Origin of the sequence: Nocardia sichangensis (assembly GCF_047200615.1) — a bacterium.
Classification (GTDB): domain Bacteria; phylum Actinomycetota; class Actinomycetes; order Mycobacteriales; family Mycobacteriaceae; genus Nocardia; species Nocardia sichangensis.
On sequence record NZ_JBJZOK010000002.1, the window covers coordinates 57,672 to 115,342 of the forward strand.

Consider the following 57,671-nt stretch of genomic DNA (forward strand, 5'->3'; position numbering starts at 1 on the left):
ATTCGTGGAAGAAGACCGGAGCCCGGCTCGGCGCGTCGGGAATGCGGGTGGTCACGGTGGACGCCCGCGGCCACGGCGACAGCGAGTGGGCGCCGGATCGTGACTATCGGCGCCAGACCATGGTGGACGACCTGCTGCTCGTGCTCGAACAGCTGGGCGAGCCCGCGGTGGTCGTCGGGGCCAGCATGGGGGGAATCACCGGTCTGCTCGCCACCGCGCGGCCCGGCGGGGATGCGATCAGCGCCTTGGTGCTCGTCGACATCGTGACCAGGCCCGAGCCGGAAGGCGTCGCCCGGGTGATCGACTTCCTGGGCAAGCATCGCGACGGCTTCGACAGCCTCGAACAGGCCGCCGACGCGGTCGCCGAATACCTGCCGCACCGCCCGCGGCCGAAGAGCCCCGAAGGACTGCTGCGCAATCTGCGTGAGCGCGACGGCCGCTGGTACTGGCACTGGGATCCGGACATGCTCAGTGATCGGGTCGAGGACCCGTCCGCGATGATCGAGCCGATGGAGGACGCGGCGCGGGCGCTGCGCATCCCGGTGCTGCTGGTGCGCGGCATGCGCTCGGACGTGGTCAGCGCCGAAGGAGCCGAAGCGTTCCAGCGGCTGGTGCCGCACGCCCAGCTGGTCGAGATCGGCGGCGCGGCGCACACCGCGGCCGGTGACGACAACGACTCGTTCACCGACGCGGTGGCGAAATTCGTGCTCTCCACCCGGGAGTGATTCAGGCGAGTCCGGCGTAGTCGGGTTTGCGTTTCGCGACGAACGCGTCGACGCCCTCGCGTCCGGCGGCGGAGCCCGCGGCAGCGGCGATACCGTCGCGCTCGCTGTCGAGATGATCGCTCAGCGTCGCGGTGCCCGACTGCCGCAACAGCGACTTGATGCTCGCGTGGGTAGAACGCGGTCCGGTGGCCAGAGTGCGTGCGAGGCGCTGCGCCTCCTCGGCGATCTCGCCGTCGGGGACCAGCCTGCTCAGCACGCCGAGGCGCACTGCCTCGTCGGCGTCGAGGACGGCGTCGGTGAGCAGGATTTCGCGCGCCCGCCCCTGCCCCACGATGCGCGGCAGCGTCCAGGACATGCCCCCGTCGGGGCTCAGTCCGATGCCGGGATAGGCCGGGCGCAGTTTGGTGCCGGGCCCGCCGAGGGCTATGTCGGCCAGGCAGACCAGGCTCATGCCCGCGCCCGCGGCCCAGCCCTGCACCGCCGCGACCACCGGCACCGCGGTCGCGTCCAACGCGCGGACGAAATCGTGCAGATCGGTGGCCAGACCGCGGATGTGCGCGGAGCGGTCCTGCGCCGCGGCGAAGCCGCGCACGTCGCCGCCGGCGCAGAAGTTCGCGCCGGTGCCGCGCAGCAGCACCCCGCCCACCTCGGACCCCAGCGAACCCAGTGCGGCGGTGCCCGCGTTGATGCCCGCGAAGTCCATGGACGTGCCGTTGGCGGAGGTGGCGATGGTGATTTGGAGGACGCCGTCGACGGTCGTCACGTAGCCGGTTTGCTCGCTGGTGGTCATGATCTGCACCTTAACGGGCGCGGCCGGACGCAGTCCCTCGGTAGTCCGCACGGCAACCGGAGCGAGGGCGAGGTTACCTCTAGCAGCCGTCGTCCGACACCGACTCGGCGTGCGTCGTCGGCGTGCGCACCATGCGCACCTCGATCGCGGCGGTGAACGGTTCGACCTTGCGCGTGCCGTCGAGCACGAACCCATGCCGCCGGTAGAACGCCTTGGCGCGCGCATTCTGCTCGAACACCCACAGGGAGCACGGAGCGGCCGGATCGAGCGCGGCGCGGATCAGGTCGTCGGCGACCCCGCTGCCGTGCCAGGAGGAACGCACGTAGAGCGCGTGCAGTTCGATCGGGGTCACCGCGTCCGGGTCGCCGGGCGGGCCCGCGCTGGAGAATCCGATCACCACGTCATCGACGACCGCGACGTGCGTGCGGCCCGGATAGCGCAGCCGGTCGCGCTCCCACTGCTCGGCCCGTCGTCCGATATCGAAGGCGTCGAGCACGTGCGCGGGCACCAGCCCCCGGTACGCCTCGCGCCAGCAGGCGATGTGGCATTCGGCGAGGCTGTAGACGTACTCGGCGGTCAGCGGCTGAACCCGCCACGGATGCTCGGTCACAGCGGCCATGCGCGGCCCGCAGTCATGACAACGCCCCGGACCACCCGATACGGGTGCCGGGGCGTGTACCGACGAGGCCGGTCAGCCCGAGGGCGGATCAGCCGCGGGCGACCTTGCCCGCCTTCAGGCAAGAGGTGCACACGTTCATCCGGCGGGTGTTGCCCGGGGCGACCTGCGCGCGAACGGTCTGGATGTTCGGGTTCCAACGACGGTTGGTGCGCCGGTGCGAGTGCGAGACCGACTTCCCGAAGCCGGGGCCCTTGGCGCAGACGTCGCAGACGGCAGCCATAGTCGCGAACTCCTTCATGTCAATGGTGGGGACCGCCGCTTTCGCGGTGCGGCGCATCCTCGTGCAATGTCGAGTGCCCTGTCAGCGGAGAGCCGACCAGCGCAGACCGGTGACGGCCGCGCGAGGCAACCCTGCAAGGGTAGCTGTGCTGCCTTCGATCCACCAAACCGGTCCCCGTGAACGAGTGCCGGATCGGTCGCCGGGCATATCCATTCTAATGACGCGGTCTTACCGGTCGCCTGTCGGGACCGCCCGCTAACCTGGCGGGCGGTGGTGGTGCGCAGGTGGCGGAAGGGAGTGAGGTGACGGTGTCCGGAGCGCGAGACGTGATGGACGGCACGGCATTGCTGCGCTGGGGCCGTACCTGTCTCGCCGGCCTGGAGCATCGGCGCGAGGAGATCAACGCGCTCAATGTGTTCCCCGTCCCGGACGCGGATACCGGCACCAATCTGCTGGCCACGATGCGTGCCGCGGTGGAGGCGGGGGAGGCGGCCGCGCGGGCGGACGGGAGCGCCGCCCGTGCCGTCGCCGTCGCGATGGCGCACGGCGCGACGGTCGGCGCCCGCGGCAATTCCGGGATCATCCTGTCGCAGGTACTGCGCGGCGTCGCGGACACGGTGCACGGCGGTCCGTTCACGGCCGACAGCCTGCGCGCCGCGCTGGCCAGGGCCTCCGAACTGGTCCGTGAGGCACTGAGCGTGCCGATCGAAGGGACGATCCTCACCGTGCTCGACTGCGCGACCGCGGCGGCCGCGGCATGCCCCGACCAGGAATTGGCGGATGTGGCACTCGCGGCGGCCGACGGCGCGGCCAAAGCGCTCGGCGATACCCCGTTCCAATTGGGCGTGCTGCGTCGGGCCGGTGTCGTCGACGCGGGAGCCCGAGGGTTGGTCGTGCTGCTGGACGGCTTGGTCGCCGTGACCCGAGGCGAGGCGCCGACGCGGCCGGAGTACCCGCGGCCCGCGGCGGCCGACCGTTCGGCGCCCGCCGGCGAGGCCGAACCGCAGTACGAGGTGATGTATTTGCTGGCCGACTCCGACGAGCGGAAAGTGGCCGCGTTGCGCGCCCGTCTCGGCGAACTCGGCGACTCGGTCGTCGTCGTCGGCGACGGAAGCGGATCCTGGTCGGCGCACGTGCACTGCGCCGATGCGGGTGCGGCGGTGGAAGCGGGCATCGCGGCGGGCATGCTCAGCCGGATCCGCGTCGAGAACGTCGCTTTCGCTTCGCACGCGGACATATCCGAGGTGTCGAGCGGCCTCGGCGCGGCTGATCGTGCCACGCGCGCGAACCCCGGCGAACTGTCCGATGGCGATGCGTCCCGGGCCGGGCCTGCCCGAGGCGAAGGCATCGCGGGATCGGTTCCGCCCGCCGATTCGACCCAGGTGGTGGCCGGTGCGCTCGGCCCGAGCGTAGCTCCGGCCGACCGCGGGATTCTGGCGGTGGTCGCGGGTGCGGGCGCGGCGACGCTGTTCGAGGACGCGGGCGCGGTGGTGCTGGCAGGCGAGCCCGTCACCGCGGCAACTCTGCTGGCCGCGATCCGGCGTATGCCGAACCGAGAGGTACTGGTGCTGCCCAACGGCGCGCTGCCTGCGCACGAATTGGTCGCCGTCGGTGTCGCCGCGCGTGACGCCCACCGGGACGTGCTGCTGTTGCCGAGCGCGTCGATGGTGCAAGGACTGGCGGCCTTGGCCGTGCACGACCGCGGGCGGATCGCGGTGGACGACGCCTTCGCCATGTCCGAGGCGGCCGCCACCACGCGCTGGGGATCGCTGCGCGCGGCGACCGAGCGCGCGCTCACCATGGTCGGCACTTGCGAACCGGGCGATGGGCTCGGTCTGGCCGGGCACGACGTCGTCGTGATCGAGCGCGATGTGCCCGCCGCCGGGCGGACGCTGCTGGACCGGCTGCTCGCCTTCGGCGGCGAGCTGGTCACCCTGCTGATGGGCGCGGCGGCGCCGGATGGCCTCGGCGACGAACTGGCGGCGCATATCGCGCAGAACTTTCCCGGCGTCGAGGTGATCGTGTATTCCGGTGGGCAGCAGGGCGATTCGGTGCAGATCGGAGTGGAGTAGGCATGGCGGCACTGAGTGATCGGCTCGACCACATCCTCGGCGCGAAGGCAGCGGACTCGCTCGCGGACGCTTTCGACATGCGGACCGTCGAGGATCTGCTGCGGCACTACCCCCTGCGATACGCGACGCAGGGGCAGCCGCTCACCGAGGAAGCGCCGGAAGACGGTTCGCACATCACCGTCATCGGCCGGATCACGAAGGCCGAGCTGCGGCCGATGCGCAACCGCCGCGGTTCCCTGCTGAAGGTGGTCCTCGACACCGGCTCCGGGCGCGGCGTGGACGTCACCTTCTTCAACGGCGACAAGGTGAAGTACGTGGTCCGCGAAGGGTTGCGCGCGATGATGTCGGGCACGGTGAACTACTGGCGTCCCGGCCAGTGGAACCTCAGCCATCCCGGCTACTTGATCCTGCCGGAAACCGAGGGCGATGACGATTCGGTCGGCGCGCTGACCAGGGTGCGCGGCGGCGGAGACCTGCGCGGCCTCGCGGAGAGCGCGAAAGGCGCGGGGGGAGTGGACACCTCGTTCATGGAACGCGAGTTCATCCCGGTCTACCCGGCGACCGCGAAGGTGCAGAGCTGGGACGTGCTCGCCTGCGTGCGTCAGGTGCTCGACCAGCTCGATCCCCTCGACGATCCCGTACCGGAAGACGTGCGCGCCGAACGCGCGCTGCCGAACCTGTCCGACGCGCTGCGCCTGATCCACCTGCCCGAACGCAAGGACGATATCGATCGAGCCAAGGACCGGCTGCGTTTCGACGAGGCGCTGGCCTTGCAATTGGTCTTGGCCGAGCGCAGGCATGAGGTGTCCGGGCGCAGGGCGCGCGCTTGTGCTCCGCGGCCGGACGGTATCGCCGCGGCGTTCGAGCAGCGACTTCCGTTCGAACTCACCGCGGGGCAGCAGCAGGTCGTCGCGGAGATCTCCGCCGACCTGGCCCGTGAACAGCCGATGCACCGGCTGCTGCAAGGCGAGGTGGGCTCCGGCAAGACGATCGTCGCCCTGCACGCCATGCTGCAGGTGGTGGACGCGGGACTGCAGTGCGCGCTGCTCGCCCCGACGGAGGTGCTCGCCGCGCAGCACTATCGGTCGCTGCGCGGCATGCTCGGTGACCTGGGCGCCGCGGGCGAGCTGGGCGCGGCCGACCACGCCACCCGAGTGGTGCTGGTGACCGGGTCGATGTCGGCCTCGGCCAAGAAGGCGGCGTTGCTGGAAGCGGCGACCGGTGAGGCGGGCATCGTGATCGGCACGCACGCGCTGATCCAGGACAACGTCGAGTTCTTCGACCTCGGCATGGTGGTGGTCGACGAGCAGCATCGCTTCGGTGTCGAGCAGCGGGATGCCCTGCGCGCCAAGGCGAAAGCGGGCGCCAGTCCGCATCTGCTGGTGATGACCGCGACCCCGATCCCGCGCACCATCGCCATGACCACGCTCGGCGATCTGGAGACCTCCACGCTGACCGAACTGCCGAGAGGCCGCTCGCCGATCGTCTCCAGGGTGGTGCCGCGCAGGCAGCACCCGAACTGGGTGGATCGCGCCTGGGAGCGGATCGTGGAGGAGGTCGCCGCCGGGCGCCAGGCGTACGTGGTGTGTTCGCGCATCGGCGACGACGAGGAGGCCGCGGGCAAATCCCGCAACGGGCGGGCGAAGAACGGCGACGGCGAGAAGGACGGCCCGACCACCCAGGCCGTGCTGGACGTGTTCGAGACGCTGCGCGCGGGCCCGCTGTCCGGCGTGCGGGTCGGCTTGCTGCACGGCAGACTGCCCGCCGACGAAAAAGACCAGGTGATGCGGGCGTTCAACGACGGATCGGTGGACGTTCTGGTGTGCACCACCGTGGTCGAGGTCGGTGTGGACGTGCCCAACGCGACGGTGATGGTGATCGTCGACGCCGACCGGTTCGGCGTCAGCCAATTGCATCAGCTGCGCGGCCGGATCGGGCGGGGCGAGCACCCCGGTTTGTGCCTGCTGATCACGGATGCCGCGCCGGGCGGGTCGGCCATGGCGCGTCTGGACGCGGTCGCCGCCACCACCGACGGCTTCGAACTCGCGGTGCTCGACCTGCGGACCCGGCGCGAGGGCGACGTGCTGGGCGCCGCCCAATCCGGCACCGCCCGCTCGCTGCGCCTGCTGTCACTGCTGGACGATCTCGAGGTGATCACCGCGGCGCAGGAGTTCGCCCGCGCGGTGGTGGCGTCCGACCCGGGGCTGCGCGGGCATCCCGGGCTGGCGGGGATGATGCACGCGGCGGTGGACTCCGAGCGGCTGGAGTATCTGGCCAAGTCTTGATCGCCCCGGCGGTGTGGACGGGAGACGTCGGACTCCGGGCGCGCACGTGCGGCGGCCACGTCGCCGTTCGCGCACAGTGGCGGCCGAAAGATCGGTGCTGAACGGCGACCCGGCCGCACTGATCTCCTCGGCGGGCGCGCCGTTCACGGTGGTCGTGCTCGAGATCGACGCAGCGACTCCGGGCGATCCGCGCCGGGCCGACCCGCACGAGCTCGCCGGAAGCGAGTCGTCAGCGCCCGAGCCGCGGGTAGGGCAGGTCGGTGCTGGTGTGTTCGGCGACCGCCAACGGGCTGCCTATGTGCGGGAAGGCGCGCTGCGGACATGCGGGACGCTCGCACACTTTGCAGCCCGCGCCGATCGGGACCGAGGCCGCCGGGTCGTCCAGCTGCAACCCGGACGAGTACACCAAGCGGTCGGCGTATTCGATATCGCAGCCGAGGCCGACGGCGAAGTTCTTCGCCGCGGTGCCGAACCCGTGTGGGGCGATCGCCGCGGTGCGCGCGATCCATAGATACCGGCGGCCGTCGGGCATCTCGGCCACTTGGGTCAGGATCCGGCCGGGATGGGAGAAGGCCTCGTGCACCACCCAGAGCGGGCAACTGCCACCGACCCGGGAGAAGTGGAAAGCGGTGGCGGACTGACGTTTGGAGATGTTGCCCGCCCGGTCGGTGCGGACGAAGAAGAACGGAACGCCACGCTGGCCCTGCCGTTGCAGGGTGCTGAGCCGATGGCAGACGGTCTCGAACCCGACCTCGAAACGCAGGCCGAGCAGGTCGATGTCGTAGCGGAGTTCCTCGGCCGAGCGCAGGAACCGGCTGTAGGGCAGCACTAGCGCGCCCGCGAAGTAATTGGCCAGCCCGATCCGCGCCAGCGTGCGGGATTCGCCACTGAGCGACGGGCTCTCGGCCAGCACGGCATCCAGCTCGGCCCCGTACAGCAGGAGGCCGAGCGTGGTGGCGATCTGAAAGGCGCGCTGGCCCGGCCGCAATCGGCGAGCGAGCGTGAGCGTGCGGGTCTCGGTGTCGTAGTGGCGTTTGGGGACGGTGGGGTCGGCGCCGTCGCCGCGCACGAGAACGGTGACGCCGGCGCGTTCCTCGGCGATGCGGGCGAGCTGGCGATCGAGCGAGCCGATGGTCAGCCCGGAATTCTCGAACAGTTGCTCGGCGGCGATGTCGAGTTGCGGAATGTGATTGTGGTGGTCGTAGAAGAAGTCGCGTACGTCCTCGTAGGGCATGGGCACCCCGGGCGCGCCCGCGGGCGCGGACACCCGCGCGGACAGCAGGTCGAGCTGATCGGTGGCGGCGCGTAGGCGGCGATGCATGGCGACGACGATCCTGGCGACTTCCGGTTGGCGGGTCGCCAGCTCCTCCACCTCGGTCAGCGGCGCTGTGTGTCCGCCCGCGGCGTCGACCAGCACTTCGTGTAGATCCGATACGAGCCGCGCGTCGGAATCGGCGGCGAAGAACTGGACGTCCAGGTCGAAGGTGGAATTCAATTTCAGCAGTACGGGAATGGTGAGTGGGCGCTGGTCCCGCTCGAGCTGATTGAGGTAGCTCGGCGACAGATCCAGCGATTTCGCCAGAGCCGCCTGAGTCATTCTCCGCTCTTCACGCAACCGCCGAAGCCGGGCGCCCGCATACATCTTGCGCACGTGCACGATGGTAGCTGTGATTATTCGCAATCATCGCAATAACGCGCGCTATTACCCACAAAGATGTGCTTTTGCGAGGTGTCCAGCAATGTATTCGATCTGCGTAGCGTGCGAAGAGAGGTTTGCCACCGTGTCGTTGTGAACGCGTGAAATTCGCCGTTGCCCGCGGCCTGGAACGAAACCGACCCGGAAGTCGCTGACGCCCTTCCCTGCCGAGCAATTGCTTGGTTGAATCGAGGGGTCCAATCCCCGCCCCGGCACCAGGAAGTGAGCAGACGAATGCCCGATCCCGACGAGCTCGTGCGTGCGATGTGCCGAAGCTGGTCCGACCCGGATCCGGATCGGATCAGCGCGTACTTCGCCGAGGACGCCGTCTACCACAACATCCCGATGGAGCCCATCGTCGGCCGCGCCGCCATTCGCGACTTCATCGCGGGTTTCCTGACCACCTTCGACGCCATCGATTTCGACATCCACCACCAGATCGCCTCCGGCAACGTGGTGATGAACGAGCGCACCGACACCCTCCGCTCCGCCGGGCGCGAGACTCCGCTCCCGGTCATGGGTTTCTTCGAAGTCGCCGACGGCGCCATCACCACGTGGCGTGACTACTTCGACATGGTCGCCATCAACCGCGCCTTCGGACTGTAAGGGCCTCAGCCGAACAGATCGTTCTCGGATTCGGCTGTGGCGGCCTTGCGCGTCCAGGATTCGAGCCGGTCGAGATCGGTGCACCCGGTGATCTCGGCTCGCGTCTTCTGCCCGACGACGATCCCGCGCGCTTCCAGCACAAGGAGAAGGGCCCGCACCGCTTCTTCGGTCCGCCCCTCGTCGCGGCCTTGCGCCACGTACTTGCGGGCGAAGTCGCTCTGGTACTCGTACTTGAAGGTCGACGTCATGAGTTCCTCCAGTCGATGCCGGGCCGTCTTCGACAGGGCCGCGACAACAAGGGTCATAGTACATTTTCGCCCGCTCGTCATCCGTCGCGAGCGTGTCGGCATGGGATGAAATCTATATGGGCGCAATGACATTCGGATTTGTGAAGTGAACTTTCGTATCGTATGGAACCGAACCGGCCATCGGTGCGTCGAAAGTAAGCAAGAGGGGAAAGACGGTGTCGTAGTCGACTAGTGAGGAGGGGTAGCCGATGGAGCGTTGTTCCGGGTGTCATACGGCGTGGCGACGAGGGATGCGGACGCGGGCGCGGGAGTTGCCGGTCACGCGGCGGGAAGAACCGTGTGACCGGTACACCCTACGGCGGCGGCAGCCGCCTCGGCCGGAACCCGAATCCGGCTGAGGCCGTAGTTGATCCGGTGCCCCCTTCGGCAGGTAAAGGGGGCGCCGGATCGGCGATCTGCGGGTGGGTTACCGCACGGCCGCCGCTGCCGCGACCATGTTGCGAAGCGAGGCTTCCACCTCGGTGCGTCCCCTGGTCTTCAATCCGCAGTCGGGATTCACCCAAAGACGCTCGGCCGGAACGGCTTTCAATGCCGCGCGCAGCGATGTGGTGATCTCGTCAACGCTGGGCACCCGTGGAGAGTGGATGTCGTACACGCCGGGGCCGACGCCGAGGTCGAATCCCGCCGCGTTGAGGTCGTCGAGCACCTCCATGCGTGAGCGCGCCGCCTCTATGGACGTGACATCGGCGTCCAGTCCGGCGATCGCGTCGATCACCTCGCCGAACTCCGAGTAGCACAGATGCGTGTGGATCTGCGTCGCGTCGGACACCCCGGAGGTCGCGAGCCGGAACGACCGCACCGACCATTCCAGATACCCGGGCTGATCGGCCGCGCGCAGCGGAAGCAGTTCCCGCAAGGCGGGCTCGTCGACCTGGATGATCCGGATGCCCGCCGACTCCAGATCCACGGTCTCCTCCCGGATCGCCAGCGCCACCTGTCGGGCGGACTCGCCCAACGGCTGGTCGTCGCGGACGAACGACCACGCCAGAATGGTCACCGGGCCGGTCAGCATGCCCTTCACCGGCTTGTCGGTGAGCGACTGCGCGTAGCCGATCCACTCGACGGTCATCGGCTCCCGCCGCGCGACATCCCCGAACAGGATCGGCGGCCGCACGCAGCGCGTCCCATAGGACTGCACCCAACCTTGCTCGGTCGCCGCGAACCCGTCGAGTTGCTCGGCGAAGTACTGCACCATGTCGTTGCGTTCCGGCTCGCCGTGCACCAGCACGTCCAACCCCAACTCCTCCTGGAGCGCGATGACATCCGCGATCTCGGCCCGCATCCGGCGTACATACTCCGCCCGATCGATCTCGCCCTTGCGCAGCGCGGCGCGCGCCAGCCGGATGGCCGAGGTCTGCGGGTAGGAACCGATCGTCGTGGTCGGCAGCGCGGGCAGCCGCAGACGATCCCGTTGCAGTTCCCGGCGTTGTTCGGCGGGCGCGCGGCGGTCGGCGTCGGGCCCGAGCGCGGCGAGCGCTGCTCGCACGCGCGGATCGTTCAGCCGCGGATCCGACCACCGCGACGCCAGCGCCGCCCGCACCTCGGCCAACTCGGCGGCGATCGCCTCCGTGCCCTGGCTCAGCCCGGTGGCGAGCAGGCGCACCTCGGCCACCTTCTCCGCACCGAACGCCAGCCAGGACCGCAGCCGCTCGTCCAACCCGGTTTCCGCGGCCAGCGTGTACGGCACGTGCAGCAGCGAGCAGGAACTCGAAACCGCCACGTGCGCAGCGGATCCCAGCAACGCGCCGAGGGTGGCCATGGCGCGGTCCAGATCGGTGCGCCACACATTGCGGCCGTCGACGATCCCCGCGACGAGCAGTTTGCCGGTCAGCGCGGGCACGGCGGCCACCGTGGCGACGTCGGCGCCGGCCGTGAAATCGAGGGAGACCCCCTCTATTCCGGTGCTCGCCAGCGCCGTCAGCGCCGCATCCGGTCGCCCGAAGTAGGTCGCGACGAGGATCGCCGGGCGCTCGGCGGCGTCGGCGAGTTCCTCGTAGGTGACCTGCACCAAGTCGATTTCCTCCGCCGTGAGGTCAGTGACCAGCACCGGCTCGTCGATCTGCACCCATCCGGCACCGGCGACGGCGAGCCTGCGCAGCAGTTCCCGATACAGCGGCAGCAGCTCGATCAGCCGGGCGAGCGCCGAGCCGCCGGTCGCCTTCGCCAGTTTGAGGAAGGTGATCGGCCCGATCACCACCGGCCGCGCGGGCACCCCCAGCTCCAGCGCTTCCCGCAGTTCCGCGAGCAGCTTCTCCGGGTGCAGCGAGAAGGCGGTCTCCGGCTCGATTTCCGGCACCAGGTAGTGGTAGTTGGTGTCGAACCACTTGGTCATCTCCAAGGGCTCGACCGTGTCGGTGCCGCGCGCGGCGGCGAAATACCGTTCCAGCGGGTCCGCGATCCCGGCGACCCGGGGCGGCAGCGCGCCCAGCAACTCGGCGGTGTCGAGCATCTGGTCGTAGTAGGAGAACGTGCCGATCGGAACGGAGTCCAGGCCCGCGGCCCGTAATTCGGCGAATTGGGCGTGCCGGAGGTCGCGCGCCACGGCGTGCAACTGGTCGGCGTCGATCTTGCCCGCCCAATAGGCTTCGGTGGCCCGCTTCAGTTCGCGCCGCGGCCCCACTCGTGGAAGCCCGAGAACCGTCGCGGTAAACGGCTTTTGCTGTGCAACAGTCACGATGTTTCTCCATTGCTGAGGACGAAAGCCATCGCCATACGGGCAGGCGGAGAACCCGGTGACATGCCGGTGATGTTCCCGGCGGAGCCCGACACGTCAGCTGGTGATCCGCACGCCCAATCCACGAGGCGGTGGCCGCCGGGTACGGCGTACCCGGCACGGCTGGCAGGTCTTCGGACTCGCGGGCACCGGCCGTGCGGGCCGGCATACGCCGGAGTGCTCCCGATGGCCGACCTACTGGCCGTCGCTTCCCAAGTCGCCGAACCTTCCGGATCGCTGAACTCAGTGCCTGGTGACGGCGGTCGTTCCTGCATACCGCTGCGGGACAGTCCCGGATTCCCACCGGGTTCCCTCTCACCCGCCGTGACGTCGCCGTACGGGCGGGCTCGACTCCGTGGCGCGACGTCGGGGCTCCATCTCGTCGTGCTGCGGTGAACCAGCTGCCCACTCAGCATAGGACGCGGCCGAGCGAGCACACCGCGAGGGATCACACACCGGCATTTGCCCGCACCGCTCATCGCGAACCGATTCCGCACCTGCTTCCGTTCCGGCTATCGGCCGGGCCGCCCATGCGGTCCCGGATCTGCTCTCGACCGGCTACCAGACCGCCGGGCCACCCGGGATTCACCTTTCCGAACTCGTCGCATGCGTGGTTCGCCTGGTCCGAGGGCGCGAACTCGTGCCAGGGGAGCGCGGCTAGATGCCGGGATCGACCACCGGGACGGCTGCTCGGCGGCCTCCGCCGCCGGACCCGAACCGAACCCGGCCTCGGGACAGCACACCGGTTGCTGCCGCACCGCTCATGTGTCGGCGCTGTGAACGCAACTTCGCAACCGTGCTAGTCGGTCTTGTGAAAAGGTTTGCGAAGGGGGATTCCGTGTCGGTGCGGTTCACGCGGCCGGGTACCTTGGGTCAATGTTCTCGAAAGTCTTGGTTGCCAACCGTGGCGAGATCGCCATCCGCGCCTTCCGTGCGGCCTACGAACTCGGCATCGGGACGGTCGCCGTGTTTCCCTACGAGGACCGCAATTCGGTCCATCGGCTGAAGGCGGCGGAGTCGTACCAGATCGGCGAGCCCGGCCATCCGGTGCGGGCCTACCTGTCGATCGAGGCGATCATCAAGGCGGCCAAGTCGGCGGGCGCGGACGCGATCTACCCGGGGTACGGGTTCTTGTCGGAGAACCCGGATCTGGCGGCGGCATGCGCCCGCGAGGGCATCACCTTCATCGGACCGTCGGCCGAGGTGCTCGAACTGGCGGGTAACAAGGCGCGGGCGATCGCGGCGGCCAAGGCTGCCGGGCTGCCGGTGTTGCGTTCGAGCGCACCGTCGTCGGACGTGGAGGAGCTGCTGGCCGCGGCACGGGGGCTGGAATACCCCATCTTCGTGAAGGCGGTGGCCGGCGGCGGAGGGCGCGGGATGCGCCGGGTCGCCGCGCCCGAACAGCTGCGCGAGTCGATCGAGGCGGCCTCCAGGGAGGCGGAGTCGGCGTTCGGCGACCCGACGGTGTTCCTGGAACAGGCGGTGGTGAACCCCCGCCACATCGAGGTGCAGATCCTGGCTGATCAGCACGGGAACGTGATGCACCTGTTCGAGCGGGACTGCTCGGTGCAGCGCCGCCACCAGAAGGTGATCGAGCTGGCACCGGCACCCAATCTGGACCCCGCACTGCGGGAACGGATCTGCGCCGACGCGGTCGCCTTCGCCCGGCAGATCGGCTACTCGTGCGCGGGCACCGTGGAGTTCCTGCTCGACGAGCGCGGCAACCACGTCTTCATCGAGATGAACCCGCGCATCCAGGTGGAGCACACGGTGACCGAGGAGATCACCGACGTGGACCTGGTGCAGTCGCAGCTGCGCATCGCGGCGGGGGAGACGCTCGAGCAACTGGGTCTCAGCCAGGACGCCGTGACCATCCGGGGCGCGGCTTTGCAATGCCGGATCACCACCGAGGACCCGGCCAACGGATTCCGTCCCGACACCGGCCGGATCACCGCCTACCGCACACCCGGCGGCGCGGGCATCCGCCTAGATGGCGGCGCGAACCTGGGCGCCGAGATCGGCGCCTACTTCGACTCCATGCTGGTCAAGCTCACCTGCCGAGGCCGTGACTTCGATACGGCGGTGGCGCGGGCGAGCCGGGCGCTGGCCGAGTTCCGGATTCGCGGCGTCGCCACGAACATTCCCTTCCTGCTGGCGGTGCTGGACGATCCGGACTTCAAGGCGGGCCGGGTCACCACCTCGTTCATCGACGAGCGTCCGCAGCTGCTGACCCTGCGCCGGTCCGCGGACCGCGGCACCAAGATCCTCGACTACCTGGCCGACGTCACGGTGAACAAGCCGCACGGCGATCGGCCGACCACGGTGTACCCGCACGACAAGTTGCCCGCGATCGATCTGAGCGTGCCGCCGCCGGACGGCTCGCGGCAGCGGCTGCTGCGGCTGGGTCCGGAGGGTTTCGCGCGGGCGTTGCGTGAGCAGAAGGCGGTCGGCGTCACCGACACCACCTTCCGCGACGCACACCAATCGCTGCTGGCCACCCGAGTGCGCACCAACGGTCTGCTGGGCGTGGCGGGGCATGTGGCGCGATTGACTCCGGAGTTGCTGTCGATCGAGGCGTGGGGCGGAGCGACCTACGACGTGGGGCTGCGGTTCCTGTACGAGGACCCGTGGGAGCGGCTGGCGGCGTTGCGCGAGGCGATCCCGAACATCTGCCTGCAGATGCTGCTGCGCGGCCGTAACACCGTCGGCTACACCCCGTATCCGGAGGCGGTGACCCGCGCGTTCGTCTCGGAGGCGACCGCCACGGGTATCGACATCTTCCGTATCTTCGACGCGCTCAACAATGTCGACCAGATGCGTCCGGCCATCGATGCGGTCCGCGAGACCGGTACCGCGATCGCGGAGGTCGCGATCAGCTACACCGGGGATCTGTCGAATCCGGACGAGTCGCTCTACACCCTGGACTACTACCTGAAGCTGGCCGAGCAGATCGTCGACGCGGGCGCGCACGTGCTCGCGATCAAGGACATGGCGGGTCTGCTGCGCGCCCCGGCCGCGACCACACTGGTCACCGCGTTGCGCAGCAATTTCGATCTGCCGGTGCACGTGCACACCCACGACACCCCGGGCGGGCAGCTGGCCACTTATCTGGCCGCGTGGCAGGCCGGCGCCGACGCCGTGGACGGGGCGAGCGCCGCGATGGCGGGCACCACCAGCCAGCCCGCGCTCTCGGCGATCGTCGCCGCGGCGGCGCACAGCGAGTACGACACCGGGTTGAACCTGCAGAACGTGTGCGACCTGGAACCGTACTGGGAGGCGCTGCGGAAGGTGTACGCCCCGTTCGAGTCCGGGCTGCCCGCACCCACCGGTCGCGTCTACACCCACGAGATCCCCGGCGGGCAGTTGTCGAACCTGCGTCAGCAGGCCATCGCGCTCGGGTTGGGTGACAGGTTCGAGGAGGTGGAGGCGAAGTACGCCGCCGCCGACCGGCTGCTCGGCCGCTTGGTGAAGGTCACCCCGTCCTCGAAGGTCGTCGGTGACCTGGCGCTGGCGTTGGTCGGCACCGGTGTCGAGGTCGAGGATTTCGCCTCCGACCCGGGTCGCTACGACATCCCGGATTCGGTGATCGGTTTCCTGCGCGGTGAACTCGGCACACCCGCCGGCGGCTGGCCCGAACCGTTCCGCACCAAGGCTCTGGCCGGGCGCGGCGCGGCCAAGCCCGAGACACCGTTGACGCCCGCGGACGAGAAGGGCCTGTCCGGCAGCTCCGAGCAGCGCCGGGCGACGTTGAACCGGTTGCTGTTCCCCGGCCCCACCGCCGAATTCCTCGCCCACCGGGAGAAGTACGGCGATACCTCCGGGTTGTCGGCCAACCAGTTCTTCTACGGGCTGCGCCGCGGCGAGGAACACCGGGTGCAGTTGGAGAAGGGAGTCACCTTGCTCATCGGCCTGGAAGCGATCTCCGAGCCCGACGAGCGCGGTATGCGCACGGTGATGTGCATCTTGAACGGGCAGCTGCGGCCGGTCTCGGTGCGTGACCGATCGATCGCCAGCGAGATCCCCGCGGCGGAGAAAGCCGACAAGGCCAACCCAGGCCACATCGCGGCGCCGTTCGCCGGTGTCGTCACTCTCGCGGTCTCCGAAGGCGATTCGGTCGCGGCGGGCGACACCATCGGCACCATCGAGGCCATGAAGATGGAAGCCGCGATCACCGCGCCACGCGCGGGCATCGTCGGCCGCGTCGCCATCGGCTCCGTGCAGCAGGTCGAGGGCGGTGACCTGCTCATCGAACTGGCGGTGCGGGAGTCGTCCGCCGGATGACGAGGATCGTCGCGGGCGCGGCGGGCGGACGGCGCCTCCGGGTGCCGCCGTCCGGCACCCGCCCGACCTCCGATCGCGTCCGGGAGGCGCTGTTCAGCGCGTTGGACGCCCGGTTGGACTTCGCGGGCGCGCGCGTCCTCGACTTGTACGCGGGCTCCGGCGCGCTCGGGCTGGAGGCGCTGTCGCGCGGCGCCGAGCACGCGTTGCTCGTCGAATCCGACCGGAAGGCGGCGGCCGTTGTTCGCGGCAATATCGCCGACCTCGGGCTGCCCGGCGCCGAATTGCGGGTCGCGACGGTGGCCAGTGTGCTGCAACTGGGCGAGGCGGGCGGCTTCGACGTGGTCTTCTCGGACCCGCCGTACGCGGTGGACAACGCCGCGGTGCTGGCCGACCTGAGCGCGCTGGCCGAGCGCGGTTGGCTGCGCCCAGGGGCGGTGGTCGTGCTGGAGCGTTCGGCGCGTTCCCCCGAAACCGCCTGGCCCGCAGGCTTCGTCCCGGCCAAGTCGCGCCGGTACGGCGAAACCCGCATCGAGCTGGCGGAGTTCGATCCGGACGAATAGGCGCGCGTGCGGCCACCCGTGCCCGGCCGCGTGCGTCCTGCTAGCGTCGCCTCATGGCAGGAGCACTGTGCCCCGGGTCGTTCGACCCCGTGACCTACGGACACCTCGACGTTTTCACCCGGGCGGCGGCCCAGTTCGACGAGGTCGTCATCACCGTCATGATCAACCCGAACAAGCAGGGCATGTTCACCGTCGACGAGCGCATCGAGATGCTGCGCGAGTCGACCGCGCACCTGGGCAACGTCCGGGTGGAGTCGTGGCAGGGGCTGCTGGTGGACTTCGCCCGCGAGCAGGGCATCACCGCCATCGTGAAGGGTCTGCGCGACGCGGGCGACTTCGGCTATGAACTGCAGATGGCGCAGATGAACAAGAAGCTCTCCGGCGTGGACACCTTCTTCATAGCCACCAACCCGTCGTTCAGCTTCCTGTCCAGCTCACTGGTCAAAGAGGTCGCCGCCTACGGCGGCGACGTCGCCGACATGCTGCCCCCCTCGGTGCACAAGCGCCTCCTCGACCGCCTGGCCGAACGCAAGAACTGACCAACCAGGCCGCGAATCCGCAGGTGATCTCGCCTTCATCGCAAACCCGCCAGAACGCTGACGCGGTGGCGAACAACGGACCCTCTACGGGAAAGCCACGGAGCCTTCACACTTGCAGACTCGACCGGGTGGTTCACCACCCCCCTGTCGGGTCCGCCAAAGCAACTACTGATCACGCGAGAACATGGGTAACTCCCCGGGGAACGCCCAGAACTCCAGCGGCTGTCGACGCAAGACCTGAACGCGACTCGCGTCCCACCCCACTGGTAAGGCCTGAATACTCGGAGAGGCGGGCAGCGAGGCGGGCGGGCAGCCTAGAACACCAGACCACGTAGGGCCAGGAAGCGCATGCCGCCGACCACAGCGGTGATCGCCAGGATCGCGACGGCCTGGGCGGTGTCCCCGAGGCCGGGAGCCCACAGACCCAGGGCGGCCAGCCCCGCGGTGGTGACGCCGAGTCCGACCAACGCGAGCCCGCCGCCTTCCCATTGCGCGGTGAACCAGCCGACCCGTTCCGCGGCGTGGAAGGTGAGCTGACGGTGCAGCTCGTTGGCGATCACGGTGCTGACGATCGAGCCCACGACGTTGGCGATCAGCGGTCCGACGCCGTGCATGGCGAAGAACAACAGGACGTACGCGATATTGCTGGAGCCGCCGACCAGCGCGAATCGGATCAGCTGAGCGAAGGCTCGATCGCCGCGCAGGTACCGGGCGAGCCGGCCGAGCCCGGTCGCCACCGAGGTCCTCGGCAGTGCCGGATAGGGGCCGGCCCACGGCACGAAGAAGCTGGTGGCGCTCACTCCTCCGGGTCGCGGCAGTTCCAGTAAGGTCATCGTCTTTCCGATCGAACACAAGCCCTCGGCAGGGACAACGGCGAGAGTGCTCGCATGCTTCCCCCGTCGACTCTTGGCAGGTTCCGTTCGTAGCGCATATTCGGCAATCGCTGACGTGTCGGCGCCTGTCAACATTCGACGGCGGGTTGTCCTTACCTCCGGCTTCCTTGTCCGCGATCCAGGGAACGCGGTAGGTGCTGAAGATCTTGGTCGACCTTCCAAGAAAATGTAACACGAAGCGGAGAGGAGGTCTCCACTTGATTTTGTGGCGTGCGAGACACTGGCACGACACACCGGAAAGGGACTCGGCACGAGCCGTGACGAGGGGCACACTGGGCGTCGGCGGAGATTTCGCCGTGAGTCCGCAGGAGGGTAGTGAGCATGTATCGCGTTTTCGAAGCGCTCGATGAACTGGTCGCCATCGTCGAAGAGGCGCGCGGCATCCCCCCGACCCGCAGTTGCATCGTGCCGCGCGGCGACGTGCTGGAATTACTCGACGACGTCCGCGACGCGCTGCCCGGCGAACTCGACGACGCACAGGACGTGCTCGACCATCGCGACAAGATCGTCTCCGATGCCAGGACCGCGGCCGAGACCGCCGTGACCGGGGCGAACGAGCAGGCCGAGCGCACCATCGGCGCGGCGCGCGAGGAAGCCGACCGCATCCTCGCCGACGCCAAGGCGCATGCCGATCGGATGGTCGCCGAGGCGAGCGCGCACGCCGATCACCTGGTGGCCTCCGCTCAGGAGGCGGCCGATCGGGTGGTGGCCGACGGCAACGCCGAATACGAGGCGGTGACCGGCCGGGCGCGGGCAGAGTCGGAGCGGATGATCGATGCGGGCAAGGCCGCCTACGACCGCTCCGTCGCCGACGGGCTCGCCGAGCAGGAGCGGCTGGTCACGCAGACCGAGGTGGTGCGGGCCGCGCACGCCGAATCGGCCAGGGTGATCGACGCCGCGCACGCCGAGGCGGATCGCCTGCGCGAGGAGTGCGACCACTACGTCGACTCCCGGCTCGCCGATTTCGAGGAGACGCTGACCAGCACGCTGCGCACGGTCGGGCGGGGGCGCCATCAACTGCGCAGTGGGGCGGGCGCACCCGACTACGCCACGGAATTCCGCAGGTAGCGGCCCCGAGCGCGATGGGCCGCGTTTGGGCGCGGACCGCGTGATCGCGTATTGTTGAGTGGTTGCCCGTATCCCCTCGATCGTGAGTGAGTCCGTGATGTCCGCCGGTTCCGGTTCCGCGTCGCGTCCCCGATCGGCCAAGCGCCGGTCGCCGGACGCCGCTTTCGTGCTGGACACCCGCAGCCTCGGCCGCAGGCCGGGGACCATGCGCGAGCTGCGCCGTACCGTCACCACCGAGGAGCGGATCGGTCTGGATCTGATCGGCGTTCCGGTGGGTGCGCAGGTGGAATTGGATCTGCAGTTGCAGGCGGTGTCCGAGGGCGTGCTGGTCACCGGGACGGTCGAGGCGCCGATCGAAGGCGAGTGCTCGCGCTGCCTGGAGCCGTTCACCGACTCGGTCACCCTGCGGCTGACCGAGCTGTTCGCCTATCCGGACAGCACCACCGAGCAGACCACCGAGGACGACGAGATCTATCGCATGGACGACGACCTCATCGATCTGGAACCGGTGGTGATCGACGCCGTCGGGCTGGAGTTGCCGCTGCAACCGCTGTGCACCCCGGATTGCGCGGGACTGTGCCCGGAATGCGGCGTACGGATGGCGATTGCGGGATCCGACCACCGGCATGAGATACTTGACCCTCGCTGGGCCGGACTGGCCAGATTCGCCTCCGAATCGCCCGGCAGCGGCAGCCCCGACGAGGGTGCGGCCGACCGAGACCACTGAGCAAGACCGATCAGCCGAACCGGCAGAGCAATTAAGACAGAGGAGAAGTAGTCGTGGCCGTTCCCAAGCGCCGGATGTCCCGTTCCAACACCAGGTCGCGGCGCAGCCAGTGGAAGGCCACCGCGCCGACCCTGATCACCTGCCCGAACCGCGCCTGCGGCGAGAAGACCCTGCCGCACATCGCCTGCCCGTCCTGCGGCACCTACAAGGGCCGCCAGGTCACGGCGGCGGTCTGATCGTCCGATCTGTCGTAGCGACGTGACCGACGAACCCGACTCGTCCGGTGAACACGCGAGCCTGCTCGCCGCGTTGGGCGTCGACGTGCAGCCGGATCTGCTGCGTCTCGCACTGACTCATCGGTCGTACGCGTACGAGAACGGCGGTCTGCCGACGAACGAGCGTCTCGAGTTCCTCGGCGACTCCGTGCTCGGGCTGAGCATCACCGAACGGCTGTATCACGAGCATCCCTCGAAGTCCGAGGGTGAGCTGGCCAAACTACGCGCGAGCGTGGTGAACATGCGCGCGCTGGCGGAGGTCGCCCGCGGGCTCGGCGAGGGCGGGCTCGGTGCCCACCTGCTGCTCGGCAAGGGCGAGGAGCTCACCGGCGGCCGGGACAAGGAGAGCATCCTCGCCGACGGTATGGAGTCGTTGCTCGGCGCCGTGCATCTGGAGCACGGCATCGAGGTGGCTCGCGCCGTGGTGCTGCGGCTGTTCGCCGAGCTGCTCGAGCGCGGACCGCGGATGGGCGCGGGCCTGGACTGGAAGACGAGCCTGCAGGAACTCACCGCCGAGCGTGGTCTCGGCGTGCCCAGCTACGAGATCACCTCGACCGGGCCGGACCACGACAAGGAATTCACCGCCACCACGGTGATCGGCGGCCGGGCCTACGGGCAGGGCGTCGGACGGTCGAAGAAGGAAGCCGAGCAGAAGGCCGCGGGGGCCGCCTACGAGGCGCTGACCGCCGAAACCTGACGTGCCCGAACTTCCCGAGGTCGAGGTCGTGCGGCGCGGGCTCGCCGAGCACGTGGTCGGCCGGATGATCGAATCGGTGGCGATCACCCATCCCCGCTCGGTGCGCCGCCATCTCGAAGGCGCCGCCGATCTCGCCGCACGGCTGACCGGCCTGAAGGTCGAGTCGGCCGAGCGGCGCGGCAAATTCCTCTGGCTCACCTTCGACGATCCGGAGGCGGCGCTCGTCGTGCATCTCGGCATGAGCGGTCAGATGCTGGTCCAGCCCGCGGAAGCGCCGCTGGAGAAGCACGCCCACATCCGCGCCACCTTCGGCGACGGCACCCAGCTGCGCTTCGTCGACCAGCGCACCTTCGGCGGCTGGGCGCTCGCGCCGCTGGTCGAGGTGGACGGCACCCTGGTGCCCGAGCCGGTCGCGCACATCGCTCGCGATCCGCTGGATCCGCGTTTCGACGTCGAATCCGTGGTCGCCGTCATCCGGGGCAAGCAGAGTGAGATCAAGCGCGTGCTGCTCGACCAAGGCGTGGTCTCCGGCATCGGCAACATCTACGCCGACGAGGCGCTGTGGCGGGCCGAGATCCACGGGGGACGGACCGCCTCCGGGCTGTCCAGACCCGCGGTGCGCGGGTTACTCGCCGAAGTCGGCATTGTGATGAGCGAAGCGCTCGCCGCGGGCGGTACGTCGTTCGACGCGCTCTATGTGAACGTCAACGGCCAGTCGGGCTACTTCGAACGCTCCCTGGCCGTATACGGTCGGGAGCACGAGCCGTGTCGCCGGTGTGGTGCGCCGATCATCCGCGAGCGGTTCATGAACCGCTCGTCCTACTCCTGCCCGCGCTGCCAGCCGAAGCCTCGTCGTCGTTAGCGCGGGCGAGCTACCGTTTCCTCAGGGCGGTTCGGAATGTCAGCCGACCGTGAGGAAGGGAAGCATGCGCAAGCTCACCTATTACGTCGCGTCGACGATCGACGGTTTCATCGCCACCGAGGACGGCTCGGTCGACTTCTTCCCGGTCGGCGGCGACCACGGTCCCTCGATCAACGCGCAGTATCCCGAGACGCTGCCGACCAAGGTGCGCGAGGCGATCGGGTTGGAGGAGCGCAATCGCTACTTCGACACGGTGCTGATGGGACGCAAGACGCACGACTTCGGCGTCCGCACCGGCACCTCCACTCCCTACGCGCATCTGCGGCAATTCGTGGTCTCGACCACCCTGCCCGAGAGTCCCGACGCGGCCGTGGAGCTGATCTCGGAGAACCCGATCGAGAAGGTTCGCGCACTCAAGCGGGAGAGCGGGCTGGGTATCTGGTTGTGCGGCGGCGGGGAACTGGCGCAGGCGCTGCTGCCGGAGATCGACCAGATCTTCCTCAAGCTCTACCCGATCGTGCTCGGCAGCGGCCGTGCGCTGTTCGGCGCCGGGTCGCGGCTGCCGGAACCGGCCAAGTTCCGGGTGATCACCAGCACGGTGTTCGAGGACGGGGTGGCCTTCGTCAAATACAGCCGGGTGCACTGACCCGGTGCCCGGTCAGGAATCGAGCGGGATGCCGGACGCCGCCGCGGCGCCCGGTCCGGAGGCGGCGCTGCGGGAGATCGGCTTCTGGCTGGAGCGCTCCCGGGCGGAGACCCACCGGGTGAAGGCCTACCGGCGCGCCGCCGACGTCGTCGCGGAGTTGTCCGCCGACGAGCGGGAGGCGCGCCGGGCGGCAGGCACTTGGACCGAGCTGGCCGGCATCGGGCCCAAGACCGCCGCCGTCATCGAGCAGGCGTACGCGGGCGTGGTGCCGCGGTACCTGAGCGAGTTGCGGGCGGCCGCGCAGCCGATCGGGGCACCGGGCAAGCCGTTGCGCGAGCTGCTGCGCGGCGATCTGCACACCCACTCGAACTGGTCCGACGGCGGCAGCCCGATCGAGGAGATGATGCGAGTCGCGGCCGCGCTCGGGCACGAATACTGCGCCCTGACCGACCATTCCCCGCGCCTGACCGTGGCCAACGGCCTGTCCGCCGACCGGTTGCGCAGGCAGCTGGACGTGGTGGCCGAGCTCAACGACCGGATGGCGCCGTTCCGCATCCTCACCGGCATCGAGGTGGACATCCTCGACGACGGCACCCTCGATCAGCAGGCGGATCTGCTCGCCCGGTTGGATGTGGTCGTGGCCAGCGTGCACTCGCGTCTGCGTGACGACAGCGCGACCATGACCAAGCGCATGGCGTACGCGGTCGCCGATCCCAACGTCGACGTGCTCGGTCACTGCACCGGCCGCCTGGTCACGGGGGGACGCGGCACCAGGCCGGAGTCGACGTTCGACGCCGAAGTGGTGTTCGAGGCGTGCCGCACCTACGGCACCGCCGTGGAGATCAACAGCAGGCCCGAACGACTGGATCCGCCTTCGCGATTGCTGCGCCTGGCCGCTGAGATGGGTTGTCACTTCTCGATCGACACCGACGCGCACGCACCCGGCCAGCTCGACTGGCAGGGGTACGGTTGCGAGCGCGCGCTCGCGAACGGCGTCGCGGCGGAACGTGTGATCAATACCTGGCCGCTGGCGGATCTGTTGGCGTGGACTCGCGCGCAAGCGTGACCGCCGGGTTAACTTGTACCGAACAATACGACTTCGCCTGTGTCCGAAGGCTATTGCGGCACAGAATAAGGGTCACACGAATCGCTAGGGGTGGGATCAACTGGTGGGCGACTTTCCGCTCGAAATCGTACTCGCGCTCATCGGTATCGCGGTGCCCATCGGCGCGTTCCTGTGGGAGTTCGTCTTCGCCGGCCGCAGGCGCTTGGGCTATCGGGTGCAGATGGATACGCCGGTCACCGGTGAGATCGAATCGGTGTTTCCCGGTGTGCTCCCGCAACTGCGCCCCTCACTCGACGGCGCCAGTCCGGACCTGAAGGACATCTCGGTCGTTCTGGTGCGCGTCGAGAACAGCGGCATCACGACCATCGACAGCCACGACTACAAAGCGCCGGAAGCCGCGCGGATCGGCCTGCATCTGCGTTTTCCGCAGCGCCGCGTGATCGGCATGGCGGTGAACGAACTCAGCGATCCCGCGTTGGCCGACAACCTCGACGCCGATTCCGGCATCGCGGTGCGCGAGGACACCGGCGGGCACATCGGCGTGATCGACCTGCCGAAGGTGCCGCTCGCCCCCGGCGATCACTACAAGATTCTGGCGATCCTGCAGCGTTCGGAGGGCGTGGGCGAATACCCGCCGCCGGCGTTGCGCGGCGGCATCAAAGGCGGGCGGATCATCGAGACCCGCAGCCGCACCGGCGTTTCCCTGATGATGGTCGCGCTCACGGTCTTCTTGGTGCTGGTGATCGTCGTCCAGTTGGTGGTGTCCGCACTGGAGCCGTCGCCGACGCCGCTGGAGTGCGCCTCCGGCAAACTGACCGTGATCGGGTCTTCGGCGTTCGCCCAGGTGATCGAAGACGCCGCCGAGCAGTATCGGAAGAGTTGCGTCGGCGCCGATTTCACCTACGGCTTCGAAGGATCCGAGCGCGGACTGGACCGGCTCGCCGAAGAAGGCGCGGGCAATCCCGGGTTGCTCGCCGTCACCGACGGTGCGAAGGGCGGCGGCTATCCGACACTGGTGCACCGGCCGCTGGCGTTGTCGCTGTTCACCATGATCGCGCATCCCGGCGTCGGCGTCCGCGACCTCACCGCCGCCCAGATCCAGGATCTGTTCCGGGGCAGGATCGGCAACTGGCGCGAGGTGGGCGGTCCGGACTTGCCGGTGGTGCTGGTCAACCGCATACCCGGCTCGGGCACGCGCACCATCTTCGAACGCAGGCTGCTCGGCGGCACGCAGCCGGAGCGCCCGCACGTGAGCTGCACGGCGTTGAAGGGCACGGTCGTCACCGCGCCCGCGCAGTGCGAGGTGCAGGTCACCGCCGACATGCGCAAAGCGGTGGCCGAAATACCAGGGGCCATCGGCTATTCGGAATTCTCCGAGGCCGTCGGAGCCGGACTGCCGACCATCGCGATCGAGGGTGTCGGCGCGAGCCGGGACGCCGCCGTGCGGCGCGCCTATCCCTTGTGGGGCGTCGAGTACGCCTACAGCAACGGCGAGTTGCCCGGTGGGTCGCTCGCCGCGAGCTTCCTGCACTTCCTGACCGATCAGACCGGCAAAGAGGTGCTGCGCGCGCACGGCAACGCGCCGTGTGCCGACCTGCCCGATCCCGGTCGCTGCCTGCCGGATCAGTGACCCCGGACGTCGTTCCCATGGTCCGGCCGACAACGCGGGGCCACCGGACTACCCATCGGTAGCGGAACGAACGCTGCGGGAGGGGATTTTTCCCGAACTGTTTGGTTTGAACGGCACCCCCTGAGGTACCTCCCACTCGGCCCCCCTGATCATGCCGACCGCGTGACCAGGCCAACCAAGCCCCATGGACGGCGGTGCAGCTAGGTCTTCACCTCCGCCGCGGGGGCCACTTAGTTCAGTTCGGCGCCCGGTACTCCGAGTGCTGGGTGAATGCGAGTGCTACTTGGTTGTCCCTGGAAGGAGGGTCATGAGCGCGCTTTCCGTGCAGGCGTCGTCCGATCTGGAGATGCCGTCGTCCGACTACTTGTCGACAGATCGTTCCAGCGGCCCGTTTCGCATCGCGATGGTCGTGCCACCGTACTTCGACGTCCCGCCCAAGGCATACGGCGGCGTCGAGGCCGTGGTGGCCGATCTGGTCGACGCGCTGGTGGCTCGCGGCCACGACGTCACGCTGTTGGGCGCGGGGGAGCCGGGGACGAAGGCCAAGTTCGTGCCGGTGTGGGACCGGGCGCTGCCCGAACGCCTCGGAGAGCCGTTTCCCGAGGTCGTGCACGCGTTGCGGGTGCGCCGCGCGATCGAGAACCTCGCGGCCACTTCCGGTGTGGACCTGGTGCACGACCACACGTTCGCGGGGCCGCTGAACGCGACCGTCTTCCAGAACATGGGCCTTCCGACGGTGCTGACCGTCCACGGGCCGGTGGAGGACGATATCTACCGCTACTACCAGGATCTGGGCGACGAGGTCGCCTTGGTGGCGATCAGCGACCGCCAGCGCGAGCTCGCGCAGGGTCTCAACTGGTCCGGACGGGTGCACAACGCACTGCACGTCGACGATTGGCCGTTCCGCGTCGAGAAGGACGACTACGCGCTGTTCCTCGGGCGGTTCAACGAGTGCAAGGCCCCGCACTTGGCGCTGGAAGCCGCGCATGCCGCGGGTATCCCGCTGGTGCTGGCCGGCAAGTGCAGCGAGCGTCCCGAGCAGGCCTATTTCGAGGAGAAGGTGCGACCGCTGCTGACGGAAAACGATCACGTGTTCGGTCTCGCCGACGCGACGGCCAAGCGTAAGCTGCTTGCGAACGCGCGTTGCCTGTTGTTCCCGATCCGCTGGGAGGAACCGTTCGGCATGGTGATGATCGAATCCATGGTCTGTGGCACGCCGGTGGTCGCGCTGCGCGGCGGGGCGGTGTCCGAGGTGATCGTCGACGGCGTAACCGGCCGGATCTGTGAGGATCCCGCCGAATTGCCCGCGGCCATCGAAGAGGTCAGGGCGCTGGATCCGTACGCCTGCCGGGCGCACGTGCAGGCCAAGTTCGGCTCCGACACGCTCGGTTTCGGGTACGAGCAGGTGTATCGCCGGGTCCTGCGCTCCAAGAAGCGGTCCGGGGCGGTGCCGCTCGACACCGCGGCGGCCGTGACCACGCCACTCGACGACCCGGCGCCCGCCTCGCCGATCCGGATCGCGGCGAGCGGCTTGGCGTGACCGATTCCGTACCGGTGAGCCCCGCCCCCCTGAACTCCGGTGAGTCCACCGGGTTCGGGGGGTGCGGCTCGGTGACCCTGGTGGAAGGCGGCACCTTCTGCCTGTCCAATCGGCTCGGCGACGTCGAACCGGGTAAGCCGCACGGCTTGTTCTTCCGGGACGCCCGCGTGCTGTCGCGCTGGGAGTTGCTGGTGAACGGCAAACCCGCCGAGTCGCTTTCGGTGCTCAGTCCGGAGGCGTTCGCCGCCAGGTTCGTGTTGCGCAGGCCCCCGCAGGCGGGCCTGGCCGACAGCACGTTGCTGGTGGTGCGCGAACGGATCGTGGCCGACGGCATGCACGAGCTGATCACGTTGGAGAACATGGGCCGCGAGCCCACCGCGGTGCTGCTGGAACTGCATGTGGACGCCGACTTCGTCGACCTGTTCGCGGTGAAGGAAGGACGCGCAGGACACGGGCGGGCGGACGTGACGGTCGCCGACGGGGAACTGGTGCTGCACGATCACGCCGACCGCAGCCGGGGCATCTCGATCTCGGCGACCGTGGAGCCCGAGGTGATGCCCGGTTCGCTGCTGTGGCGGGTGATCGTGCCGGTCGGCGAATGCTGGCAGGCCGAGATCATCGCCCAGCCGACCGTGGGCAACCAGCGTTTCCAGGCGATCTCGCCGGGTGAGCACTACAACGTCAGCGCGCCGGGCCGCAAGATCGAGGCGTGGCGCGACACCGCCACCGACATCGCCGCCTCCGATCCGGCGCTCACCCGGGTGCTGCGCCGCACCGAGAGCGACTTGGGCGCCTTGCAGATGCACGACGAATCCGGCGACGCGCGGCCTTTCGTCGCCGCGGGCGCACCGTGGTTCATGACCCTGTTCGGCCGCGACAGCCTGCTCACCGCGTGGATGGCGCTGCCGCTGGAGATCGATCTCGCGCTGGGCACGCTGCAACAGTTGGCGGAACTGCAAGGGCAGGACGTGAACCCGCTCACCGAGGAGGAACCCGGCCGCATCATGCACGAGATGCGCCGCGGCCCCGCGGGCGGACAGGTGTTCGGCGGCCACATCTACTACGGAACTGCCGACGCCACACCGCTGTTCGTGATGCTGCTGGCCGAATGTCATCGCTGGGGCGCCGACCCGGAGGCGATCCGGCACCTGCTGCCCGCCGCCGACGCCGCGCTGCACTGGATCACCGACTACGGCGACCGGGACGGCGACGGCTTCGTCGAGTACCGCCGCGCCACCGATCGCGGCCTGGTCAACCAGGGCTGGAAGGACAGCTTCGACGGAATCAACGACGCCACCGGCCATATCGCCGAAGCGCCCATCGCCCTGTGCGAGGTGCAAGGGTACGTGCACGCCGCGCTGCTGGCCAGGGCCGAACTGGCGGAGGCTTTCGACGACTTGCGGCTGGCCGGCCAGCTACGCGAACGCGCCGCGGAGTTGCGCGTCAAGTTCGCCGAACAGTTCTGGCTGCCCGATCGCGGCTGGTATGCCGTGGCGCTGGACGGCGGCAAGCGCCAGGTCGACGCGCTGACCAGCAATGTAGCGCACTGCCTCTGGTCGGGCATCGCCACCGACGAGCACGCGGCGGAGCTGGTGTCGCGGATGGCGGCCCCGGAGATGGATTCCGGCTTCGGGTTGCGCACGCTGGCGTCGAACATGGGCGCCTACAACCCGATGAGCTATCACTGCGGCTCGGTCTGGCCGCACGATACGGCGATCGCGGTGGCGGGGCTGCTGCGCTACCGGCACGTTCCCGGCGCGGTGGAGCTGGCCACTCGGCTGGCCACCGGCTTGTTGGACGCGGCCGCGGTGTTCGACGGACGCCTGCCGGAGCTGTTCTGCGGCTTCCCTCGGTCTCGATTCGCCACGCCCGTGCCGTATCCGACGTCCTGCTCGCCACAGGCGTGGGCCAGCGCGGCGCCGCTGTTGCTGGTGCGCGCGTTCCTCGGTCTCGATCCCGACGCGCCGACCAGGACGCTCACCGTTCGACCGCAGCTGCCCGCGCGGTGGGGCAAGGTGTCGCTGCGCGCGCTGCGGCTCGGTGCGACCACCGTCGACCTCGAGGCAGAAGGCGCGCAGATCACCGCGGCGCGCTTGCCCGACGACTGGCGGTTGGTGACCCGATGACCCGCACCGATTGCCGCGGGTCGGGAGCGGGTATGCCCCCGATATAAGGACATTGCAAGCCTTCTCGCACTGATACGCAGCACGGGAGGTGCACGATGCAGACATCGCTGGACATACAGGATCTGTGGCGGACCCGGTACCGGGACTGTTCCGCGGAGCCGTCGACGGATCTCGACATGGATCGCGCATTGTTCATTCGCAGCGTGCACGCCGGTCACGGCCCGGAGTGCCGCCAATATCTCGCGGCGGCGGCGTACTGTCTCGCCCACGGCGACGAGCACTGAACCATCGGCCGCACTCCGCGGAACGCGGTGTCGGCAGGGCACCGAGCGTCCTGCCGACACCACGCACCGCCGTGACGACGCCTACAGGATCGCGAAGGCGACCACGAGCCCGAGCGCGAAATGCGCGGCCGCCACCACGAGCACCTCGGTGGTGTAGGTGTCGGCGTGCAGCGCGGCGCCGATGTCGATGCCGAGCGCCCGTTCGATGACGCGCACCGAGATGACCTGCGCGACAATGCCGACCAGGCCGAACACCAGGGCGGCGATCAGGCCCTCGGAGAGCTTGCCGCCGCCGCCCACGGCGAAGATGGCGAGCACGACGATGAACGCCATGCTGATCATGCCCGCCGCGGTGACGATGACGGCGTTCGGCTTGCCCGCCACCACCAGCTTGCGCAGCTTGCCCGGCGTGGTCAGGTCGATGGCGTAGAAGCCGACGAGCATGAGCACCAAGCCGACGAGGGCATAGAGGACGATCGCGCCCACGCCCTCGCCGAGCGAGTTCCAGTACCCCGATTCCAGGGCGACTGCGGTCATCTTGATCCTTCCGAGATGGATCGGCATGCGGCCGAGATGGGTTCGTGCTTGACGGTGACGATGCTCAGTCGGTGGCGATGCGATGCGGGACGAATGCGGAGCCGTCGTCGGTGATCAGTCCCGCGGTCTCGCGGATACCCAGCCCCGCCGCGGCGTCGCCGACGATCCACGCGCCGAGCACCGGACGCATGTCATCGAATTCCGGGAGCGGATCGAGCAGTTGGTACACGTAGCCTTCCTCGCCGTAGACGCCGCCGGTCGCGGTCTCCAGTCCGGCGCCGACGATCGTCATGTTGGCGCCCTCGCGTCCCAGCTTCGGTTTGCGGATGTACTCGGTGAGCTCGTTGGGTTGGTCGAGGTAGGCGGGCAGCAGATTCGGGTGACCCGGGTACATCTCCCACAGCACCGCCAGGATCGCCTTGTTGCTCAGCAGCGTCTTCCACAGCGGTTCGATCCACATGGTCTCCGGCAGGCTGTCCACGACGCGTTTGCCGAAATCGTCGTCGAGCACCCATTCCCACGGGTAGAGCTTGAAGACCGCCTCCATCGGAGCCTCCGCCAGGTCGGCGAAACGCTCCAGCTCGGAATCGAATCCGATCTCCTCGATCGGCAGCGCGATGGTGTCGAAACCGGCCTCGGCCGCGGTCTCCTGGAGGTAGGCGGTGGTGACGTTGTCCTCGCCGGTGGCGTCCGCACCGGACCAGGTGAAGTGCAGCTGCGACGTGGGCAGCACGTCGCGCAACTCGCCCCACCGCTCGACCAGCTTCTCGTGCAACGAGTTCCACTGGTCGCCGCCGGGGTAGCGGTCGGTCAGCCAGTGCCACTGCACGATGGCCGCCTCCAGCAGCGAGGTCGGCGTGTCGGCGTTGTACTCCAATAGTTTCGCCGGACGCCGTGCGTCGTAGCGCAGGTCGAAACGCCCGTACACGTGCGGATCGGAACGCCGCCAGGATTCGGCGATCGGGCCCCAACTCCATTCGGGCAGGCCGAAATCGGCGTACCGCTCGGTGAGCACGATGTGCTCCACCGCGTTCAGGCACATCGAGTGCAGGAGTTCGACGTCGGCCTCCAAGGCGAGGATTTCCGACATCTCGAACTCGTAGTGCACCGACTCGTCCCAGTACGGCCGCGGCTGACCGCTCGCGTCCCGCCCCGGGGCACCGTAGACCAGGCCTTGGCTCTCGATGATCTGCTGCCAGCCCGGCCGGGGCGTATCCCGTACACGCCGCATCTACGATCCTCCGCCGCTCTTGCTACCCAGGCCGCCGCGCTGGATGGTGGTGCCGCTCTTGGTCTTGATCTCGGCGCTCTTCGGCTTGATCGTGGTGCCGCCGACGGGCGGTTTGCCGATCGTGCCGGTGCCGCCGTAGTAGTAGCGGTACTGCGGCCCGCCGCCGAGGATGATCAAACCGGGATTGATGCCGGTGTCGTTGACGAAGCCAGGACGGCCGTCGCCGCAGTAAGAGTCGTCGACCACGATTTCTTGGCCGTTCTCGATTTTCATGCACTGGGCCGTGACCCGGTCAGGGGCAGCCAAGGCGCGATAGGCCAGATAGCCGCCGCCGACCAGGGCGGCGACGCCGACGATGGCGACTCCGCCGATCATGACGCGTTTGCGGGTGCGCTTCTTGGCCTCCTCGGCCGCGGCGGCCGCGCGCTGGACTTCCTCGGCGCGCTTGCGCGCCTTGTCGCGCGCTCGTGCCTCGGCCACCGTGGGCGGGCGGGGGCGGGTCACGCCCGCTTCTTGGCGTTGGATACTGCCGGGGCGAGGAGGGGGCGCGGCGGGCGGCCGATCGCCGGGACCGGCCCCGCTCGCTGGCGCCGAAGGGGGCCTCGACCAGTTGTTTTCGGGCTGATCGGCGTCACCCGATGCGGACGTGGAGGTCGATCGGTCGGCGCCACCGGCGGCAGGTGTCGACCTGTCCTGTGCATCGCCGGACGTCGGCGTCGGCGGTTGCCGGTCCTCGGCCGGGCGCTGTGGGCCGGACGGCCGCTCGGGCTCCTCCCGGCGCTCGTCACCCGGATCTCGCGTGCTCATCGCTGCGCCCCCCTCGTCGCCCGAACCACCACTACCGCTCCTCGAAACCGGTCAAATCACCCCGCGCGGGCTCCCAGCTTTCCACAACCAACCTGACCTGACCAGGTGTGTCCTCGGAACGCAAGAGGGCCAGCAACCGCTCGCAAGCCGGTCGCGGACCTTCGGCGACCACGTGCACGCGGCCGTCCCTGGCATTCGTCGCATGCCCGGCCAGTCCCAGTTCGAGCGCGCGGGACCGGGTCCACCAGCGGAAACCGACACCCTGGACCAGTCCGTGCACCCAGGCGCTCAACCGAACGGCCTCGTCCATCAGGCCTCGATGTCGAACGACAGCGTCACCTTCGATCCCGCTTTCAACGTCCGCCCCACGGTGCAGACCTTGTCGATCGCGCGCTGCACGGTGACCAGCAACCGTTCACGAGCCTCCTCGTCGAGGTCGCTGAGGTCGAGTTCGAACACCTCGTCCAGCTGCGGGTAGACCTCGTTCTCCCGGTCGGCGTCGCCGGAGACGCGAATGGTGGCGTCGAAGTTGTCGCCGAGTTTGCGCGACAGGGGGAAGTCCGCGCTGAGGCCGGAGCAGGCGGCGAGCGCGATCTTCAGCAGCTCGCCGGGGGTGAACACACCGGGGACGCCCTGCGAACCGATCAGGACCTCGGCGCCGCGGGAGCTGCGGCCGGTGTAGGCCCTGGTCCCGGTGCGCTCGACCCACAACGTGGTCGGCTCCGGCGCGCTCGGCGCCGCGGGGGCGGTGACGGGTGTAGCGGTCTGTTCAGCCATGGGTTCGATCCTGCCATTGTCGTCGCAATCAGTTCGCGGGCCTGGCAACGCCGCGCGAGGACGGGCCATTCCGCGCGGTCGGCGGACCGTGGCCGGGATTACTCCTGGAACCGGTATCCCATGCCCGCCTCGGTGAGCAGGTGCTTGGGGCGTGACGGATCGTCCTCCAGTTTGCGGCGCAATTGCGCCAGATAGACCCGAAGGTAATGGGTCTCGGTGGCGTACGACGGGCCCCACACCTCCCGCAGCAGCTCGCGCCGCCCGACCAGCTTGCCGCGATTGCGCACCAGCATTTCGAGCATGCCCCACTCGGTGGGGGTCAGGTGCACCGTCTCGCCGCGCTTGGTGACCTTCTTGGCGGCCAGGTCGACGGTGAACGAGTCGGTGGTCACCACCGGCGCCGAGGCATCGGGATCGGTGACGCCGCGCCGGACCGCGGCGCGCAGCCGGGCCAGCAGTTCGTCCATGCCGAACGGTTTGGTGACGTAGTCGTCGGCCCCCGCGTCGAGCGCCTCGACCTTGTCGGCGGAATCCGTCCGCGCCGACAGCACGATCACCGGCGCCGAGGTCCAGCCGCGCAATCCGGCGAGCACCTCGATGCCGTCCATGTCGGGCAGGCCGAGATCGAGGATCACGACGTCCGGATGCCGGTCGGCGGCCGCGCGCAGGCCCGCGCTGCCGGTCGCCGCGGTGATCACCTCGTAGCCGCGGACCGAGAGATTTATTCGCAACGCGCGCACGATCTGCGGTTCGTCGTCGACCACGAGCACCTTCGTCGCCACCGCATCGGGCGTCTTCGTCACAACCGCCGCCTCCTGTGTCGTCGCGGACACCTCACTCACCCGCGCTCGTCGTCTCGTGTGCCACGCCCGTGCCGTTCGCGTCCGGTGCCTCGCCGCCGGGCAAGTCGACCAGCATGGTCAATCCTCCACCGGGTGTGGGCTCGGCGTGCACTGTGCCGCCCATCGCTTCGACGAACCCGCGCACCACCGACAGGCCGAGCCCGACGCCGGTCGTGTTGTCCCGGTCGCCGCGCCGCTGGAAAGGCTCGAACAATTGCTCCTCGGTGCCGTGCGGTACGCCGGGACCGGTGTCGATGACCGCGATCGCGACCCGGTCGCCCGCGCGTTCGGCGGTGACCCGGACCGTGCCCGCGCGTGGGGCGTGCCGCAGCGCGTTGTCGATCAGATTGGCCAGCACCCGTTCCAGCAGGCCGCTGTCGGCGAGCACCGAGACGTCGCCGACCTCGACCCGCACCCGGTCCATCGCCGCGCGTCGCAGCCCGCGCGCACCCATCCCGACGCTCACCAGCGCGCGGTGCACCGCCTCGTCCAGGTAGACCCGCCGCACCTGCGGCGTGACCACGCCGACCGCGAGCCGGGAGGAGTCGAGCAGATTGCCGACCAGCGCGGTGAGCTGATCCACCGACTCCTCGATGGTCTCCAGCAGTTCGGCGGTGTCCTCCGGGGAGAACTCGATGTCGTCGCTGCGCAGGCTGGAAACCGCCGCTTTGGCGCCTGCCAGCGGGGTGCGCAGGTCATGGCCGACCGCCGAGAGCAACGCCCGCCGCAGGCGATCGGCCTCCAGCAGGGCCGCGGCGGCGCTGGCCTCCTCGGCCAGGCGAGCCTGCCGGACCAGAGCGACGGCCTGGTTGGTGACCGCGTTCAGCACCGGACGGTCGGCGGCCGCCAGCGGGCGGCCGGCCAGCAGCAACCAGTGCACGGCATCACCCGCCTCGACCACGGTGTCCGCGTCGGAGGGCCGCCGCGGTGGGTCCACTCCCACCTCGGCGAGGACCTGGTCACCCGACACCAGGGCGACCGCGCGCTGCCCGAACACCTCCCTGATCTGTTCGAGCAGCCGGGGCAGATCCGCGCCGTGCAGGATCGCGCCGGAGAACATGGTCAGCAGTTCGGCTTGCCGAGAGGCCTTGCGCGCCTGCGCGGTTCGCTTCGCGGCCAGATCGACCAGCGCGGCCACCGCGACGGCGACGATGAGCAGCACCACCACGGTGATGAAGCTGTTCGGCTCGGCGATGGTCAGGCTGTAGCGGGGTGGCGCGAAGAACCAGTTCAGCAGCAGGCCCGACAGCAGCGCCGAGAAGGAGGCGGGTACGACGCCGCCGAGCAGCGCGACAGCGACCACGCCCACTACGAACACGGCACTGATGCCGCCGAGATCCAGCACCTCGTCGAGGTAGGCGGCGCTCAGCGCGCACACCAGGGCCGGTACGGCGACGGCGGCGAGCCACGCCGCCACCGGGCGGCGCGGATGCAGGGCCGCGTACCGGAATCCGCGGTGGGCCTCCTCGTGCGTCACCATGTGCACGTCGATCTTGCCGGAGCGTTGCACCACCGTGGAGCCGATGCCCTCATCGAAGATGCGCGCCCACCGCGAGCGACGGGAGGTGCCGAGCACCAGCTGGGTGGCGTTCGCCTCTCGGGCGAACTCGAGCAGGGCGGTGGGCACGTCCTCGCCGGTCACGGTGTGCAGGGAGGCGTCCAGGCTGGCCGCCAGCTCGCGCAGCCGGGCCAGCCGCTCGGTGGAGACCCCGGCCAGGCCGTCGCCGCGCACCACGTGCACGACCACCAGGTCGGCGCTGGATTTGGTGGCGATCCGGCCGGCCCGGCGCACGATCGTCTCCGATTCCGGACCGCCGGTCACCGCCACCACGACGCGCTCGCGCGCCTCCCACAGTTCGGTGATCTTGTGGTCGGCCCGGTACTTGGCGAGCGCGGCGTCGACCTGATCGGCCAGCCACAGCAGCGCCAGTTCGCGCAGCGCGGTGAGGTTTCCCGCGCGGAAGTAGTTGCGCAGCGCGGCGTCGATCCGCTCGGCGGCGTACACGTTGCCGTGGGAGAGCCTGCGCCGCAATGCTTCCGGCGTGATGTCGACCAACTCCACCTGATCCGCCCCGCGCACCACGGCGTCGGGCACCGTTTCGCGCTGCTGGATGCCGGTGATCTGCTCGACGACGTCGTTGAGGCTCTCCAGATGCTGCACGTTGACCGTGGAAATCACGTCGATCCCCGCGTCGAGCAGCTGCGCTACGTCCTGCCAGCGCTTCTCGTGCGTGCTGCCGGGCACGTTGGTGTGCGCCAGCTCGTCGACCAGCACCACCGCGGGGGCGCGGCGCAACACCGCCTCGACGTCGACTTCCTGGTACGTGCTACCGCGATATTCGATCAGCTTCGGGGGGATGCGTTCGATGCCATCGAGCAATTCCGCGGTTTTCTCCCTGCCGTGTGTTTCGACCACCGCGGCCACCACGTCGCGACCGCGCTCCAGTCGCCGGTGCGCCTCGCCGAGCATGGCGTAGGTCTTGCCGACTCCCGGCGCGGCGCCGAGGTAGATACGCAGCTGACCGCGTTTCACGCCTTCATCATCGCGCGTCGCGCCGCCCCGGCCGAACACCCCTGGGTCGTCCCGGCGCGCTGCCCCACGTCACCGCCGCACATCATCGGCCTCGATCCGCACCGGTTGCAGCCGCGGCGTCTGCGCACGAGCGCCGAATGCGCGAATGACCAGCGCGCAGCAGACGAATGCGAGGACAAAGATCACTGCCGACATTGCGATCCTCTCTTCCTTCCCGGCGCCGGTCGCGCTGGAATCGTCCCGCCTGGCCGGCTCTCCACTTCTACCGCCGCCAGGCGGGCCGACCTCGATTTTTACGGTGTGTTGACGGTCCGCCCGTGTTCCTTGACGCCATACTTGCGGGCATCGCGGGCCCGTCAACGAACCGCAAATGCCAGGTGCCGGGGCGTCAAGAAGTCGTCAGGAAACGACCCAACGCGCCATCGGGGCGCTTCACTCGCTCTGTCGCGCCGAAGCCCGGCGCGCGGATGGAGGTTGTCGAGCTATGTCGGTCGTGGTGTTCACCGCGCTCACCGTGGCGGCGTTCGCGCTGCTGGGGTTGATCCAGCGCGGGGTGGAGAAGTTGTGACCGCGAACCTGATCGGTCTCGTTCTCGCCGCAGGCGTCGCGGTCTACCTGGTCGCGGCGCTGCTGTTTCCCGAGAGGTTCTGAGTGAGCACGACAACCGCGGGGATCGCCTTCGTGGCCTCCCTGGTCGCGGCGCTCGCGCTGGTACACGTGCCGCTGGGCGACTACATGTACCGGGTCTACGAGGGACGTGCGCATTCTCGCGTCGAACGTCTCGTCTATCGCGCGATAGGCGCGCATCCCGAAGTCGAGCAGCCGTGGCCCGTGTACGCGCGCAGTGTGCTGGCCTTCTCGGCGGTCGGCATTCTCTTCCTTTTCTTCTTCCAGCTCGTGCAAGGCAGGTTGCCCCTGCACCTGAACGATCCGGGCACCGAGATGACGCCCGCGCTGGCGTGGAACACCGCGGTCAGCTTCGTGACGAACACCAACTGGCAGAACTACTCCGGTGAATCCACTCAAGGGCACCTGGTGCAGATGGCCGGGCTCGCCGTGCAGAACTTCGTCTCGGCGGCGGTCGGCATGGCGGTGGCCGTGGCGCTGGTGCGCGGGTTCGCTCGCAGGCACACCGGTGACCTCGGCAACTTCTGGGTGGACCTGGTGCGCGGCACGCTGCGCATCCTGCTGCCGATCGCGTTCGTCTTCGCCCTCGTGCTGGTGGCGGGCGGGGCGATCCAGAACTTCCACCTGCACGACCAGGTGGCGCACACGCTGGGCGGCACCGAGCAGACCATCACGGGCGGCCCGGTCGCCAGCCAAGAGGCGATCAAGGAACTCGGCACCAACGGCGGCGGCTTCTACAACGCCAACTCCGCGCACCCGTTCGAGAACCCGGCCACTTGGACCAACTGGGTGGAGATCTTCCTGCTGCTCGTGATCAGCTTTTCGCTGCCGCGCACCTTCGGCCGGATGGTGGGCAGCCGCAAGCAGGGCTACGCGATCGCCGCGGTGATGGGGACGATCGCACTGCTCAGCGTCACGCTGACCAACCTGTTCCAGCTCCAGCACCACGGCACGGTACCGACCGCGATCGGCTCCTCGATGGAGGGCGTGGAACAGCGCTTCGGTGTGGCGAATTCGGCCACCTTCGCCGGTGCTACCACCCTGACCTCCACCGGCGCGGTCGATTCCTTCCACGATTCCTACACCAGCCTCGGCGGTCTGATGACGATGTTCAACATGCAGTTGGGCGAGGTCGCGCCGGGCGGCGCCGGGTCGGGCCTGTACGGCATGCTGATCCTGGCGGTGATCACGGTGTTCGTCGCGGGCCTCATGGTCGGTCGCACCCCGGAGTATGTGGGTAAGAAGATCACGCCGCGCGAGATCAAGTTGGCCGCGTCGTACTTCCTGATCAGCCCGCTGATCGTGCTGGTCGGCACGGCCGCCGCGATGGCGATGCCGGGCCGGCGCGCGAGCATGCTCAACTCCGGGCCGCACGGACTGTCGGAGGTGCTCTACGCGTTCACCTCGGCCGCCAACAACAACGGCTCCGCTTTCGCGGGCCTGACCGGCAACACCGAGTGGTACAACACCGCGCTGGGCCTGGCCATGCTCTTCGGGCGCTTCCTGCCGATCATCTTCGTGCTCGCGCTGGCCGGTTCGCTCGCGCGGCAGGGCACCACTCCCGCATCGATCGGCACGCTGCCGACCCATCGTCCGCAGTTCGTCGGCATGGTCGTCGGCGTGACGGTGATCCTGGTCGCGCTCACCTTCCTGCCCGCGCTGGCGCTCGGGCCGCTCGCCGAAGGAATCCACTGACATGTCGAGTCCCGCGATCGATGAGAACGTCTCGGCACAGGCCGAGCCCGAGCGGCCACGGGGCAGGAGTGTCCCGAACGGCGTGCTCGATCCCAAGATGCTGCTGACCTCGTTGCCGGACGCGGTACGCAAGCTCGATCCGCGCACGCTGTGGCGCAACCCGGTGATGCTGATCGTCGAACTGGGCGCGGCGTGGTCGACCGTGCTCGCGCTGGCGGACCCGACCTTCTTCGCCTGGGCGATCGTCGTATGGCTGTGGCTCACGGTGATCTTCGCGAACCTTGCCGAGGCCGTCGCGGAGGGGCGCGGCAAGGCGCAGGCCGACACGCTGCGCAAGGCGAAGACCGACACCGTCGCGCGGCGACTGGTCGAGTGGTCGCCGGGCGCGCGGGTGGTCGAGGAACGCGTCGCGGCCCCGGACTTGCGCCGCGGTGATCACGTCGTTGTCGAGGCGGGGCAGGTGATCCCCGGTGACGGCGACGTCGTCGAAGGCATCGCCTCGGTCGACGAGTCGGCGATCACCGGTGAATCCGCTCCGGTGATCCGGGAATCCGGCGGTGACCGGTCGGCGGTGACCGGCGGCACCACCGTGCTGTCGGACCGGATCGTCGTCCGGATCACGCAGGAACCGGGGCAGAGCTTCATCGACAAGATGATCGCCCTGGTGGAGGGGGCCAGCAGGCAGAAGACCCCGAACGAGATCGCGCTGAACATCCTGTTGGCGGCGTTGACGATCATCTTCGTCTTCGCGGTGGTCACGCTGCAGCCGATGGCGATCTTCAGCAAGTCGAACAATCCGGGCGTGCCGGACACCGTGGCGCTGGACGCGCACGGCGTCACCGGCATCGTGCTGGTCTCGTTGCTGGTGTGCCTGATCCCCACGACCATCGGCGCGCTGCTGTCGGCGATCGGGATAGCGGGCATGGATCGCCTGGTGCAGCGCAATGTGCTCGCCATGTCCGGGCGGGCCGTCGAGGCGGCCGGAGACGTGAACACCTTGCTACTGGACAAGACCGGCACCATCACGCTCGGCAACCGCCAGGCGGCGGACTTCGTCCCGGCGCCCGGCGTGAGCAAGGCGGAACTGGCCGACGCCGCACAGCTTTCCAGCCTGGCCGACGAGACCCCGGAGGGCCGCTCGGTCGTGGTCTACGCCAAACAGGCCTACGGTCTGCGGGAGCGCACACCGGGCGAGCTGAGCCACGCGCGGTGGGTGGAGTTCACCGCGCAGACCCGGATGTCCGGCGTCGACGTCGAGGGCCGTCTGCTGCGCAAGGGCGCGGCGAGCGCGGTCACCGAATGGGTGCGATCGCAGGGTGGTTCGGTGCCGGCGGAACTCGGCGCCACCGTCGACGGCATCTCCGCCGCGGGCGGCACGCCGCTGGTCGTCGGTCAGGTCGACGGCGGTGCCGCCCGGGTGCTCGGCGTGATCCACCTCAAGGATGTGGTGAAGCAGGGCATGCGCGAGCGGTTCGACGAGATGCGCAGCATGGGCATCCGCACGGTGATGATCACCGGCGACAACCCGTTGACCGCGAAGGCGATCGCGGACGAGGCGGGGGTCGACGACTTCCTCGCCGAGGCGACGCCGGAGGACAAGCTGGCGCTGATCAAACGGGAGCAGGAGAGCGGACGGCTGGTCGCGATGACCGGCGACGGCACCAACGACGCGCCCGCGCTGGCGCAGGCCGATGTGGGCGTCGCGATGAACACCGGCACGTCGGCCGCCAAAGAGGCGGGCAACATGGTGGATCTGGATTCCGATCCGACCAAATTGATCGAGATCGTCGAGATCGGCAAGCAACTGCTCATCACGCGTGGCGCGCTGACGACGTTCTCCATCGCCAACGACATCGCCAAGTACTTCGCGATCATCCCCGCCCTGTTCGTGACGCTGTTTCCCGGCCTGGACCTGCTCAACGTCATGCGGCTGTCCAGTCCGCAGTCGGCGATCCTGTCCGCGGTGATCTTCAACGCGGTCGTCATCGTGGCGCTGATCCCGCTGGCGCTGCGCGGTGTGCGCTACCGGCCGTCGAACGCGTCGAAACTGTTGAGCCGCAACCTGACCGTCTACGGGCTCGGCGGCATCATCGCGCCGTTCCTCGGCATCAAACTCATCGACCTCGTGGTCCAGTTCCTCCCCGGGATGTCCTGACATGCGCCTTTCAACCTGGATCCGGCAGCATCTCGCCGCCCTGCGCGCGTTGCTCGCGCTCACCGCGATCACCGGAATCGTCTACCCGCTGGCCGTTTTCGCGGTGGCCCAGCTGCCCGGCCTGCACGAGAAGGCGGACGGGTCGCTGGTCGCCGTCGACGGAACGACCGTGGGATCCGGCCTGATCGGGCAATCGTTCACCGGATCCGACGGCGCGGCCCTGGTGCGGTACTTCCAGAGCCGCCCTTCCGCCGCCGGTGACGGCTACGATCCTCGGTCCACCGCGGCGAGCAATCTCGGACCGGAGGACATCGTCGACACTCCGGCACGCGCGAGCCTGCTCACCACGATCTGCGCCCGCAGCAAGGAGATCGGCGACCGTGAGGGGGTCGACGGCAGTCGTCCGTTCTGCACGAAAGGCGGTGTGGGCGCGGTGCTCTCGGTGATCGGACCGCGTGACGCCGACGGGGACGTTTCGCATCCCGGTCAGGTCGTCAGCGTCAACGAGGCGTGCCCGGCGCAGCCATTCGTCGCCGCCTTTCGAGGCGTCCGAGTCGAATGCGCCGAACCGGGACGGGACTATTCCGCCGGGCGAGTCGTCCCGATCCACGGCGACGCGCCCGCCGATCCGGCGGTGCCCCCCGATGCCGTCACCGCGAGCGGGAGTGGGCTGGACCCGAACATCTCGCCGGAGTACGCGGCCATCCAGGTGCCCCGGGTCGCGAAGGCGCGCGGGATTTCCGAACAGCAGGTGCGCGCGCTGGTCGCCGAGCACACCAGCGGCCGGACGCTGGGATTCCTCGGCGAGCCGCGAGTCGAGGTGCTCCGGTTGAACCTGGAGCTGGATCGCCGGTTCCCCGGTTGATCCGCGCGGTGCCGCCGCGGGCGGCGCCGGGTGCCGCCCGCGGCGGTCAGTGGCCGCGGGCGATCCAGTCGGCGAGGAGAGGTTTCTCCGCGCCGATGGTGGTGGAATCGCCGTGCCCGGTATGGACCGTGGTCTCCTCCGGGAGCGTCAGCAGGCGTTCGCGGATCGACTCGATGATCGTGCCGAAATCGGAGAACGATCGGCCGGTCGCACCGGGTCCACCGGCGAACAATGTGTCGCCCGTGAACACGACCTTCGCATCGGGCAGATGCAATGCGACGGAACCGGGGGAGTGGCCGGGGGTGTGCAGGACGTGAAGCTCGCTGTCCGACACCGCGATTCGATCGCCGTCCGAGAGCGGCCGGTAGGCCGCGTCCGGGTGGGTCATGCGCCACAGCGGCTCGTCGCCGGGATGCAGCAGGATCGGCGCCGCCGAGCGCTCGGCCAGTTCGGGGGCGACCGTCACGTGATCGTTGTGTCCGTGGGTGCACACGATCGCGCGAACGGTGCGCCCGGCGACCGCCGCGACGATCGGATCGGCGTCGTGGGCGGCATCGATGACGACCACTTCGTCGTCGTCGCCGACGAGCCAGATGTTGTTGTCCACCGCCCAGGTTCCGCCGTCGAGACAGAAGTCGCCGGAGGTGACGACGCGGTCGATGCGGACGGTCACCAGACCACCACCGAACGCAGCACGTCGCCCGCGTGCATCTTCGCGAAGGCCTGCTCGACCTGGTCGATCCCGATGCGCTCGGAGACGAAGCGGTCCAGCGGCAGCCGTCCCCGGCGGTAGAGGTCGATCAGGGTGGGGAAGTCGCGTTCGGGAAGACAGTCGCCGTACCAAGCGGATTTCAGCGCGCCGCCGCGCGAGAAGAAGTCCAGTAATGGCATCTCGAGGGTCATCTCCGGGGTCGGCACGCCGACGAGGACCACTGTGCCCGCCAGGTCGCGACCGTAGAAGGCCTGCTGCCAGGTCTCCGGCCGTCCGACCGCGTCGATGACCACGTCCGCGCCCCAGCCGTCGGTGTACTCCTGGATCTTCTCGACCACGTCCTCGGTGCTCGCGTCGATGGTGTGGGTGGCGCCGAAATCCGTGGCCCACCGCAGTTTCCGGGCGTCGCGGTCCACCGCGATGATGGTGCGCGCGCCCGCCAGCCGGGCTCCGGCGATGGCCGCGTCCCCGACGCCGCCGCAGCCGATCACCGCGACGGTGTCGCCGATCGAGACGTTGCCGGTGTGTATCGCCGAGCCGATGCCCGCCATCACCCCGCAGCCGAGCAGGCCCGCCACCGCCGGGTCGGCGGCCGGATCGACCTTCGTGCACTGGCCTTCGTGTACCAAGGTCTTGTCGACGAACGCGCCGATGCCGAGGGCGGGAGTCAGCTCGGTCCCGTCGGCGAGCGTCATCTTGTTGCTCGCGTTACGGCTGTCGAAGCAGTACCAGGGCTTGCCGCGCTTGCACGCCCGGCACTCGCCGCAGACCGCGCGCCAATTGAGGATCACATAGTCACCCTCGGCCACGTGGGTTACCGCGGCGCCGACGGCTTCCACCACGCCCGCCGCCTCGTGGCCGAGCAGGAAGGGGAAGTCGTCGGTGATGCCGCCTTCGCGATAGTGCAGGTCGGTGTGGCAGACCCCGCACGCCTGCACCCGCACCACCACGTCGTGCGGGCCCGGATCGGGGATCACCACTTCGACGAGCTCGACCGGTGCGCCTTTGCTGCGGGCCACGATCCCGCGGACGGTTTCCGACACCTGTGCCTCCTGAGCGAGTTCTCGGGACGCGGATCCGGACGTTTCATGGACCCGCGAGCCGAACACCTGTCCATACAGTTGTTCTCGGTGCGAACACTACCGCCGGATCGCGGGAAGTCTCGAGTTTCGGCGCGGAATCACGGCGGGGGTTGACATTCCACTTTGGAGGGTTATGCTTAAGTCATATTCCACTATGGAAGGTGGAACCCGTCGATAGGACCAGGCATGGACATCTCCACCGGCACCCGCGCCTCGAATGCCGAACGCGACGCCGTGGTGCGCCTGCTCGGCAGGCATATGGCGGACGGGCGGATCGATCTGCCCGAATACGACCAGCGCGTCGCCCAGGTGTACGCCACCACCGACCGGGAGGACCTGCGCGGGGTGTTGTCCGATCTGCCCGAACTGAGCAAGGACGCGGGCGCACCGGCCTCCGCACGCCCGCGCATCCCGATCTGGCAGCGCATCGAGGGCAGCACCTGGCTCGCAGTGAGCGCGCTGGTGCTGGTCATCTGGGGCGCGATCTCGCTCAGCGTCGGCGCCTTGACCTACTTCTGGCCGGTCTGGGTGATCGGCCCGTGGGGCGCCGTCCTGGCGTTCCGCATGGTGGCCGGCTTCGAGAACGGCCGATTCACCCACCGCGCGAGCTGAGCGTCATTCCTCGGCGCTGTCACCCGGATCATCGAGTGACAGCGCCGTTTTCGTGTCCTACCATCTGCGCCGCGAGGACTCGTGCGGGGGAAGCGAGGTATCGCGGCGTGACCGCTGGTCGTCGCGATGGCGGCGGCTGGGTGGTTGGTCGTAGGTCCGTTCCGGTGCTCGGTCGGATGGGGTGGGGCGGTCGCGGTAGGGAGTATCGGGTCGCTCTCGTCGGCCGGTCTCGGACTCGAAGTCCCTGGGCTCCTGGCCACGCCCCGATCGCCGGTTCGCTCGCGGCCATCGGGCATCCGCTTCGTCGTAGTCGTCGCGATGTCCAGCGACGGGTGTTGTGCCGTGCCCGTCCTGCTGCCGACGTCTCGGCAGTTCGGGGCGGCCGGGTGTAGGGCGCGGGTGTGCATCCGTCCCGCCGCCGCGCGGGAGCCGATCGCCGCGCCGAGTGGGTTCGGGTTCGTCACGGCGACGGCGCGACGGCGCGGGCGAACCGTAGTCGTCGGCCGGACGCTTCGCTTGTCCGGTGGGCCGGGGTTTGTCGCCGCGAGTTCGTCGATCGGTATCGGTGCGCGGGGACGAGGGCGGTGGGTCGGCGGCTCCGCGCCGGGTGGAGCGAGTTTCGCCGTGCGCGGCTAGGGACTCGCGGGATCGTGTCGCAGCGGGTTTTCCGCGGTGGTCATGCTCGTCGGAGGCTTTCTGCTGGAGCACGGGAAGTTCCCGGGTGTCCTGGGTGGCGCTGACGCCTTTCTCCTGATACTTCGCGGAAATGTCGTGAGCGCGCAGCCACGCACCCGGGTCGTGGCGGGCGGCGGCGTCCAGCCACGGAAGGGTGTCCTCGAGCAGATCGAGCAGGTCACCGCGCCCGTCGCCGAGTGCGCCGCGGATGGCGGGGAAGACGTCCGCGGGGAACGTCCACTTCCATTCCGACCGCGCCTCACCGTGTCGGCGGCCGTGCAGGACGAGGTCGCCGGAGCGGGAGATTTTCGCCCGCACCGTTCGCGTGCCGGATTCGATGACGAGTTCGCCGGTCTCGCTGCGGGTGATCTGCTCCGTCTCGTCATGGTCGTCGAGTTCGCCGGGCTCGATGTCGTCGTCGGGGTCGACGCGGCGCATCCACTTCGTCACCGCGCCCAGCGGGAGCAGCGGCTGCCGGTCGTCAGAGTCGCCGGAGCGGGTGATCCGCAATGTCCGCGCAATCCCGGCGACGAGATCCGCGCGCCCGGGGGCTTCCGCGGGTTCGGGCAGGTCTTCGTCCTCGAAGTGAGCCATGGGCGTCGACCGCGCGCCGGTGCCGGTGCGTCCGGCACGCTCGCCCCTGCCGTACCCGGGGTCGGCGGATCGCCCGGCTCGACCGGGAAAATTCCCAGAACTGGGAGTTTCGTCCTCCTCGTCGTCGTCCCACGGCGGGTCCGCGTCCTGCTCCTGCGCCCGCAGTTTGATCTCGAACCACGCCGCGCCCAGGGCGGCCGCACCGAAGGCGGCCGCGATCGCGACCTCCACCCGCACATCGCTCAGCAGCGCGCTCTTGCTGCGTTCACAGGCGTGCAGGAGCAGCAGGCTGCCGAGTACCAGCCCCGCGATCCGGGCAAGGCGGAACCGGGTACTTGTCCCTGGTGAGGGGGCAGACATCGTGGTGCGCTCCCGAAATTCCGCTGGCGAATCAGAGGGATCGTATGTGGCCGGAGGGTGTGGCGTCAGTGCCAGTTCGAGACCGCGCGGAATCGGCGGACCCACGGGTGGGGAGGGTACCGGTGGCAGGCCGAGCGCGGGCGGGCGTTCCCCGGTCGCGGCGAGAGGGCTGAGTGGGCCGTGCCGCTGACGCCGAACGGCAGCGTGGCCGCCCATCCCGGCAAACCTCGAGCACATCGAAATGCGCGCGAACCGGCGGCGAGTCGATAACCTACGGATATCGCCGAACCACCACTCGGCCGCGCACGCCGTCGGGCCCCGGAGGCTCCCGGTACGCGACGGATACCATGACAGGTCGCCGGATGCGCTGCCGCGACGCGAAACGCCGACCGGGCAGAACACGGAAAGGTCGTCGAACTTGCACCTGAAGAGCCTGACGTTGAAGGGCTTCAAATCCTTCGCGTCCGCGACGACCCTGCGCTTGGAACCGGGCATCACGTGTGTGGTCGGTCCCAACGGATCGGGCAAATCGAACGTCGTCGACGCGCTCACCTGGGTGATGGGCGAGCAGGGCGCTAAGGCGCTGCGCGGCGGCAAGATGCAGGACGTGATCTTCGCGGGCACGGCGGGCCGCGCCCCCCTCGGCCGCGCCGAGGTCACGCTGACCATCGACAATTCCGACGGCGCGCTGCCGATCGACTACGCCGAGGTGTCCATCACCCGGCGCATGTTCCGCGACGGCGCGGGCGAATACGAGATCAACGGCAACTCCTGCCGCCTGATGGACGTGCAGGAACTGCTCAGCGACTCCGGTATCGGCCGCGAGATGCACGTCATCGTGGGGCAGGGTCAGCTGTCGGCCATCCTGGAGTCGCGCCCGGAGGACCGCCGCGCGTTCGTCGAGGAGGCCGCCGGTGTGCTCAAGCACCGCAAACGCAAGGAAAAAGCGGTACGCAAGCTCGAGGCGATGCAGGCCAACCTGGCCCGGCTGACCGACCTCACCACCGAACTGCGCCGCCAGCTCAAACCGCTGGGCAGGCAAGCCGAGGTGGCGCGCAGGGCGCAGACCGTGCAGGCCGACCTGCGCGATGCCCGGTTGCGGCTGGCCGCCGACGATCTGGTCACCCGGCGCGGAGAGCTGGCGAGCCAGCAGAGCAAGGAAGCGTACGCGCGCGAGCAGCAGATCACCGTGCACTCCGAGTTGGACGCCGCCAACGCGGCGCTGGCGCAGCAGGAATTCCAGCTGTCCCGGCTGACGCCGAGCGCCGAGGCCGCCGCACAGCTGTGGTTCCAGCTCTCCGCGCTCGCCGAACGGGTCAACGCGACCATTCGCATCGCCGGCGACCGGGCGCGGCACCTGGACACCGCAGCTCCGGTCAGCAACGGCCGCGACCCCGAGCAGCTCGAGGCCGAGGCCGACCGGGTCGAAGCCGAGGAGGCCGAACTGCGCGAAGCGGTGGAGATCGCCGCGGAGACCTTGGAGGCGGCCCGAGACCAACTGGCCGAACGCGAATACGCCGCCAAGGCCGCCGAGCAGGCGCACCTGGCCGCCGTGCGGGCGATCGCCGACCGGCGCGAGGGCGTGGCCCGGTTGTCCGGCAAGGTGGACACCCTGCGGGCCAGGGCGCAGTCGGTGGACGCGGAGATCGCGCGACTGTCGGTCGCCATCGCCGACGCCCGTCACCGCGGCGAGGCCGCCCAAGCCGAATTCGACACGGTGCAAGCCGAACTCGCCGAACTCGACGCGGGCGAGGCCGGCCTGGACGCCCAGCACGAGCACGCGGTACAGGCGCTGGAACTGGCCGATCAGCGGGTCACCGAACTGCGTGAACAGGACCGCGACGCGAGCAAGCGAGTCGCATCGCTCGGCGCGCGGATCGAGGCGCTCGGCATGAACCTGGCGCGCCGGGACGGCGTCGCCTGGCTGGTGGAGCACCGCGAACAAGGTCTGCTCGGCCCGCTCTCGGCGCTGCTGCGTGTGCACGGCGGCTTCGAGGCCGCGGTCGCCGCCGCGCTCGGCCCGCTGGCCGACGCCGTCGCCGCCGACACCGGCGAGTCCGCGCACGCCGCGATCCAGGCGCTCAAGGACGCCGACGGTGGCCGCGCCGCCGTCGTCTTCGGCGCCGAGCGCACCGATCGGCCGCAGCCGGGCGCGTTGCCCGACGGCGCCCGCTGGCTGGTCGACGTGGTGGAGTGCCCCGATACGGTGCGCGGCGCGATCGCGGCGCTCACCGCGGGGATCGCCGTGGCCGACGATCTGCCCGCCGCCCGCGCGCTGGTCGCGGTGCGGCCCGAGCTGCGCGTGGTCACCCGCGACGGCGATCTCGCCGGAAACGGCTGGCTGCTGGGCGGTTCCGATCGCGCGCCCAGCCAGCTGGAGATCCAGGCCGACATCGACGCCGCCCGGACCGAACTGGTCGCGGCGCAGCGGCGCGCCGAGGAACTCGAGGCCGCGCTGTCCGGCGCGCTCGAAGAGCAAGCCGATCGCAAGGACGCCGTCGACCACGCGCTGCTCGCCCTGCACGAATCCGACCAGGCGCTGGTGGCGATCTACGAGCGGCTGGGCAGGCTCGGCCAGACCGCCCGCACCGCACACGCGGACCGCGAACGGCTGGTCGGCCAGCGCGACGACGCGGAGACGAGCCGGGAAGAGGCACTCGCCTCGCTCGCCGAACTGGAAGACCGCCTGCGCCATGCGGAACTCGAGCAGGCCGAGGTCGATGCCGACGGTGCGGGCGCGGCAGGCACCGAGTCCGCGGGCCGGGCGCGGGAGGAGGCGGCGGCCGCGCTGGCCGAGGCGCGGGCGATGGAGGTCGAGGCCAGGCTCGCCGTGCGCACGGCCGAGGAACGAGCGGAATCGGTACGCGGCAAGGCGGACTCGCTGCGCCGGGCCGCGCGCGCCGAGCGGGAGACCCGGGCCAGGGCCGAGCGCGCCCAGGCCGCGCGCAAGAAGGCGGCGGAGGTGGCCGCCGCCGTCGCCGAATCCGGCGCGAAGATCGCGGGCGAACTCGAGCGCGTGGTCGCCGAGGCGGGCGCGCGCCGGGACGAACTGGTGCGCAAGCGCTCCGAGTGTGCCGCGCAGGTGGAGCAGGTCAAGGAGCGGGTGCGTGCGCTCACCGCGCAGCTTTCCCAGCTCACCGACGCGGTGCATCGGGACGAGGTGGCGAAGGCTCAGGCGGCGCTGCGCATCGAGCAACTGGAGGCGACCATCGCCGAGCAGTTCGGCATCGCGCTGGACGACCTGATCGCCGAGTACGGTCCGGACGTGCCGCTGCCGCCCTCGGCGCTGGAGCTGCAGGAATATGAACAGGCCAAGGAGCGCGGCGAGCAAGTCAGCGAACCCGCGCCGATGCCTTACGACCGGCAGACCCAGGAACGTCGCGCCAAGCGTGCGGAGAAGGATCTCGCCACCCTGGGCAAGGTGAATCCCCTGGCGCTGGAGGAATTCGCGGCGCTGGAGGAGCGGTACAACTTCCTGGCCACGCAACTCGAAGACGTCAAGAGCGCGCGCAAGGATCTGCTCGACGTGGTCGCCGAGGTCGATGCCCGCATCCTCCAGGTGTTCACCGAGGCATACGCCGACGTGGAACGCGAGTTCGTCGAGGTGTTCGCGAAACTGTTCCCCGGTGGCGAGGGCAGACTGCTGCTCACCGACCCCTCGGACATGCTCACCACCGGCATCGAGGTGGAGGCACGTCCGCCGGGCAAGAAGGTCAAGCGGCTGTCGCTGCTGTCCGGTGGGGAGAAGTCGCTGACCGCGGTCGCGTTACTGGTGGCCATCTTCCGCGCCCGGCCCTCGCCGTTCTACGTGATGGACGAGGTCGAGGCCGCGCTCGACGACACCAACCTGCGCCGGTTGATCGGCCTGTTCGAGCAGTTGCGGGAGAAGAGCCAGCTGATCGTCATCACCCACCAGAAGCCGACGATGGAGATCGCCGACGCGCTCTACGGTGTCAGCATGCGCGGCGACGGCATCACCCAGGTGATCTCCCAGCGGCTGCGCGGGGAGAACCTGGCCCCGGTCGGCGCGGCGGGCTGAGCCGCGCCGCGCGGTCACCCGCGGCGTGCGCGGAGGGTGACGGTGCCGGAGTCCAGGTCGACCAGCGGATCGTCACCGGAGACCCGATCGTCGACCTTCGCGATCGCCACCCATTCCTTGCGCTCGTGGATGTGCTTGCGCGACGGGCCGAATACTCGTCGACCTCCGCGCCGACCGGGTCGCGCCGGGCGCGGCCGGGATCCTCCGCGCGGGCTTATCAACGCGCCGAGGGTACGCCTCGCCGCACGATCATCCCGTTGAACAGGGCGAATAGTCGCCTCCAATCACCCTGCGACGCGCGCGTTCTCGTGGTCGAGCAGCACTTTGATCTGCGCCGCGCCGGTCTCGGCGAGCCAAGTGTCGAACGTGCGCAGCCCGGGGTGCATCTCGCGGATCTCGTCGACGTCGGCGAGCCAGCCGCCGGTGTGGCGCATGAGGCGCCACGTATTGCCGATCTCCTCGCCGAGCGCGTCCGCCTCGGCTTCGGTGACTTCGTGGTAGCGCACCTGATGCCCGGTGGCGGCGCTGATCGCCGCGGCGGCCGCGGGTGGGACGAGCACATCGCCCGCGAGTTCGAGGACGCGGCCGTGGAAGCGATCCGGGTCGGCGAACGCGAGACCGGCGATATCGCCGATGTCCGCGACGGCGATGACCTTCATCGGACCTTCGGCCGGGAACAGGTGCCGGTGCACGCCGTCGAAGATGCCGTCGACGGGGGACGTGCGCAGCAGGTAGTTCTCCATGAAGCGCACCGGGCGCAGCAGGGTGTACCGCACGCCGCTGGCGATGACGGCGTCTTCGATGCGCTTCTTGCCCCTGGCGCCCCACGAGACGTCGTCGCCCATCGACGCGATGCCGGTGAACACGATCTGCCACACACCGGCCGCACGCGCGGCGTCCACGACGGCTTCTCCGCGCGCGGCTTCCAATTCGACATCCCAGCCTTTGGGGCCGTACGCGGCGGGCGGGACCAGGAACAGTCCGCTGACGCCGGCCAGCGCCGCGGGCAAGGTCTCGGGGGCGTCGAAGTCGCCGACGGCGAGTTCCGCGCCCGCCGCGGCCAACTCCCGCGCGGCGGGCGACTGCGCGTCGCGGACCAGCGCGCGCACCGCCCTGCCGTCGGCCAGCAGTCGCCTGGCGGTCACGCCGCCTTGCTTGCCGGTGGCGCCGGTGACCAGGATGAGGTTGTGCTGAGGGGACATGCTCCGCCTTCTCTGCTCGGTAGAATCGGGTTGGTTGACCCGGATTCGAACGATACGGGTGCCTCGACCCGATTGACCAGGCTGCTCAACGGAAGGCCGTAACGAAATGACCGCATCGCTCGCCCCGGGCGCGACGTCGCGAGCCGATGCCCGCCGCAATCGCGCCCTCGTGCTGGCTGCCGCGCAACGCGCCTTCGCGGAGCAGGGCGCCTCCGTGTCGCTCGTCGAGGTCGCCCGCAGGGCGGGTGTCGGCGCGGGCACCGTCTACCGGCACTTCCCCACGAAAGCCGCACTGTTGGAAGCGGTTATGCAGCAGCGCGTCGACCGGTTGGCGAAGATGGCCGCAGACCATCTCGCCGCGCCGGATCCGGGCGCCGCCTTCTTCGACTTCTGCACCGCGGTGATCACCACAACGCCGGACAACCAGGCGTTATGCGACATCGTTCAGTCCGACGACGGCTGGCCGCGTGCGCTTTTGCGCAGCGCGGGGGCGCGTTTCCACGACGCGTTGGCCGCTCTGCTCGACGCGGCCAAGCGCGACGGGGCGGTCCGGGCCGACATCGAACTCGACGATGTGCTGGCGATCTTCACCGGATGCGTTGCGATCCAACGGCTACGGAAGGCGCGGGGCGGCATGGACCGTAGCGCCGCCATCGTGCTGGACGCGCTGCGCGCGGAGCCGGTAGGGCTGATGGTGACGAAACGGGATGCGGTGGCCGAAGTCCGTAACGAAACTGTCGATCGTAACGAAAGTGGAGCCGACAGCTGCCCGGTATGTCACGCGGCGTTGTCCCGCGCTGGGACGGGCCGACGGGCGAGATATTGCTCGGCGGCATGTCGTCAGAAAGCTCATCGCCGGCGCATCGCGGCGGCGCGCTGAGCCGAATGGCGCATTTGTGCCAATCGGTTCTCCGCTGCGCCACGAACCGCTCGGACACCGGCCCGCGATTCGGGTGAGCCGGTGGTCCACGCTGCGCCCGCCGTAGGGTTACCGGTGGCTCAGAGCAGGTCGCTGACGTCGTCGGGCACGTCGACGGCGTACTTGCGCAGGATGTCCATCGAGATCACTTCCAGGGCGTTCTCGTGCGTGGCGGCCAGCACCACGGGCGCGGCGACGCCGTCCTCGTGCGCGTGCAGCCATCGCACGGCGACCACGCACCATCGGTCACCCGGCTGCAAACCGGGAAAATTGTTCTCCGGACGCGGCGTGCTCAAATCGTTTCCGATGGAAGCTTGATGCTCCAGGAATTCTGCCGTGACGACGGTGCACACAGTGTGGCTGCCCAGATCCTCCGGCCCGGTACTGCAGCAGCCGTCCCGGTAGAAGCCGGTGAGAGGATCGGTGCCGCACTCTTCCAGCGGCCCCCCAAGCACGTTTCGATCGGTCACGTCGCCGATCCTATTGTCCCTTCGCGAGAAGTTCCGCAGGACAAGAAATCTGGAGGGCTGTGTCGGTGCCCGCTCGCACCCGCCCTCGGCCCGGCACCTGCGATGTTGGCCGAGTTCGCGCCCCCGGCCCCGGCGCGCGACGCGCGCGCCGGGTGCGGCTCGGGGCCGATCCCGTGACGGTCGGTCTGCAAGGATGGTCCGCGTGAGTCCTGAAGTCTGGATCCTGATCGCCGCGGTCGCCGCACTGCTGCTCGTCGTGCTCGTCGCCGGTTTCGTCCGGTACAAGCGCGGCCGCGTGTCGCTGACTCCGCCCACGCAGGAGAAAGAGGTGACCGACCGGTCCGGTGGTTATGCCGCGTCCGGCGGATTCACCTTCAGCCGGGGCGGCGCGGCGACCGAACCGCAACCGGTCGAGCGCACCGACACCGAAGGACAGCCGCACGTCGGCGACGACGCCGCGATTCCACGCGACGCGCCCAAACGCGGCATAACCAACGTTCCGTTGCCGGACGCGGACGTCACCGAGGCCTCCGTCGCCCCGGACGTCGTCGAGCCGGCCGCCGAGCCCGAGGCGGGCACTCCGGCGGCCGAGACGCCAGCGCAGGCGCCCGACCAGCTGGAAACCCAGGAGAGCCCGGCCACGGCCGAGGACGCGACCGCCGAGCCGCCCACCGACACCGCGGGGCCGGACACCGAAGCCGCCACCGAGATCGTCGCGCCCGACACGCCCGCGGGGGTGGAAGCACCCGTCGCGCTGGAGGAGATCGAGCCCACCGCCGGCCGCCTGGTCCGGCTGCGCGGACGACTGTCGCGCTCGCAGAACGCGGTCGGCAAGAGCCTGCTCGGCCTGCTCGGTGGCGGTGACCTGGACGACGACTCGTGGGAAGAGGTGGAGGACACCCTCGTGCTGGCCGACCTCGGCACCGCGAGCACCACCGCTGTCGTGTCCCGGCTGCGCTCGGAGATGGCGGCACGCAGCGTGCGGACCACCGACCAGGCGCGTGCCGTGCTGCGCGACGTGCTGATCGAGCAGCTGCGACCGGAGCTGGACCGCTCGGTGCGCGCGCTGCCGCATCCCGATCACCCGTCGATCCTGCTCGTGGTCGGCGTGAACGGCACCGGCAAGACCACCACCACCGGCAAGCTCGCCCGCGTGCTCGTGGCCGACGGCCGCCGGGTGCTGCTCGGCGCGGCCGACACCTTCCGCGCCGCGGCCGCCGACCAGTTGCAGACCTGGGGCGAGCGGGTCGGCGCCGACACCGTCCGCGGCCGCGAGGGCGCCGACCCGGCCGCGGTCGCGTTCGACGCGGTGGCCGCGGGCGTCGAGCACGGCGTCGACGTGGTGCTGATCGATACGGCCGGTCGGCTGCACACCAAGACGGGTCTGATGGACGAGCTGGGCAAGGTCAAGCGCGTCGTGGAGAAGAAGGCCGCCGTCGACGAGGTCCTGCTCGTGCTGGACGCGACCGTCGGGCAGAACGGACTGACCCAGGCCAGGGTGTTCGCCGAAGTGGTCGATATCACAGGCGTCGTGCTGACCAAGCTCGACGGGACGGCGAAGGGCGGCATCGTCTTCCAGGTCCAGCACGAATTGGGCGTGCCGGTGAAGCTGGTCGGGCTCGGTGAGGGGGCTGACGACCTGGCTCCGTTCGAGCCCGCCGCGTTCGTGGACGCGCTGCTGGGCTGAGCCGTTCCACTCGCCGAGACCGGTCGAAAGAGGTTGCCGCCCGCGGCGTTCCATCCACGAGGTGCGCCGAGGGCGCTCGTTCGATCGCCGCCGCCCTCGGTGCGAGGGCGGTCACACCCCGGAAGTTTGCCGACTCCTCGTGCGCGGTAACGAATGTCCGATTTCCCGAACACCGTGCTCACAGCGCCGGAAAACCGCTGGTGCGTGGGACGAAACCTAGTGGCAACACAGCTGCTCCATCCGTTCACGTAGGTGAAACACGGCAGCTCTACGGATGAAACACCGAGTTAGGACCCTTCTGTTCAGGTCCATTTGCCGGAAGCGGCTGGGCCCGAGATGAGGAGGACATTAAGGTGGCTTTTCCACTTACCGGTGCACCGGATACCGGTGACACCGCTTGGATGCTGGCGAGTTCGGCGCTCGTGTTGCTGATGACGCCGGGCCTGGCTTTCTTCTACGGCGGCATGGTCCGGTCGAAGAACGTGCTCAACATGATCATGATGAGCATCAGCGCCATGGGCCTGGTCGGCGTTCTGTGGTCGCTGTACGGATACTCGACGGCCTTCGGCGACAACACGTTCGGCGTGATCGGTGACCCGACGCAGTTCTTCGGCCTGAAGGGCCTGATCGGCGGCAACTCCGTCGCCGAGGTCAAGGACGCGGCGGGCGCGGTCACCACCGACGCGGTGAACATCCCGCTCGCGGGCACTATTCCGGCGACCGTCTTCGTCGCCTTCCAGCTGATGTTCGCCATCATCACGGTTGCCCTCATCTCGGGTGCGGTCGCCGACCGCTTGAAGTTCGGCGCGTGGCTGGTGTTCGCGGGCATCTGGTCCACGGTGGTCTACTTCCCGGTCGCGCACTGGGTGTTCGACTTCGAGGTCAAGGACGCCGACGGCAACGTCGTGCACGAGGGCGGCTGGATCGCCAACAAGCTGCTCGCGGTGGACTTCGCCGGTGGAACGGCGGTGCACATCAACGCCGGTGCGGCCGGTCTGGCCCTGGTGCTGGTGCTCGGCAAGCGCAAGGGTTGGCCGACCACCCCGTTCCGCCCGCACAATCTGCCGTTCGTCATGCTCGGCGCCGGTCTGCTGTGGTTCGGCTGGTTCGGCTTCAACGCCGGATCCGCGGTGACCTCCGGCGGCCTCGCCGGTTCGACCTTCGTCACCACCACCATCGCGACCTGCGCCGGGATGCTGGCCTGGCTGTTGGTGGAGAAGATCCGCGACGGCAAGCCCACCTCGCTGGGCGCGGCCTCGGGCATCGTGGCGGGTCTGGTCGCCATCACGCCGTCGTGTTCCTCGGTGAACGTGCTCGGCGCGCTCGCCATCGGCGTCGTCGCCGGCGCGCTGTGCGCCCTCGCGGTCGGCCTGAAGTTCAAGTTCGGTTTCGACGACTCGCTCGACGTGGTCGGCGTGCACCTGGTCGGCGGTATCGTCGGCACCCTGATGGTCGGTTTCGTCGCGGCGCCCGAGGCGGGTGCGGCCAAGACCGGTCTGTTCTATGGCGGCGGTTTCGATCAGCTGTGGCGGCAGGCGGTGGGCGCCGGTGTGGTACTTGCCTTCTCCTTCATCGCGACCCTGATCATTGCCTATATCGTGAAGTTCACCATTGGGCTGCGCGTGAGCGAGGAAGCAGAGTCGGTCGGCTTGGACGAGTCCGAGCACGCGGAAACCGCCTACGACTTCGCCGCTCTGGGTAGCACGGCACGTTCGGCCGTCAAGGAGGCATGACGAACATGAAACTGATCACCGCAATCGTCAAACCGTTCACGCTCGAAGACGTCAAGTCGGGTCTCGAGCAGGCGGGTGTGTTGGGCATGACCGTCAGCGAGGTCCAAGGGTACGGCCGGCAGAAGGGCCACACCGAGGTGTACCGCGGCGCGGAGTATTCCGTCGACTTCGTGCCGAAGGTTCGCGTCGAGGTCGTCGTGGACGATGCCTCCGTCGACAAGGTCGTGGAGGTGATCGTGGAGGCCTCCCGCACCGGCAAGATCGGCGACGGCAAGGTCTGGATCACTCCGGTGGAGGCGATCATCCGGGTGCGGACCGGCGAACGCGGCACCGACGCGCTGTAGCGGAAACGAGTCGAGCGGCGGCCCCGCTCCCACCGGAGCTCCCGGTCGGGGCGGGGCCGCGCGCATCAAATGGGCGGTGGGTTGTGGCTAGTCAGTACGAGCACGACGGTGATCCGAAGGTCACCGAACAAGGCAACGGCAAGGTGTCCAACGGGGCGGCCGACCTGGTCCGCGCGCGAACCCAACTGCTCGACGGCGGCCAGCCGCGCAATCCCCGGCTGGATGCCCAGTCGCTGCGCCAGGCGCTGGTCGACCTCTATGAACTCTGGCTCACCAGCAAGGGCGCCGAACTGGGCATCGCCCCCGACAGCGGTCTGGCCGTGGTGGCCGTCGGCGGCCTGGGGCGCGGGGAGATGCTGCCGTACTCCGATCTGGACCTGGTGCTGCTGCACGACGACGTCGACCCGGCCCGGGTGGCCGAGGTCGCCGACCAGCTCTGGTATCCGCTGTGGGACGCGCACATCAAACTCGACCACAGCGTGCGTACCGTTCCGCAGGCGCTTCGGGTGGCCGCGGACGATCTCATCGCCGCGCTCGGCATGCTCGAGGCCAGGCACATCGTCGGCGACCAGGAACTGAGCAATCTGCTGATCGGCGGGGTGCGCCGGGAGTGGCGCACCGGCATCCGCTCCCGCTTCGAGGAGCTCATCGCCCAGGCCAAGGCCAGATGGGAGCGCAATGGCGAGATCGCGCACCGCGCCGAGCCCGACCTGAAGAACGGGCGCGGCGGCCTGCGCGACATCCAGCTGCTGGACGCGCTGGCGATCGCCCAGCTCACCGACGCCATGCCCGGATTGGGGCCGGACGTGCCCGGCGGCGGATTGAAGCAGGCGCACCGTCGGCTGCTGGACGTGCGCACCGAACTGCACCGTGTGGCGGGACGAGCCCGCGACCAGCTGCGCGCACAGGACGCCGACGAGATCGGCGCTGCCTTGCGCATCGGCGATCGGTTCGATCTGGCCCGCACACTGAGCGATTCGGCCCGGACGGTCAGCTACTCCGTGGACGTCGGGCTGCGTACCGCGGCCAACGCACTGCCCCGCCGGGGATTGGCGCGCCTGCGCCGGATGCCGGTGCGCAGGCCGCTGGACGAAGGCGTGGTCGAGCACGCGGGTGAGGTCGTGCTGGCCAGAGACGCCCGCCCGCAGCGCGACCCCGGGCTGATCCTGCGCGTCGCGGCGGCGTCGGCGCAGACCGGCCTGCCGATGTCGGCCACCACCCTCAACCGGCTCTCCGAGGACGCTCCCGAGCTACGCGAGCCGTGGCCCAAGGACGCCCTCAACGACTTGCTGGTCCTGTTGGGCGCGGGCCGCGGCACGATCGACGCGATCGAGGCGCTGGACCGGACGGGATTGTGGGGCAGGCTGCTGCCGGAATGGGGCGCCGTGCGCGACCTGCCGCCGCGCGATGTCCAGCACATCTGGACCGTCGACCGGCATCTCATGGAGACAGTCGCCTACGCGGGCGGGCTGAGCACCCGGGTCGCCCGCCCCGACCTGCTCGCCCTCGGTGCGCTGCTGCACGACATCGGCAAGGGTCGCGCAGGCGATCACAGCGTGGTCGGCGCGGAACTGGCCACCCATATCGGCCGCCGCCTCGGACTGTGGCCGTCGGACGTGCGCACGCTCAGCGCGGTCGTGCGCCATCACCTGTTGCTGCCGGAAACCGCGACCCGGCGCGATCTGTCCGATCCGGAGACGGTGCGGTACGTCGTCGAGGCGCTCGACGGCGATCCGCAACTGCTGGAGCTGCTGCACACCCTGGCCGAGACGGATTCGCAGGCCACCGGTCCCGGCGTGTGGGGCGACTGGAAGGCGTCGCTGATCGGTGAACTGGTCCGGCGCTGCCGGTTGATCATGGCGGGCGACCAGCTGCCGACACCGGA

General features: G+C 69.4%; 48 protein-coding genes and 1 riboswitch (2 of these 49 cut by a window edge). Of the genes, 28 read left to right on the forward strand and 20 right to left on the reverse strand.

What is annotated here, in order from left to right:
• Window positions 1-725 carry the 3' portion of an alpha/beta fold hydrolase gene (locus ACL03I_RS02715; RefSeq protein ID WP_355069816.1) on the forward strand. Its footprint begins 139 nt before the window's first position, so 725 of the gene's 864 nt are visible here — the last part of the coding sequence; the start codon falls outside the window, past its left edge; its stop codon occupies window positions 723-725.
• Between the two features lies 1 nt (window position 726).
• Here the strand turns inward: ACL03I_RS02715 and ACL03I_RS02720 are convergent, their stop codons facing one another.
• From ACL03I_RS02720 to rpmB, 3 genes are all read right to left on the reverse strand, one after another.
• Window positions 727-1,515 (reverse strand): enoyl-CoA hydratase/isomerase family protein, encoded by a 789-nt coding sequence (locus tag ACL03I_RS02720; RefSeq protein ID WP_412805080.1) that lies wholly within the window; start codon window positions 1,513-1,515, stop codon window positions 727-729.
• Between the two features lie 79 nt (window positions 1,516-1,594).
• Entirely contained in the window at window positions 1,595-2,134 is a 540-nt protein-coding gene (locus ACL03I_RS02725; protein WP_412805081.1) for a GNAT family N-acetyltransferase, read from the reverse strand.
• Between the two features lie 88 nt (window positions 2,135-2,222).
• Complete coding sequence (gene rpmB / locus ACL03I_RS02730; RefSeq protein WP_039799620.1) at window positions 2,223-2,414, reverse strand: 50S ribosomal protein L28; 192 nt, start codon at window positions 2,412-2,414, stop codon at window positions 2,223-2,225.
• 329 nt (window positions 2,415-2,743) lie between these two features.
• On the opposite strand from rpmB, the gene ACL03I_RS02735 reads away from it, so the two are divergent.
• Together ACL03I_RS02735 and recG are read left to right on the forward strand one after the other, a co-directional pair.
• Window positions 2,744-4,486: a DAK2 domain-containing protein gene (locus tag ACL03I_RS02735; RefSeq protein ID WP_412805195.1), complete on the forward strand. Its 1,743-nt coding sequence runs from the start codon at window positions 2,744-2,746 to the stop codon at window positions 4,484-4,486.
• Between the two features lie 2 nt (window positions 4,487-4,488).
• Window positions 4,489-6,771, forward strand: a complete 2,283-nt coding sequence (gene recG / locus ACL03I_RS02740) for an ATP-dependent DNA helicase RecG (protein ID WP_412805082.1) — start codon at window positions 4,489-4,491, stop codon at window positions 6,769-6,771.
• A gap of 229 nt (window positions 6,772-7,000) precedes the next feature.
• On the opposite strand, the gene ACL03I_RS02745 is transcribed toward recG, so the two are convergent.
• Entirely contained in the window at window positions 7,001-8,422 is a 1,422-nt protein-coding gene (locus tag ACL03I_RS02745; RefSeq protein ID WP_355069823.1) for a short-chain fatty acyl-CoA regulator family protein, read from the reverse strand.
• Between the two features lie 279 nt (window positions 8,423-8,701).
• Between ACL03I_RS02745 and ACL03I_RS02750 the strand changes: the two genes are divergently transcribed.
• Window positions 8,702-9,073 carry a nuclear transport factor 2 family protein gene (locus tag ACL03I_RS02750; RefSeq protein ID WP_355069825.1) on the forward strand — a complete coding sequence of 124 codons (372 nt, stop codon included), beginning with the start codon at window positions 8,702-8,704 and terminating at the stop codon, window positions 9,071-9,073.
• A gap of 5 nt (window positions 9,074-9,078) precedes the next feature.
• Here the strand turns inward: ACL03I_RS02750 and ACL03I_RS02755 are convergent, their stop codons facing one another.
• Together ACL03I_RS02755 and metE are read right to left on the reverse strand one after the other, a co-directional pair.
• Window positions 9,079-9,321: a hypothetical protein gene (locus tag ACL03I_RS02755; protein ID WP_397076623.1), complete on the reverse strand. Its 243-nt coding sequence runs from the start codon at window positions 9,319-9,321 to the stop codon at window positions 9,079-9,081.
• Between the two features lie 466 nt (window positions 9,322-9,787).
• A complete protein-coding gene (gene metE, locus ACL03I_RS02760) occupies window positions 9,788-12,058 on the reverse strand; it encodes a 5-methyltetrahydropteroyltriglutamate--homocysteine S-methyltransferase (RefSeq protein ID WP_412805196.1) in 2,271 nt (756 codons plus the stop codon).
• Between the two features lie 144 nt (window positions 12,059-12,202).
• A riboswitch (cobalamin riboswitch) is annotated at window positions 12,203-12,432 on the reverse strand.
• 538 nt (window positions 12,433-12,970) lie between these two features.
• Between metE and ACL03I_RS02765 the strand changes: the two genes are divergently transcribed.
• Genes ACL03I_RS02765 through coaD form a run of 3 tightly spaced genes read left to right on the forward strand, consistent with a single transcriptional unit; the run spans window position 12,971 to window position 17,474 of the window.
• Window positions 12,971-16,375, forward strand: coding sequence for a pyruvate carboxylase (locus ACL03I_RS02765; RefSeq protein WP_412805083.1), 3,405 nt, complete (start codon window positions 12,971-12,973; stop codon window positions 16,373-16,375).
• Window positions 16,372-16,935, forward strand: coding sequence for a 16S rRNA (guanine(966)-N(2))-methyltransferase RsmD (rsmD, locus tag ACL03I_RS02770; protein WP_355069831.1), 564 nt, complete (start codon window positions 16,372-16,374; stop codon window positions 16,933-16,935). The genes ACL03I_RS02765 and rsmD overlap by 4 nt, the downstream gene beginning before the upstream one ends.
• Before the next feature lie 53 nt (window positions 16,936-16,988).
• Window positions 16,989-17,474: a pantetheine-phosphate adenylyltransferase gene (gene coaD, locus ACL03I_RS02775; protein WP_355069832.1), complete on the forward strand. Its 486-nt coding sequence runs from the start codon at window positions 16,989-16,991 to the stop codon at window positions 17,472-17,474.
• Between the two features lie 314 nt (window positions 17,475-17,788).
• On the opposite strand, the gene ACL03I_RS02780 is transcribed toward coaD, so the two are convergent.
• Window positions 17,789-18,307 (reverse strand): GtrA family protein, encoded by a 519-nt coding sequence (locus tag ACL03I_RS02780; RefSeq protein WP_355069834.1) that lies wholly within the window; start codon window positions 18,305-18,307, stop codon window positions 17,789-17,791.
• Window positions 18,308-18,688: 381 nt separating this feature from the next.
• Between ACL03I_RS02780 and ACL03I_RS02785 the strand changes: the two genes are divergently transcribed.
• The 10 genes from ACL03I_RS02785 to ACL03I_RS02830 all read left to right on the forward strand — a co-directional run bounded on the left by ACL03I_RS02785 (window position 18,689) and on the right by ACL03I_RS02830 (window position 29,004).
• Window positions 18,689-19,435: a DivIVA domain-containing protein gene (locus tag ACL03I_RS02785; RefSeq protein ID WP_356962422.1), complete on the forward strand. Its 747-nt coding sequence runs from the start codon at window positions 18,689-18,691 to the stop codon at window positions 19,433-19,435.
• 97 nt (window positions 19,436-19,532) lie between these two features.
• A complete protein-coding gene (locus ACL03I_RS02790; RefSeq protein WP_355070978.1) occupies window positions 19,533-20,162 on the forward strand; it encodes a YceD family protein in 630 nt (209 codons plus the stop codon).
• Between the two features lie 53 nt (window positions 20,163-20,215).
• Window positions 20,216-20,398, forward strand: coding sequence for a 50S ribosomal protein L32 (gene rpmF / locus ACL03I_RS02795; RefSeq protein ID WP_014987105.1), 183 nt, complete (start codon window positions 20,216-20,218; stop codon window positions 20,396-20,398).
• A gap of 22 nt (window positions 20,399-20,420) precedes the next feature.
• Complete coding sequence (gene rnc, locus ACL03I_RS02800) at window positions 20,421-21,134, forward strand: ribonuclease III (protein ID WP_355069836.1); 714 nt, start codon at window positions 20,421-20,423, stop codon at window positions 21,132-21,134.
• Window position 21,135: 1 nt separating this feature from the next.
• Window positions 21,136-21,996: a bifunctional DNA-formamidopyrimidine glycosylase/DNA-(apurinic or apyrimidinic site) lyase gene (mutM, locus tag ACL03I_RS02805; protein ID WP_355069838.1), complete on the forward strand. Its 861-nt coding sequence runs from the start codon at window positions 21,136-21,138 to the stop codon at window positions 21,994-21,996.
• A 64-nt stretch (window positions 21,997-22,060) separates the two neighbouring features.
• Window positions 22,061-22,642, forward strand: a complete 582-nt coding sequence (locus ACL03I_RS02810) for a dihydrofolate reductase family protein (RefSeq protein WP_355069839.1) — start codon at window positions 22,061-22,063, stop codon at window positions 22,640-22,642.
• 28 nt (window positions 22,643-22,670) lie between these two features.
• Window positions 22,671-23,708 carry a PHP domain-containing protein gene (locus tag ACL03I_RS02815; RefSeq protein ID WP_355070980.1) on the forward strand — a complete coding sequence of 346 codons (1,038 nt, stop codon included), beginning with the start codon at window positions 22,671-22,673 and terminating at the stop codon, window positions 23,706-23,708.
• Between the two features lie 103 nt (window positions 23,709-23,811).
• The gene (locus tag ACL03I_RS02820; protein ID WP_412805084.1) at window positions 23,812-25,338 is read left to right on the forward strand and encodes a PstS family phosphate ABC transporter substrate-binding protein; all 1,527 of its coding nucleotides are present in this window, start codon (window positions 23,812-23,814) and stop codon (window positions 25,336-25,338) included.
• Between the two features lie 346 nt (window positions 25,339-25,684).
• Window positions 25,685-26,878: a glycosyltransferase family 4 protein gene (locus tag ACL03I_RS02825; RefSeq protein ID WP_355070981.1), complete on the forward strand. Its 1,194-nt coding sequence runs from the start codon at window positions 25,685-25,687 to the stop codon at window positions 26,876-26,878.
• Window positions 26,875-29,004 (forward strand): amylo-alpha-1,6-glucosidase, encoded by a 2,130-nt coding sequence (locus tag ACL03I_RS02830; RefSeq protein WP_379251500.1) that lies wholly within the window; start codon window positions 26,875-26,877, stop codon window positions 29,002-29,004. The genes ACL03I_RS02825 and ACL03I_RS02830 overlap by 4 nt, the downstream gene beginning before the upstream one ends.
• A 365-nt stretch (window positions 29,005-29,369) precedes the next feature.
• On the opposite strand, the gene ACL03I_RS02835 is transcribed toward ACL03I_RS02830, so the two are convergent.
• The 8 genes from ACL03I_RS02835 to ACL03I_RS02870 form a co-directional block, all read right to left on the reverse strand.
• Window positions 29,370-29,825, reverse strand: a complete 456-nt coding sequence (locus tag ACL03I_RS02835) for a DUF350 domain-containing protein (protein ID WP_355069843.1) — start codon at window positions 29,823-29,825, stop codon at window positions 29,370-29,372.
• Window positions 29,826-29,889: 64 nt separating this feature from the next.
• Window positions 29,890-31,056, reverse strand: coding sequence for a glutathionylspermidine synthase family protein (locus tag ACL03I_RS02840; RefSeq protein ID WP_412805085.1), 1,167 nt, complete (start codon window positions 31,054-31,056; stop codon window positions 29,890-29,892).
• The gene (locus ACL03I_RS02845; protein ID WP_355069846.1) at window positions 31,057-31,560 is read right to left on the reverse strand and encodes a hypothetical protein; all 504 of its coding nucleotides are present in this window, start codon (window positions 31,558-31,560) and stop codon (window positions 31,057-31,059) included. It lies immediately after the preceding gene.
• A 334-nt stretch (window positions 31,561-31,894) separates the two neighbouring features.
• Window positions 31,895-32,173 (reverse strand): acylphosphatase, encoded by a 279-nt coding sequence (locus ACL03I_RS02850; RefSeq protein ID WP_355069847.1) that lies wholly within the window; start codon window positions 32,171-32,173, stop codon window positions 31,895-31,897.
• Window positions 32,173-32,640, reverse strand: coding sequence for an OsmC family protein (locus ACL03I_RS02855; RefSeq protein ID WP_356961262.1), 468 nt, complete (start codon window positions 32,638-32,640; stop codon window positions 32,173-32,175). Before ACL03I_RS02855 ends, ACL03I_RS02850 begins: the two co-directional genes overlap by 1 nt.
• Before the next feature lie 98 nt (window positions 32,641-32,738).
• Window positions 32,739-33,443: a response regulator gene (locus tag ACL03I_RS02860; protein ID WP_355069850.1), complete on the reverse strand. Its 705-nt coding sequence runs from the start codon at window positions 33,441-33,443 to the stop codon at window positions 32,739-32,741.
• A 31-nt stretch (window positions 33,444-33,474) separates the two neighbouring features.
• The gene (locus ACL03I_RS02865; RefSeq protein WP_412805086.1) at window positions 33,475-36,015 is read right to left on the reverse strand and encodes a sensor histidine kinase; all 2,541 of its coding nucleotides are present in this window, start codon (window positions 36,013-36,015) and stop codon (window positions 33,475-33,477) included.
• 69 nt (window positions 36,016-36,084) lie between these two features.
• Complete coding sequence (locus ACL03I_RS02870; protein ID WP_412805087.1) at window positions 36,085-36,210, reverse strand: hypothetical protein; 126 nt, start codon at window positions 36,208-36,210, stop codon at window positions 36,085-36,087.
• A gap of 369 nt (window positions 36,211-36,579) precedes the next feature.
• Between ACL03I_RS02870 and kdpF the strand changes: the two genes are divergently transcribed.
• The 4 genes from kdpF to ACL03I_RS02890 are packed head-to-tail and all read left to right on the forward strand — an operon-like array spanning window position 36,580 to window position 41,357.
• Entirely contained in the window at window positions 36,580-36,666 is an 87-nt protein-coding gene (gene kdpF, locus ACL03I_RS02875; RefSeq protein WP_195128160.1) for a K(+)-transporting ATPase subunit F, read from the forward strand.
• Window positions 36,667-38,337, forward strand: a complete 1,671-nt coding sequence (gene kdpA / locus ACL03I_RS02880) for a potassium-transporting ATPase subunit KdpA (RefSeq protein WP_412805088.1) — start codon at window positions 36,667-36,669, stop codon at window positions 38,335-38,337.
• 1 nt (window position 38,338) lies between these two features.
• On the forward strand, window positions 38,339-40,492 hold the full coding sequence (gene kdpB / locus ACL03I_RS02885) for a potassium-transporting ATPase subunit KdpB (protein WP_412805089.1): 2,154 nt from the start codon (window positions 38,339-38,341) through the stop codon (window positions 40,490-40,492).
• A gap of 1 nt (window position 40,493) precedes the next feature.
• On the forward strand, window positions 40,494-41,357 hold the full coding sequence (locus tag ACL03I_RS02890; RefSeq protein ID WP_397275536.1) for a potassium-transporting ATPase subunit C: 864 nt from the start codon (window positions 40,494-40,496) through the stop codon (window positions 41,355-41,357).
• 46 nt (window positions 41,358-41,403) lie between these two features.
• Here ACL03I_RS02890 and ACL03I_RS02895 read toward each other — a convergent pair whose 3' ends face one another.
• Together ACL03I_RS02895 and ACL03I_RS02900 are read right to left on the reverse strand one after the other, a co-directional pair.
• A complete protein-coding gene (locus ACL03I_RS02895) occupies window positions 41,404-42,033 on the reverse strand; it encodes an MBL fold metallo-hydrolase (protein ID WP_412805197.1) in 630 nt (209 codons plus the stop codon).
• Window positions 42,027-43,112, reverse strand: a complete 1,086-nt coding sequence (locus ACL03I_RS02900; RefSeq protein WP_412805090.1) for an S-(hydroxymethyl)mycothiol dehydrogenase — start codon at window positions 43,110-43,112, stop codon at window positions 42,027-42,029. The genes ACL03I_RS02895 and ACL03I_RS02900 overlap by 7 nt, the downstream gene beginning before the upstream one ends.
• Before the next feature lie 225 nt (window positions 43,113-43,337).
• Between ACL03I_RS02900 and ACL03I_RS02905 the strand changes: the two genes are divergently transcribed.
• Window positions 43,338-43,763: a DUF1707 SHOCT-like domain-containing protein gene (locus tag ACL03I_RS02905; RefSeq protein WP_355069864.1), complete on the forward strand. Its 426-nt coding sequence runs from the start codon at window positions 43,338-43,340 to the stop codon at window positions 43,761-43,763.
• Window positions 43,764-43,820: 57 nt separating this feature from the next.
• Here ACL03I_RS02905 and ACL03I_RS02910 read toward each other — a convergent pair whose 3' ends face one another.
• On the reverse strand, window positions 43,821-45,392 hold the full coding sequence (locus ACL03I_RS02910; protein ID WP_412805091.1) for a hypothetical protein: 1,572 nt from the start codon (window positions 45,390-45,392) through the stop codon (window positions 43,821-43,823).
• Between the two features lie 418 nt (window positions 45,393-45,810).
• Here ACL03I_RS02910 and smc point away from each other — a divergent pair, with 418 nt between their 5' ends.
• Complete coding sequence (gene smc, locus ACL03I_RS02915; protein ID WP_364427239.1) at window positions 45,811-49,431, forward strand: chromosome segregation protein SMC; 3,621 nt, start codon at window positions 45,811-45,813, stop codon at window positions 49,429-49,431.
• Window positions 49,432-49,715: 284 nt separating this feature from the next.
• On the opposite strand, the gene ACL03I_RS02920 is transcribed toward smc, so the two are convergent.
• Window positions 49,716-50,633, reverse strand: a complete 918-nt coding sequence (locus ACL03I_RS02920) for an NmrA family NAD(P)-binding protein (protein ID WP_412805092.1) — start codon at window positions 50,631-50,633, stop codon at window positions 49,716-49,718.
• A gap of 106 nt (window positions 50,634-50,739) precedes the next feature.
• Here ACL03I_RS02920 and ACL03I_RS02925 point away from each other — a divergent pair, with 106 nt between their 5' ends.
• Window positions 50,740-51,513: a TetR/AcrR family transcriptional regulator gene (locus ACL03I_RS02925; protein WP_412805093.1), complete on the forward strand. Its 774-nt coding sequence runs from the start codon at window positions 50,740-50,742 to the stop codon at window positions 51,511-51,513.
• A 119-nt stretch (window positions 51,514-51,632) separates the two neighbouring features.
• Here the strand turns inward: ACL03I_RS02925 and ACL03I_RS02930 are convergent, their stop codons facing one another.
• On the reverse strand, window positions 51,633-52,022 hold the full coding sequence (locus ACL03I_RS02930; protein ID WP_019048221.1) for a DUF2237 family protein: 390 nt from the start codon (window positions 52,020-52,022) through the stop codon (window positions 51,633-51,635).
• 193 nt (window positions 52,023-52,215) lie between these two features.
• Between ACL03I_RS02930 and ftsY the strand changes: the two genes are divergently transcribed.
• The 4 genes from ftsY to ACL03I_RS02950 all read left to right on the forward strand — a co-directional run.
• Window positions 52,216-53,709, forward strand: coding sequence for a signal recognition particle-docking protein FtsY (ftsY, locus tag ACL03I_RS02935; protein ID WP_412805094.1), 1,494 nt, complete (start codon window positions 52,216-52,218; stop codon window positions 53,707-53,709).
• A 353-nt stretch (window positions 53,710-54,062) separates the two neighbouring features.
• Window positions 54,063-55,442 (forward strand): ammonium transporter, encoded by a 1,380-nt coding sequence (locus ACL03I_RS02940; RefSeq protein ID WP_412805095.1) that lies wholly within the window; start codon window positions 54,063-54,065, stop codon window positions 55,440-55,442.
• Window positions 55,443-55,447: 5 nt separating this feature from the next.
• Window positions 55,448-55,786 carry a P-II family nitrogen regulator gene (locus ACL03I_RS02945; RefSeq protein ID WP_330249397.1) on the forward strand — a complete coding sequence of 113 codons (339 nt, stop codon included), beginning with the start codon at window positions 55,448-55,450 and terminating at the stop codon, window positions 55,784-55,786.
• Between the two features lie 143 nt (window positions 55,787-55,929).
• A protein-coding gene (locus ACL03I_RS02950; protein WP_412805198.1) for a [protein-PII] uridylyltransferase crosses the window boundary here: on the forward strand, window positions 55,930-57,671 show its 5' portion. It continues 673 nt past the right edge of the window; 1,742 of the gene's 2,415 nt are visible here — the first part of the coding sequence; its start codon is at window positions 55,930-55,932; its stop codon lies off the right edge, out of view.

What these genes read in the sequence shown, in the direction of transcription:
- ACL03I_RS02815 (WP_355070980.1), top strand. Translation starts at nt 22,671, where the DNA reads ATGCCGGACGCCGCCGCGGCGCCCGGTCCGGAGGCGGCGCTGCGGGAG.
- ACL03I_RS02780 (WP_355069834.1), bottom strand. Translation starts at nt 18,307, where the DNA reads ATGACCTTACTGGAACTGCCGCGACCCGGAGGAGTGAGCGCCACCAGC.
- ACL03I_RS02785 (WP_356962422.1), top strand. Translation starts at nt 18,689, where the DNA reads ATGTATCGCGTTTTCGAAGCGCTCGATGAACTGGTCGCCATCGTCGAA.
- ACL03I_RS02835 (WP_355069843.1), bottom strand. Translation starts at nt 29,825, where the DNA reads ATGACCGCAGTCGCCCTGGAATCGGGGTACTGGAACTCGCTCGGCGAG.
- ACL03I_RS02870 (WP_412805087.1), bottom strand. Translation starts at nt 36,210, where the DNA reads ATGTCGGCAGTGATCTTTGTCCTCGCATTCGTCTGCTGCGCGCTGGTC.
- ACL03I_RS02790 (WP_355070978.1), top strand. Translation starts at nt 19,533, where the DNA reads ATGTCCGCCGGTTCCGGTTCCGCGTCGCGTCCCCGATCGGCCAAGCGC.
- ACL03I_RS02765 (WP_412805083.1), top strand. Translation starts at nt 12,971, where the DNA reads ATGTTCTCGAAAGTCTTGGTTGCCAACCGTGGCGAGATCGCCATCCGC.
- ACL03I_RS02850 (WP_355069847.1), bottom strand. Translation starts at nt 32,173, where the DNA reads ATGGACGAGGCCGTTCGGTTGAGCGCCTGGGTGCACGGACTGGTCCAG.
- ACL03I_RS02905 (WP_355069864.1), top strand. Translation starts at nt 43,338, where the DNA reads ATGGACATCTCCACCGGCACCCGCGCCTCGAATGCCGAACGCGACGCC.
- ACL03I_RS02755 (WP_397076623.1), bottom strand. Translation starts at nt 9,321, where the DNA reads ATGACGTCGACCTTCAAGTACGAGTACCAGAGCGACTTCGCCCGCAAG.
- ACL03I_RS02945 (WP_330249397.1), top strand. Translation starts at nt 55,448, where the DNA reads ATGAAACTGATCACCGCAATCGTCAAACCGTTCACGCTCGAAGACGTC.
- ACL03I_RS02750 (WP_355069825.1), top strand. Translation starts at nt 8,702, where the DNA reads ATGCCCGATCCCGACGAGCTCGTGCGTGCGATGTGCCGAAGCTGGTCC.
- recG (WP_412805082.1), top strand. Translation starts at nt 4,489, where the DNA reads ATGGCGGCACTGAGTGATCGGCTCGACCACATCCTCGGCGCGAAGGCA.
- ACL03I_RS02925 (WP_412805093.1), top strand. Translation starts at nt 50,740, where the DNA reads ATGACCGCATCGCTCGCCCCGGGCGCGACGTCGCGAGCCGATGCCCGC.
- ACL03I_RS02720 (WP_412805080.1), bottom strand. Translation starts at nt 1,515, where the DNA reads ATGACCACCAGCGAGCAAACCGGCTACGTGACGACCGTCGACGGCGTC.
- kdpB (WP_412805089.1), top strand. Translation starts at nt 38,339, where the DNA reads ATGTCGAGTCCCGCGATCGATGAGAACGTCTCGGCACAGGCCGAGCCC.
- ACL03I_RS02840 (WP_412805085.1), bottom strand. Translation starts at nt 31,056, where the DNA reads ATGCGGCGTGTACGGGATACGCCCCGGCCGGGCTGGCAGCAGATCATC.
- rpmB (WP_039799620.1), bottom strand. Translation starts at nt 2,414, where the DNA reads ATGGCTGCCGTCTGCGACGTCTGCGCCAAGGGCCCCGGCTTCGGGAAG.
- coaD (WP_355069832.1), top strand. Translation starts at nt 16,989, where the DNA reads ATGGCAGGAGCACTGTGCCCCGGGTCGTTCGACCCCGTGACCTACGGA.
- ACL03I_RS02920 (WP_412805092.1), bottom strand. Translation starts at nt 50,633, where the DNA reads ATGTCCCCTCAGCACAACCTCATCCTGGTCACCGGCGCCACCGGCAAG.
- ACL03I_RS02910 (WP_412805091.1), bottom strand. Translation starts at nt 45,392, where the DNA reads ATGTCTGCCCCCTCACCAGGGACAAGTACCCGGTTCCGCCTTGCCCGG.
- ACL03I_RS02725 (WP_412805081.1), bottom strand. Translation starts at nt 2,134, where the DNA reads ATGGCCGCTGTGACCGAGCATCCGTGGCGGGTTCAGCCGCTGACCGCC.
- ACL03I_RS02810 (WP_355069839.1), top strand. Translation starts at nt 22,061, where the DNA reads ATGCGCAAGCTCACCTATTACGTCGCGTCGACGATCGACGGTTTCATC.
- ACL03I_RS02735 (WP_412805195.1), top strand. Translation starts at nt 2,744, where the DNA reads ATGGACGGCACGGCATTGCTGCGCTGGGGCCGTACCTGTCTCGCCGGC.
- ftsY (WP_412805094.1), top strand. Translation starts at nt 52,216, where the DNA reads ATGGTCCGCGTGAGTCCTGAAGTCTGGATCCTGATCGCCGCGGTCGCC.
- ACL03I_RS02890 (WP_397275536.1), top strand. Translation starts at nt 40,494, where the DNA reads ATGCGCCTTTCAACCTGGATCCGGCAGCATCTCGCCGCCCTGCGCGCG.
- ACL03I_RS02855 (WP_356961262.1), bottom strand. Translation starts at nt 32,640, where the DNA reads ATGGCTGAACAGACCGCTACACCCGTCACCGCCCCCGCGGCGCCGAGC.
- rsmD (WP_355069831.1), top strand. Translation starts at nt 16,372, where the DNA reads ATGACGAGGATCGTCGCGGGCGCGGCGGGCGGACGGCGCCTCCGGGTG.
- ACL03I_RS02825 (WP_355070981.1), top strand. Translation starts at nt 25,685, where the DNA reads ATGCCGTCGTCCGACTACTTGTCGACAGATCGTTCCAGCGGCCCGTTT.